Below are 57,047 nucleotides of genomic sequence, written 5' to 3'. Positions count from 1 at the left end.
GCGCGCCAGCGTGGCCGCAGGGTCCGCCAGGAAGTCTTCAAAGGCGATGCGGTATGCCGCCACGCCGCTGTCCAGGATGTGGCGGTGGCAGGACAGCCACTGGTTCAGGCACACCAGCTCCAGGCTGCTCTCCGCGTAGGCGCGCCAGTTGGGCGGCAGGTCGAACTTCCACCAGCGGCGGCCGAATTCGCAGAAATTGGAATAGCCTTCGATGGCCAGCTCCGCGCCGGCCTGCGCCATGTCGTGCGAGAAGAAACCGATCGGCGACAGCCAGCCGTCCATCAGGCCGTTCACGCTTTGCGCGTAGCCGCGCGTCAGGTGGATGTGGCGCACGTCCGCGTTGGGGAACAGCTGCTGGTACAGGCCGGGGCGGTAGGCGTCGGACGGCGTTTTGAACAGCAGCACCTTGCTGGCGGCATCGGCCTCGGTGCAGCGGCGCCGCCGCAGGTCCGGCACCACGAAGGGCGGTTCCTCGATCTTGGCCGCTTCCGCAAAGGGGCGGAATGCGCCGGGGCCGATCTTGCCGTCGTAATAGTCCAGGCGCCAGCGCTCGGGACCGAACACCCCGCCCAGCACCGCTTGGGAGATTTCCTGCTGCGTCATGCGGGCGCCCCGGCCCCACGCCTGCTCGCAGGCGCTGCCGAGGGACGCGGCCAGCATGCGCTGCAAGCCGGCGTAGGCCTCCTGTGTGGCGAACAGCGCGGGAAACTGCAGCAGCAGCCTCTTGGCCCAGCGCTGCTGCAGTTCGGCCAGCGGCGCAAGATGCGCAGTGGCGATGGTGAGGCCGTCAAAGATATTGTCGGCCAGCGTGTCCGCATTCGCCAGCCGCGCGATGGCGTCGCTGCTGCAAGCCGCATCCCGGCCGAAGCCGTTGCCGCTCAGGGACAGATAGGGTTCCGCCTCGCCGTCCAGGGCCGCCACGTCGGGATGGCTGGCCAGCGCAGCCTTGAACAGGGTGGAGCCGGAACGCGAGCTGGTGAGGATGACCGCCACGCGGCGCACCGTGGCGCGCCATGGCGCGTGGGGCACGGCGCGCAGGGCGTTGACGCTGGCGAGCAGGCTGTCCATTTCCGCTAGGCGGACTTGGCGCGCCGGAACAGGAAGGCGTAGAACTGGCGCTCCTCGGCCTCGCCGGGAACGCTGCTGGCCAGCAGTTCGATCTCGAAACCGGCTTCCGCCGCCAGCCGTTTGACTTCGTCCACGTCGCCGAAATTCGAATGCGAGAAGTAGATGCGGCCGCCCGGCTTCAGGTATTTGCCGGCTTCGCGGAAGAAGCGGGTATTGGTCTGAAAGGCAGTGTCCCACTGCGAGCGCGCCACCACGTCGTGCGCAGGCTTGTTGCGGAAGGGGAGGTTGGCGGTGATGACGTCGAACTGCTCGTCGCCCACTTCGTCGAACAGGTCGGAACGGCGCACTTCCATGATGCTATCGAAGCCGTGTTCATGCGCGTTGTGGGTGGCGCTGCGCACTGCGGCCGGGTTGATGTCCAGCGCCAGGACGCGGCCGGCCTGCCCGTAACAGCTGAAGATGGCGATGACGCCGGAGCCGGTGCCCACATCGAGCACGCTCTCGCCGGGCTCGATGCGGAAGTTGCGCACCAGCGGCTGGCTGTCGAGGAAGGGCCAGAACGTGTCTGGATAGACGTGGAACTTCTTGCCGAGGTAGGTGATGGTGCGGCCTTCGTCCGGCACCTCCTTGAAGGCCTTTTGACGGCTGCGCTGCCAGCGGTCTACCTTGACTTCGTTGACGGGCAATGTGGATTCCATGGCAAGCTCCGGCAGTTCGACGTGCACCATACTACCCACGCAAAATCGCAGGCGCAAGCGCGCACGACAGACTGTGCAAGAACCCTACAACTTGCAAAACGAGAGTGTTTGCCTACATGTTCGGGGCCGGCGAGCCTGTGCCAGAAGCGTGCGGCGGAAACCACTTCTTCTGCAGCGCGGCGAAGGTGCCGTTGGCCTTGACCGCCTCCAGGCCCTTGCGGAAGCGTTCTACCAGCACATCGTCGGTCTTCGGGCCGAAAGCCATGTAGCTGCCGCCGCTGCCCAGCTCCGCCAGATGGAGCGCGCGGACCAGTACCTGTGACGGGTCGCCCCCTTCGCGCCGCACGATATCCACCGCCACCATCTCGCTCATGGCCCAAAGGTCGATGCGTCCCAGTTTGAGTTTGTCATACGTGGTTTTCGGCAGGGCGTTGCCGTGCAGGTGGCGGCCTTTGACGAAGCCTTTCGATTCCAGGTATTGTTCGCGCGCGTCGCCATTGATGGTGCCGATCTTGTAGCCAAGGGCGGCACCAAGATTGTCGAGCTTCAGTTTGCGGTCGCGCAGGGCGAACAAGTAGGAGCTGTCCGGCGGCGAGACCACGCCGACCCACTTGAACAGGTGCTCGCGCTCGGCGGTCCGCATGATGGAGAAGATCAGCACGTTCTCGCTGTGCAGGGCGGTGGCGTAGGCGCGCGCCCAGGGCATGATGTGGAAGCTGGCGGGCACGTCGATTTCCTTGAGGACGGCCTCGACGACCTCGGTGCTGAAGCCGGTGACCTTGCCGTTCTCCCAAAAATTGACGGGGCGGTTTTCCTCCGTTACGCAAGTAACTGTGATTGTCGCGTTCACGGTGGTCGCCAGGCATAGCAACACCCACCAAAGCAGCAGGCGAAGCATGTTCACTCCCGAGTTCTGTGGCGCGTCCATTGTACGCGTGTTCCAGCTGGCAACCTGCAGCTTGCAATGAAAAAGCTTGACCTTCCCGTCGTGGGAAGGTGTATGTTATGCTTGTGTTCCACTCGCCCGCCTTGCCATCGATCGGCCCACTGCTGTACCATTTGCACTCATGCGCATATTGATCCGTTTCCTGTTGTGGATGTTGATTGCAGCCTTGCCGCTGCAGGGGAACGCGTTCGCCGGCATGCCTTGCGCGGGCATGGCCGGGGCCGCCGTGGCCGATAGCCGGCATTGCGCCGAGGCGTCCGATATGGCCGCCATGCCTGACATGGACGATATGGCCGATTCTCCCGGCGGTGCCGGGCACGCCGCGCCGGCAACCGGCGACCAGCACTGCGCCGGCCATGCCAATGGCGGCGAAGCTGCAGACAGCCATGGCAAGTGCAGCCAGTGCGCCAGTTGCTGCACCGGCGCGGTGGCGCCGCCCGCCATGCCTACCCCCGTTTTCCCCGCTGCATTCCCGACCGTTGCGCCGTCCGCAGCCGAAGCTGCAATGATCGCCCACGTCCCGGCCACGCCCAAGCGGCCGCCGCGCACGGCCGTCTAAGGCTGTTATCGGCGCGGGCTACGGCCCGCATTGCCCGGCGCTGCGGCGGCGGGCTGTCATCCTCCTTTGAAAGAACATCATGAATCGCTTCAGTTTGCTGCTTTTGGCAGCCGCTGGCGTGCCGTTGCTGGTCCACGCACAACCCGCCCATAAGCCGGCAGCTGTGACCGACGCCAACGCCGCCGTCCCGGCATTGCAATACCGATCCGTTTTCACCAGCCAGCCCGCCGCGACGGAACCGGCACCCACGCCCGACAAGGTGTGGATCCAGGCCAACCAGGACGTTGCCGGCGGCTCTGGCCATGGTGGCCACGGCGCGCATGGCGGTCACGGCGCACACGGCGGCGCGGCCGCCATGCCAGCCCCGGCGCCGGCCTCGCCGGCCAGCCAGCCCAAGCCCGCCCAGCCGCCGGCGGCCGACCCGCACAAGGACCACAAGGACCACAAGGGGCACGACATGAAGATGAAAGGTCACTAAATGCAGAACTTACCTATACACGCGCTGGGCCGCATGGCGGCGGCGCTGTCGGCGGTGCTGCTGGCGGGCTGCGCCAGCCTGTCGCCGGACGGGGGACTCAACGACGTGTCCCGCCTGACCCAGGAACGCATCGGCCAGCCGGCCGCCTTCACCAAGGCAGCCGCGCAGGATACTGGCGCCGGCGGCGCGCAACTGCAATCCCTGCTGTCCAAGCCGCTCAGCGCGGACACGGCGGTCCAGATCGCCTTGCTGAACAGCCCGGCCCTGAAAGTGTCATTCGCCGAATTGGGCCTGTCGGAAGCCGAGTTCGTGCAATCCGGCCGGCTGCGCAACCCGAGCTTCGGCTTCAGCCGCGTGCGCGGCGGCAGCGACAAGGAGATCGAGCGCAGCATCGGCTTCGACATCGCCGGCCTGCTGACCCTGCCGGCCCGCCACCGTATCGAACAGCGCCGCTTCGAACAGGCCAAGCTGCAGGCGGCTTCGCGCGCCGTCCAGCTGGCGGCGGACACCCGCCGCGCCTACTACGTGGCGGTGGCCGCCGCGCAATCGGCCGCGTTCGCCGAACAGGTGCGCGGCGCCGCCGACGCATCTGCCACGCTGGCGGCCAACATGGCCAAAGTCGGCAATTGGAGCAAGCTGGACCAGGCGCGCGAGCGCGCCTTCTACCAGGACGCGCAGACCCAGCTGGCGCGCACCCGCCACGAAGCGGCCGCCAGCCGCGAGCGCCTGGTCCGCCTGCTGGGCCTGTGGGGCGAGCAGCAGAACTTCACGCTGCCCGACCGGCTGCCGGACCTGCCGGCGCAGCCGCAGGACGCCGGCAACGCCGAAGCGCGCGCGCTATCGCAGCGGCTGGACGTGCTGGCCGCCCGGCGCGACGTGGACGCCACCGCCGCCGCGCTCGGCCTGAGCAAGGCCAGCCGCTTCATCAACGTGTTCGACGCCGGCTACACCAACAAGAGCAGCACCGGCGCGCCGCGCGAGAACGGTTACGAGATTGCGCTGGAATTGCCGCTGTTCGACTGGGGCGGCGCCAATGTGGCGCGTGCCGAAGCGGTGTACATGCAGGCGGTGCACCGTACGGCGGACGCCGCGGTGCGGGCGCGCTCGGAAGTGCGCGAGGCGTATTCGGCCTACCGCACCACCTACGATATCGCGCGCCACTACCGCGACGACGTGGTACCGCTGCGCAAGCAGATTTCAGACGAAGTCCTGCTGCGCTACAACGGCATGCTGGCCAGCGTGTTCGAACTGTTGGCCGACTCGCGCGAGCAGCTGGCGAGCGTCAACGCATCCATCGAAAGCCAGCGCGACTTCTGGATCGCCGAGAGCGAGCTCCACTCCGCCATCAACGGCGGCGGCAACAACGAAAGGAACTAAGCATGATTTCACGTCGAGACTTTTTCAAGGGCGCCGGCGCGGTGGCCGTCAGCGCCGCAGCGGTCAGCAAGGCCGGAGCGGCATCGCTGCCTGAAGCCATGCTGATGGACAGCGCCAAGACCGTGGTGCCGCCGCCGCCGCCCAACGGGCGCCCGTTCAACCCGGTAGTCACGCTGAACGGCTGGTCGCTGCCATGGCGCATGAACAACGGCGTCAAGGAGTTCCACCTGGTGGCCGAACCGGTGGTGCGCGAGCTGGCGCCCGGCATGAAAGCCAACCTGTGGGGCTATAACGGCCAGTCCCCCGGCCCGACCATCGAAGTGGTGGAAGGCGACCGCGTGCGCATCTTCGTCACCAACAAGCTGCCCGAGCAGACCAGCGTGCACTGGCACGGCCAGCGGCTGCCGAACGGCATGGACGGCGTGACCGGACTGACCCAGCCCGGCATCGCGCCCGGCAAGACCTTTGTCTACGAGTTCGTGGCCAAGCGGCCCGGCACCTTCATGTACCACCCGCACGCCGACGAAATGACGCAGATGGCCATGGGCATGATGGGCTTCTGGGTGACGCATCCGAAAGACCCGTCGCTGCACGCGGTGGACCGCGACTTTGTCTTCCTGCTGAGCGCCTACGACGTGGAGCCGGGCAGCTACACGCCCAAGACCAACACCATGCTGGACTTCAACCTGTGGACCTTCAACAGCCGCGTGTTCCCGGGCATCGATTCGCTGCACGTGCGCCAGAACGACAAGGTGCGCATCCGCGTCGGCAATCTGACCATGACCAACCACCCGATCCATATGCACGGCCACGAGTTCACGGTGACCGGCACCGACGGCGGCTGGACGCCGCCCGGCTCGCGCTGGCCGGAAGTCACCACCGACATTGCGGTGGGCCAGATGCGCGCCATCGAGTTCGTGGCCTCCGACCTGGGCGACTGGGCGCTGCACTGCCACAAGTCGCACCACACCATGAACGCCATGGGGCACGACGTGCCGAACCTGATCGGCGTCGATCATCGCGGCGTGGCCGAGAAGATCAACAAGATCGTGCCGGACTACATGGTCATGGGCGAGAAGGGCGGCTCGATGGGCGGCATGGAAATGCCGCTGCCGGAAAACACGCTGCCCATGATGACGGGGGAGGGGCCGTTCGGCGGCGTGGAAATGGGCGGCATGTTCACCGTGCTTAAGGTGCGCAAGGACCAGAAGCGCGGCGACTACTCCGACCCCGGCTGGTACAAGCACCCGGCCGGCACCGTCGCCTACGAATGGACCGGCGAGCTGCCCGCGCCGCAGCGCAGCGCCAATGCGGGCGGGCAGTCCATGCCGCTGGTGAAAAAGCCGGACGTCGAAGTCACGGTGCGCAAGCCGTCCGGCCGCAGCGGCAACGGCGGCCATAGCGGCCACTAGGTCGTACCAGGTAGTGCAGCTACGCGGCGTGGCCCGTCTTGCGGCGGCGGGCCACGCCGGCCGGCGGACCGCATACCCTTTCCGTAACCGCCGGCGGCAGCGGCGGAACCACGCTCAAGGACATCATGATCGGCGACGTCTACCTGTGCGGCGGGCAGTCGAACATGGCGTGTCCGGCGCGGCTATCCACCGGCGCGTGGCCGGATTTCCCCGCCAACCCGGACCTGCGCTTCATCAATATTCAACTCGTCAGCGAACCGGCCGTCCAGGATGATCTGAAACGGCCGGTGGAGTGGAAGGTAGTGTCGCCCAAGACGGCTGGCGAGGCCTCGGCGGTGTGCTATTACATGGCGCGGGCATTGCAGCAGACCCAGAAGGTGCCGGTCGGCTTCATCGGATCGAGCTGGGGCGGCACCACCATCCAGGGCTGGATCGGCGCGTCGTCGCTGAAAACCCTGCCGGCCTACGCCAAACAGCTTGGCGCGCTGGCTGACAAGGCCTCGAATCCATCCAAGGCGATGGCCGACGAAGCGCGCCGGCACGAGCAATGGTGGGACGCGCACGATCCGCAGGCGAAGGCGCAGCAAGCGTGGAGCTTGCCCGGTTTCGACGATGCGGCATGGCCAAGCTTCACGTCGAAGGGATCGTGGAAGGAAGCCGGCGTCGCCGCGTTGGCGGACTTCGACGGCGCTGCGTGGTTCCGGACCAGCGTGATGCTGACCGAGGCGCAGGCCAGGGCCGAGAATGCGGTCCAGCTGGGCCCCATCGATACCTACGACAGCACCTGGGTCAATGGCGTGCGCGTGGGCGGCGGCAGCACCGCGTGGGTATGGCGCGACTACGCGGTTCCCGCAGGCGTATTCAAAGCGGGCCGCAACGTGATCGCCGTCCGCGTGCTCGGTGGCGGTACCGGCGGCGGCCTGACCGGACTGCCGGAACAGCGCGGCATCAAGACCGCCGACGGCCAGTTCATAGCGCTGTCCGCGCCATGGAAATACCGGCTTGGCATGCGCGCGAAAGGTTTGTCGATCCCGCCAGCGCCCTGGGATGTACCGACCAGCCTGTCGACGCTCCACAACGCGATGATCGCGCCGCTGGCCGGCTACAAGTTCAAGCTGGCGGCGTGGTACCAGGGCGAATCCAACACCGGCGCTCCAAAAGAATATGAGACGCTGCTGCCGCTGCTGATCGCCGACTGGCGCAAGACCTTCGCCCAGCCGGAACTGCCTTTCCTGGTAGTCCAGCTCTCCTCGTTCGGCCCGGTAGCGGCCAAGCCCGGGCTATCGAACTGGGCGCAGCTGCGCGAGGCCCAGGCCCGGACCGTCCGGAACGACCGGCATGCCGGCCTGGCCGTCACCATCGACGTGGGCGACCGCACCGACGTTCATCCCCCGCAGAAGGCCGTGGTCGGCGAGCGGCTGGCCCTGGCCGCGCGCGCACTCGCCTACGGCGAAGCGATTGCGCCCGGCGGGCCGGAAGCGGCCGGCGTGACGCGGGCAGGGGACGACCTGGTGGTGAAGTTCAAGAACACCGGCGGCGGCTTGCGCACCTACAGCGCCGGCCATGCGACCGGTTTCGAAGCCTGCGCCGGCGCGGCCTGCGAGTACGTGCTGGCGGTGGCGCAGGGAGATTCTGTGACGCTGAAGGGGGCCAACCGGCCGGGCATAACGCATGTCCGCTATGCCTGGGCCGATGCGCCCTACGTGAATCTCTACAGCACCGAGGACCTGCCTGCGGCGCCGTTCGAGATGGCCTTGTGATCACTGGCGCGGCGGCCGGCCCATGTGGCGCGGTGCCACAGCGCTTCCAGCGGCCCCTGCTTGTGCCGGCTCAACCACCACACGCTGAACCATCCTTGCAGCAGCGCCAGGCCGAGACCGATCAGCAGGCAGTGGCTTGAGCCGGTGACCTTGTACAGGCCGAGGCCGTAGCCGTAGTAGATGAACGACCCCACCACCGACTGCGTGACATAGCTGGTCAGGCTCATGCGCCCCAGCGGCGCGAAGATGCGCAGCATGCGCGCCAGCGAACCGGTCTGGAACAGCAGCACAAGGCCCGACACCAGCACCAGCATGAACGCGAGGTTCGACCAGGTGGCCAGCATGACCGACAGCGGCTCGCGCAGCGCTTCGCCGGCGACCAGGCGGCGCAGCTCCGACTTGGCGGCACACAGGGGCAAGAACAGGATAGCCGCCGCCAGCAGCGTCCTGGTCCAGAAGCGTTTGCTTTCGGGCGACGGCGTGAACAGCGACACGCGCCCGGCCAGCATGCCCAGCATGAACAGCGCCGGCATCTGGAACATGCGCCCGTTCTCCCAGCTCCAGAGCAGCGCCGCCATCCTGCCGTTGGTGAAGTTGCCGTACAAGGTGGCGAGGACCGAGTCGCCACGGAGATAGGCAGTCCCCTTGCCGAAGTATGCCCAGGAGGCCGGGTCCGCCGGCTTGAATTCGGGGTGCTGCAGCGCGTTCACTACAGCCAGCCACTCCAGCGGCTGCAGCATCAGCAGAAGGGCGACCGCAAAAACGGCCTTGTTGCCCAGGCGCGCGACCGGGATCAGCAGCAGCCCGGCGACGGCGTAAAAGGCAAGGATGTCGCCCTGGTAGAACAGGGAATTGACGAGGCCGAATCCGAACAGCAGCACCAGGCGCCAGGCAAAGCGCGCCCGGAAGTCCTCGCCCCGCTGTTGCCGGGAGTGCAACTGGATGAAGAAGGTGACGCCGAACAGCAGCGAGAAGATGGCGTACGATTTGCCGCCGAACAGGAAAAATACAGTGTCCCATATGACGGAATCCAGCGACTGCAGCCACGCCGGCAAGCCTTGCGGCGTGTAGATCAGATCGAAATGCTCGATGTTGTGCACGAGCATGATCGAGACGATGGCGAAGCCTCGCAAGGCATCGATCGCATCAATGCGGGAGGATGTGGCAGGCGTATTTATCATCGCGGACGATGCTAAACCAATGGCACGTATCCGCAAAGCAAAATTGCATGGTTGTCAAAAAACATTAGCGGATATGGCGGTTCTCATGATTCGGGTGCCGGCGGCGGCGCCATTCCGCAGCGCCGGATTCACCTGGGCGTTATATCGTCTTGCTTCTGGCAGGGGTCTGCCTGGGCCTTCTTTCCGGCCCGGCCATGCCGCAGCATGGACAGGATCGCCAGTGCAAACAGCGCGCTCAGCACCGCGGTCGCCTCGCGGCCCATGCCGGCCGCCACGCCGACAGCCGCCGTCAGCCACAGGCCGGCCGCCGTCGTCAGGCCGGTGATGTGACGCTGGTTCTCCTGCTTGAGGATGGCGCCCGCGCCGATGAAGCCGATGCCGGCGGTCACGCCTTGCAGCACCCGCGACAAGTCGGTAATGGCCATCCCGGCCTGCAGCGGAACCAGCACGAACAACGCCGAACCAAGCGACACCAGCATATAGGTGCGCAGCCCGGCCGAGGCGCCGACAGACTCGCGCTCGTAACCCAGCACCGCACCCAGCGCCACCGCCACGGTCAGGCGGATGCAGACGCGGGTGATGTCGGAGACCTCACCCAGGTCGGAGAATTCCTGTTCCACGGTTGCCCATATCTGCGCCCACATGCTTGCCTCGAGATAGTTTGCTTCGATGGCTAATTGTAGAGCAGGGCGGCGTTGGGGACCGCCACGGTGGCGAGAAGGCCAAGCGGTCTCTTGTGCTGGAGTCGTCCGGCTCGATCACCGCCACGCCTGCGCATTTCCCCGCAATTTGACTTACGTCAAAGTCTTGGGTAGCTAGCTGCGGCTAGAGTGGTGGACGACATCGTCAATGTGCATCACGACGCGACAACCAGCGCATTGCCCGCCCAGTCGGCGACACATCAAGGAATTGAAATGCATCCAGCTTCAACACCCAAGGACCCGGTCCGCAGGAGGGATGTTACGGAGCAAGGCGGCTCAGCCCCAGCTCCGCCCAGCCCGCACGCGGGCGGAGCGGCACCCGGCGTGGTCTATACGTGTCCAATGCATCCGGAAATCCGCGTCGACCATCCGGGCAACTGTCCTAAGTGCGGCATGACCCTGGAACCTGCGATCCCCGAGCCGGGTGACGACGACAATCCGGAACTTCGGGATTTCACGCGCCGATTCTGGTGGACGCTGCCCCTCACGGTCATGGTGACCGTGCTGGCGATGTTCGGGCATCAGCTGGAGCTGATGGAGCTCCGGACCCAGACCTGGATGGAATTGATCCTCGCGCTGCCGATCGTGCTATGGGCAGGGTGGCCATTTTTCGTACGCGGCGCGCAATCTGTGCGCAACCGCAGCCTCAACATGTGGACCCTGATCGGGCTCGGCACCGGCGCCGCCTTTGTCTACAGCGTGGTGGCGACGGCCGCGCCGCACTTGTTTCCCGCGACGTTCATATCGATGGGGCGCGTCGGGGTGTACTACGAGGCAGCGGCGGTCATTATCTCGCTGACCTTGCTCGGCCAGATGCTCGAGCTGAAGGCGCGTTCGCGGACCTCGGCAGCCATCAAATCGCTGCTGGGATTGGCGCCGAAAACCGCGCGCCGCATCAATGCCGACGGCAGCGAAGACGATGTGCCGCTCGCGCATGTTCATGCAGGCGACACGCTGCGGGTGCGCCCCGGTGAAAAGGTACCGGTCGACGGAGTCGTGCTGGAGGGCAGCAGCGCCGTCGACGAATCGATGTTGACGGGCGAGCCGATCCCGGTGACCAAGCGCGCGGGCGACAAGGTGATCGGCGCCACGCTCAATGCCAGCGGCGCGCTGGTGATGCGTTCCGAAACCGTCGGATCGCAAACCGTGCTGGCCCAGATCGTACAAATGGTCGCCAATGCCCAGCGCTCCAAGGCGCCAATGCAGCGCATGGCCGACGTCGTCGCCAGGTACTTCGTCAGCGGCGTGATCGCGATCGCGGCGCTGACCTTCTTTGCCTGGGGCCTGTTCGGCCCGCAACCGAGTTGGGTCTACGGGCTCATCAATGCGGTGGCCGTACTCATCATCGCCTGCCCGTGCGCGCTCGGCCTGGCGACGCCGATGTCGATCATGGTCGCCACCGGCAAGGCGGCGACCCACGGCGTGCTGTTCCGCGACGCCGCCGCGATCGAAAAGCTGCGCGAGGTCGACACCATCATCGTCGACAAGACTGGTACGCTCACTGAAGGCAAGCCCGCCTTCGAACGCGCCTGCGCCGCCGCCGGCTTTTCCGAGGACGAGGTCTTGCGCCTGGCCGCCAGTCTCGACCAGGGCAGCGAGCATCCGCTGGCCGAGGCCATCGTGCGCGCGGCCCGCGAGCGCGGGCTGGTGCTCGATAAGCCCGAGGCGTTCGAGTCGAGCAGCGGCATCGGCGTGCGTGGCAGCATCAAAGGCCAGCAGCTTGCCCTCGGCAATACCGCCCTGATGACCGGGATTGGCGTGGACGTGGCGCCCATGACGCCGGCTGCCGAGGCCCTGCGACTGGAGGGCGCGAGCGTGATGCACCTGGCGGTCGACGGCCGCCTGGCCGGGCTGCTGGCGGTGTCGGATCCGATCAAGGCCAGCACGCGCGAGGCGCTGGACACGCTGGCAGCGGCTTCGATACGCGTAGTCATGGCCACCGGCGACGGCGTCACAACCGCCACCTCTGTCGGCAAGCGCCTCGGAATCGACGAAGTGCACGGCGAGGTCAAGCCGGGCGACAAGCTGGTCCTGGTCGAACAGCTGCAGCGCGAGGGACGCGTCGTGGCGATGGCAGGCGACGGCATCAACGACGCGCCCGCCCTGGCGCGGGCCGACGTCGGCATCGCGATGGGCACGGGGACCGACGTGGCGATGAACAGCGCCCAAGTGACGCTGGTGAAAGGAGATTTGCGCGGGATCGCGACAGCACGCCAGATCTCGGTGGACACCGTCGCCAACATGAAGCAGAACCTGCTGTTCGCCCTGGTCTACAACGCGCTCGGCGTTCCGATAGCGGCCGGCGTGCTCTATCCCCTGACCGGATGGCTGCTCTCGCCGCTCATCGCAGCGGTGGCAATGAGCCTCAGTTCCGCTTCCGTGATAGGCAACGCTTTGCGGCTCAGATGAGCACAACCGGATACTCACACGCCTTGGAGGCATTATGGATACGCCATCTCGCAATCATGCCAACGCACGCGGCCGCTCGGCCGGGCGATGGGTGTTCTGGGGCTTCGCCCTCGTCGCCTCCTACTTCCTGTATACCGAGCACCGTGACCATCTGCTAGCAGCCCTGCCGTACCTGCTTCTGGCCGCATGTCCCCTGATGCATCTGTTTCACCACCATGGCGGGCATCGGCATCACCACGCCGGCGAGGCCGAAGAGGAGAGGGGGCGGCCGGAGGCGAATCGCGACCCGGCTGCCGGGCGCGCCACGTGGGAACACCACGATCGTTAGAACCACTCGGGAGCTTCATCATGGATCATTCCAACGCCGCGCCGGCCTACGGCCTGTGGTCGCTTGTCATCATCAATTCGCTGGTTTTCATCGTTTTCGCGTTCAGCTTCGCCAGGCCGCGGAGCCCGCGTGACTGGCGCTCCTTCGGCGCCTTTTCGGCCTTTCTGGTGGCGCTGTTTACAGAGATGTACGGTTTTCCGCTGACAATCTACGTGTTGATGCCATGGCTGTCCGAGCGTTTCCCAGGCATCGATTTCCTGTCGCACGATGCCGGACACTTACTGGAGACCATGTTCGGATGGCGGATCAATCCGCATTTCGGGCCCTTCCATCTAGCCAGCAACATCCTGATCATTGCCGGCTTTTTCCTGCTGTCGAGCTCGTGGAGTGTGCTGTACCGCGCGCAGCGCACGCACGCGCTGGCCACCAGCGGTCCGTACGCCAGAATCCGGCATCCGCAGTATGTGGCCTTCGTCGTGATCATGTTTGGCTTCCTGCTGCAGTGGCCGACGCTGGTGACACTGTTGATGTTTCCTATCCTGGTATTCGCCTATGCCCGGCTGGCGCGCAACGAGGAATTGTGGGCCTTGAAGGAGTTCGGCGAGAAGTACCGGCGTTACCGCGACCGCACCCCCGCCTTTGTGCCACGGCTCGGACGGCGCACCGACGCCAATGCCTGAGTGGCCGGGCGCGCCCGGCCGGACGGCGGACATGCGAGCCGGGCCATCGCGATGGCGAGTCCGACGGAAAGCTTGCCGGCCCGAACTCGAGCAGCGCCCGGGTCCGGTGCCGATGCGGGACAAGCCGATAAGACTACTTGCCCGGTGGCGTGGCGGCATCCATACGGTCAAGCATCATTTGCATCATCGCTTTCATCATGTCCATTTGCTTGTGCATCGCCTGCGGCGACATGGCCTTGGGGCCGGAGGAGCCCGCGCCCATCATACCGTCCATCATCGCCATGCCTTCCCGCATGGCTTTCATGTGTTCGGCCATCAGCGCTTTGCGCTCCTCCGGCGTCTTGGCATTCATCATCCTCTCGTGCATGTCGCGCATGACTTTCATATGCGCGTCCATCTTCGCAGTATCAACGGCTGGCTTCGCCGGCGCCTTGGCCGGCGCGGAGGCTGCCGGATGATGCTCCTCATGCTGGGGTGGCTCGGGCGAGAACGCGAAGCTGGGCGCGCTCAGCGCAAGTGCGAGCGGTAGGGTATAGAACGAGTTCATGCGTTTCTCCAGGAAATGTCGATCAAACCACGGCTGAAGGAGACATGGTGACAAGGTTCATCCTACCGATTCGTACTTGAAGATTGATTGATCTAGGTCAAAATGGCCCCAGGCGCCACTGGGTGACGTTCCAGGTCAGGAATGGTCATGCTTGCCGGTCCTCCAGTGCGGGGGCAAAGTCGCCGGGGGCCACCGTGCCGGCCACCGTTGCGTTGGCCGGCGTCGCCGGGTACAGCCAGCAAAACACCAGCGTCGCCGCCGTGGCGCCGGCCAGCTGGGCCAGGATGAAGCCCGGCGCATCCGTCGGGCGGATGCCGGCGAAGGTGTTGCTGGCACTGCGCGCCAGCGTCACGGCCGGGTTGGCGAACGAGGTCGACGCGGTGAACCAGTACGCCGCCGTGATGTAGGCCGCCACCGCGAACGGGGTGATGGCCGGCCGGCTGCGCGAGCAGCCGATGATCACGCCGATTAGCCCGAAGGTCGCCACGAATTCGCTCCACCACTGCGACGGGCCGGTGCGCGCATGCTCGGAGGCGAAGAACAGCGCCTCGCCGAACATGCCGTGGGCGGCCGCCACGCCGGCGAAGGCGCCGGCAACTTGCGCCGCGATGTAGGGCAGCACCTCGCGGGTCGGAACGTTCTTCTGCCAGGCTTCGGACAAGGTCACGGCCGGATTGAAGTGCGCGCCGGAGATGGTGCCGAACATCAGGATCAGTGCCACCAGCCCGGCGCCGGTGGCGATGGTGTTGGCCAGCAGCGCTATCGCCACGTTGCCGCCAGCAAGGCGTTCGGCCATGATGCCCGAGCCGACCACCACCGCCAGCAGCAGCGCCGTGCCCAGGCCTTCGGCCACCAGACGCCGGGCCAGGCTCATGGCTGTACCTCGCCGATCTTGTCCAATTCGCGCTTCAGGGCCAGCTTGTCCAGCTTCTCCAGCGGCAGGCTGCGGAAGATGTCCAGGCGCGTCTTGATCTCGCGGCAGACGGTGGCGAATTCGTGGCGGATGTCGGCAGTCGAGCCCACGGCCGCTGCGGGATCGCGGAAGCCCCAGTGCGCGGTGACCGGCTGGCCGGGCCAGAATGGGCAGACTTCACCGGCCGCCTTGTCGCACACCGTGATCACGAAGTCCATGACGGGCGCGCCGGCGGCGGCAAACTCGTCCCAGGATTTGCTGCGCAAGTCGCCCGGGGTGTAGCCGATGGCGGCGATCTGTTCCAAGGCAAATGGATTGACCGCGCCGGCGGGGTGGCTGCCTGCGCTGAAAGCGCGGAAGCGGCCGCTGCCGGCGCCGTTCAGCAAGGCTTCAGCCATAATGCTGCGCGCCGAATTGCCGGTGCACAGGAACAGCACGTTGTAAGTCTTCTCGCTCATGATGCTCTCCAGGTTAGGCTTGCAGGGTGCCGATGCGGTCCAGCTCGACTTTCATGCGCGCTGGATCCTTCTTCAACTCTTCCAGCGGCAGCGCGAAGAACGCTTCGATGCGCGCGCGCAGCGTGCGGTAGGCGTGCATGAAGGAGGCGTCGATTTCCTCATCGGTGCCGGTGGCGTGGGCAGGGTCTTCCACACCCCAGTGCGCGCGCATGACCGGCCCCAGGTAGGCCGGGCACTCTTCGCCGGCGGCGCTGCCGCATACGGTGATGACGATGTCCGGCGTGACCGGCAGATTGTCCCAGGACTTGCTGTGGTAGCCCTCGGTGGAGATCCCCTCGCGCGCCAGCAGGGCCAGCGAACGCGGGTGGATATAGCCGGCCGGCTTGCTGCCCGCGCTGACGGCGTGCCAGCCTTCAGGGGCCAGGTGGTTGAAGGTGGCTTCGCCCAAGATGGAGCGGCAGGAGTTTCCGGTGCAAAGGATTAGTACGTTCATGAGAGATTCCTGTTGGGGTGTAAATTTGACGGGCCGGCTGTTACGCCAGTGCCGGCTGTTACGCCAGTGCCTTCTTTGGCGCGCAAGCGGTCACGGAGGGGGGCGCGCAGCTGGCTCCGCCACAGCAGTTGTCGGTCAAAAAGGCAAGCAAGCCGTTCATGGTGTCGAAGTTGGCGCTGTAGATGACAAAGCGGCCGTCCTGGCGTGCCGTCACCAAGCCGGCGTGGGCCAACTCCTTCAGGTGGAACGACAGCGACGACGGCGGCATGTCCAGATGCTCGGCGATCCTGCTCGCCGCCAGCCCTTGCGGACCGGTTTGCACCAGCAGCCGGAAGGCGCTCAAGCGCGATTCCTGCGCCAGTGCCGCCAGCGCCGCCAGAATGTCTTTGGTTTCCATCTTGCTCACTCAATTCGATAGTTTTACGATGATCGAAATATTACGCCAAATTTTCCGATCGCAACGACAATTCGAATAATATCGAACTTTCTTGACAGCTTGATGACATCGGCGTTAGTGCGGGTTCGTCGCGGCGCCAACCAGGCCAGCTACCGCCGCGTACGGCTGTTCATGCCTTGTCACGCCGGGAAACCGGCCTTGATCCACTGGTCGAACAGGGCGATCTGCTCGGCCGTGAGCGGTGGATAGGGCGGCGGCGGCATGCCGCCGCCGTTGGCGATGTTTTGCTGGATCGCGCTGTGGTTGCTCATGACATCCTCATACTTGGCCAGGTCCATCCGCCACATCATCGAGGCGCGGAACTGGCGGAACAGCGGAGCGATGTCGCGTTCGAACGATACCTCGGCCATGGGACTTTCCTCCATAAAGTTTGCGGGCAGTTTCCACACCCGGCCGCTGCCGGCGGTGGCGGCGATGCTTTTGTCGAGCCGGAATTCGAAGTGGCCGAAGTCGACCACGTAAGCCGTCGCCGAGTGGGCGCAGAACACGATGTCGATCGGCCGGCTCAGCGGCAGCGGCGGCAAGGGATGCAGCGACCAGTCGGCCGGCGACACGCGCACCAGATTGCGGCCGGCGGTGCGGCCCGGCGGCCCGGTCATCGGCCGCTCGTCGCCGAACTGCGCCACCACCAGGTCGCCCACATGGGCCGGAAAATGTGCCGGGATCTGCGCCAGCTTCACCGCGCAGGCGTTGACGTCGAAATCGAGCAACGCCCGGCGCGGCGGCGGCAGGCTGGCGTGCTCGCTCAGCACAAAGCTGGGCAGCGTACCGTCCGGCGCACGGAAGCGTTCATCGGTGACCGGCGTGCCGCCGTAGTAATCGGGCCAGCCGTACCAGGCGCCCGGTTCGATGTGGTACAGAAAATCGGGACACTCGGACACCGGCCGCACCCCGCGCGCGTCGGCGCCCTGGTCGGTGGCCAGCAAGCGGCCGTCGGCCAGGAAGCAAAGCCCGAAGCCGTTGCGCACGCCCCATGCCACCAGTTCCAGCTTGCCGCCGTCGAGGTCGCAGCGCATCACCGACGAGGTGCACGGCAGGCAGGCCGGCACGCGCGTGCCTTCGGGCAGTACCGTGCCCCAGGAGGTAAAGGCGCCGGTGCGCGCGGTTTCAGCGGGCGCGCCTTCGACGGCCGGGGTGGTGGCGGCAAAGCCGGCCAGCGTGATGTCGTAGCCGGGCAGGTCATAGTTGTGCTGGATTTTTTTCAGCCAGGCCAGGTCGTTGGAATCGGCGCCGATCACGCCGCTGTTGGTCATGGCGCCCTGGCTGAAGTACAGCTTGCCGTCCGGCCCCACCAGCGCCATGTTGGTGTGGTAGTTGCCGAAGCCGGGCAGGCCGTCGATGATGACGCTGTGCTCGCCGGTCGACAGGTCGTAGCGGCTGATGCGGCCCGGATTGCCGCCCTCGGAGACGATCAGCGCGCCGGCATGCCAGGTCAGCCCGTTGACCGGCGCGCGCAGGCCTTGCAGCAGCACGGTCTTGGCGCCGTCAGCGCCGATGCGCGAGACGCTGCCGCCGGGCGGCGCGCCGCCGAAGGGCAGGCCCGATTCGGCGATGTAGATGGTGTCGGCGTCGTCCAGCGCGATGCTGGTGGGGAAGTTGAGGTGATCGACAAAGGGCTGCATCTCAATTGGTATCCATCATAACCGTGCGTATCGATAGGAAGCACAGGTAGCCGCCGACCAGCAGCTCCACCCGCGCCGGCAAGAAGCGCCGCAGCCAGGCCCCGGCGTACAAGCCCAGGCAGGACATGGCGCCGCTGATGCAGCCGATCGCGACGGCCGAACTGAGCAGCGGCGCCTGGCTCAGGCCGATACCGGTGCCGGCCAGCAGATTGTCCAGGCTCAGCGTGAGCGGCAGGCCGAACAGGAAGGCCGGCTGCTCGACCACTTCCGCCACCCATCCGCGCCGCCACGCCATGAACAGGATGGCGGCGCCGCAGGCCAGCACCAGCAGCGGCGCGGCGCGGTTGACGAAACCGGAGAAGGTCGCCAACAGCGCATGCCCGAGCAGCAACCCGGCCACCGCGCCGAGGATTTCGCTGGCGCCGAAGCAGGCCGCCAGCAGATGCAGGCGGCGGCGCGCCAGCGGCAGCAGGCCCAGCGAGGAGCACACTTGCAGATTGTCCAGGCCGGCGAGCACGCCGAACACGACAATGTCGACGCTCATGGCGCCGCCTTCACCTGAGCGCCGCCGGGCGCCAGTCCGTAGATGCGCAGCACGCCGCCGGCCCGGCCGAACACCAGCGCGCCGGCCACCAGGTAGTCGCCCGAGACCGCCGGGCCCAGGCAATAGCCGTAGCCGCCGTTCATGCCGCCGGTCTGTTGGCCCAGCTGGTCCTGCCACAGCATGCGGCCGCTGTAGGCGTCGAAACCGTACAGGGCGATTTTCGAGGTGGCGAAAAACACCAGGTCGTTGACTACTACCGGCGAGCTCAGGCCCGATTCGCCGGGCGTGCGGTACATCGGCGGCTGGGCCTCGATGTAGAGGCGCGGATTGCTGTGGTCCATCTCCCAGGCGTCCTGCAGGGTTTCCCAGTCCAGCGCGCGCATGAAGGGCGTGGTCTTGTAATCGATGCCGGCTTCGACATTGTGGTAGTTGTTGCCGCCCACCCCGATGTACAGCCGGCCCAGATCGGCGTGCACGGCGGCGGTGCTGTAGGTGCCGGAATAATTCTCCTGGTCCTCGTCGTCGGAGACGTAGTTGGGCACCAGCGGATCGAGGCGCGCATCGTTCGGGCCCACGTGCGGATCGACGCTGGGGATTTGGGTGCCGTCATTATAGTAGGGCAGCAACTGGCGCCAGCGCAGCAGTTCCATGGTGGCCGCGTCGAGCACGAAATAGCCGCCGTTCTTGCAGCCCGCGCCGACCACCCGGCGGCCGTTGACGGTGTACAGCGTGGGCGAGCCGCCGAAGTCCACATCGACATCCGTGGCGCGGTAGCTGCTCTCCGGCGGCGGCTGGAAGAAGCCGCGGAACGCGCCGCTGGCCGCGTCCAGCGCCAGGATGCCGTTGGAGAAGCCCTTCGACGGCAGGGCCGAATCGGGCGAGGGATTACCGGTCGCGCAATACAGGCGGTTGAGCTTGTCGTCGTAGGCGATCGAGGACCACACCGAGCCGCCGCGGATGGCGGGATTGCACGGCCCGCGCGAGAACGGCGCCTTGGGATCGGCCGGCAGCGCGTCCGGCGGCAGCACGTTGGGCAGGTTGGGCACGCCTTCCTCATACTGGCAGGTGCAATAGATCCAGTTGATGTCGCCGCTGCCGGCGTCCAGGCTGTAGACGAAGCCGTAGCAACCGGGATTTTCTCCTTCGCCCATGCCGACATAGACGCTGCCGTTGGCGTCCACCACCACCGGCGAGCTCCAGCCGGCCGCCGGCGGATAGCCGGCCACGCCGGGATTGGTCACCGGCTGGTTATGGGCGCTGTCCGCGTTGCGCAGGTCGGTGACCCATTGCAGCGTGAGGCCGCCCGTTTCCAGGCAATAGAACTTGCCGTTGAAGGCGCTGAAATACAGCAGGCTGCCACTGACGGCGGGGGGGCAGCCCATGCCCATGAAGCCGTGCGAATCGCCGTCGGCCGGATCGATGGCCCATTCGAATTGCGCGACGATGGCCCCGCTGGCCAGTTCGATCTTGAGCAGTTTGCCGCCGTTGGCGCCCGGCAGGTCGTGGTTGTTGGCCAGGCCGACGTACATATAGCCGTCCACCAGCGCCGGCACCGACAGCACCGGTCCGGGTATCTCGACATCGTGCAGCAGGGTCAGGGACGCTATCGTGTGGCGGCCGATGCGGCTGCCTTCGACCAGGCCGGTGTGGGCTTGGTCGCCATGGAACATCGACCAGTTGCCGGGCTTCATGCGAACTCCTTCACCGGCTGCGCGGCCGCCGGCACGGGTGTGTACTCGAAGGTCGGGCCTGCGGTCATACCGGGCACGATTTCGCTACTCATCAGCACCATGGCCTGCTGGCGTAGCGCCTGCATCGCCAGTAGCGCGGGAGCGAGGTGGTCCGGCCGGCCGTTGAAGACCTTTTCCAGCTCTTGCAGCATGCGCGTGTAGCCGGCGTTGAAGGTGTCGTTCAGGCTGCGCAGGCGCGGCTTTTCGTCGTAGTCGCTGGCTTGCGGATTGGTCACCACCGGCCAGACTCCAGCCGGATCGAAGGCGATGGCGTGGCCGGCGTAGGCCCACGGCGGCGCGTCCGGCAGCGGCGAGGGATTCTCGATCAGCTTGCGGCCGTAGTAGATTTCTTCGTAGCGGTAGTAGTGCGCCAGTTCGTGTTCGGGGTCCAGCGGGGAAGTCGGACTGCCTTCGCCCTGCGCCACGATCAGGTTTATCGCGGCCTGCGCCGATTGCTCGTCCGTCACCGCCATGGTTCGCAGGGCGCCGAAGCCGGTGGTCAGTTGCAGCGCGGCCGCGCCGGTGAAGATGTTGCCCAGCTTGCACAGGGCCGCGATCTCATCCTTGATGCCCTGGTAGAACATGCCGATGGTGATGTTTTCCGGCTGCGCCGCCAGCAGCGGGAGGTGCGGAAAATGCAGCGGGTCTTCCGGCTCCTCGATCGCCATGAACACTTCGTACACCAGCTGCTTGGACAGCGGCGCCAGCGGCACGATCAGGCTGGCGTCCACGCTGCCGGGCAGGGGGCCGGGATAGTGCGGCAAAAAGTTCGGGTCGTCCAGCTTGGGGGCGCCGCCGATCGCGTTGAGCACATTGCAGTCGAGCGCCATGTGCAGCATCTCCTGCAGCATCACCGAGCGGATGATGGCGGCCACTTCCAGGTTGCAGCCCGGCTTGATCGAGTAGAGCGCGTACAGGTACGGCGGTATGGTCGAATGCTCCAGCTCGATCGCCTGTTGCAGCGTGTGGCGCAGCTTGTGCAGGCGCTCTTCGAACGTGCCCTCGGGCGAGGGCAGCAGCGCGCGGTTTAACAGGATCATCGCTCTCTCCATCATCGTTGCATCAAGGTGGCGCAGGCGCGGGGCCGGCGCGTGCCGGGCGACAGTGCGGGGGCGGACGCGCTCAGTGGGCCGTGGGCAGCTGTTCGAGCGCCTCCGCGCGGTCGCGGATGGCCTGCTCGATCTCGGGCGTGACCACGCCGGCGGTGGCCCAGGCGATGCCGACCACCGCCACCACCTCGCCGTCCGCGCCGCCGAGCGGGACCGCGATGGCGGCCTGCGCATCGACCGCGCGCGCGCCCAGCTTGATGTTGCCGCTGCTGTCGGTCTGCAGGTCGCAGGTCTGCACGGCCTTGCCGCTGGTCTGCGCGATGCCGGCCATGCCTTTGCCGCGCGGCAGATCGGCCACGTGGGCGATCACGGGCGGCGGAATGCGGAATGCCGCGCTCAGGCGCAGCCCGGTGCCGTTGAGTACGTGCACGGTGCCGGCCACGCCGTCGACGGCGGCGATGGTCTCTTCCAGCCAGCGCTGGTGGGTGTCGTTACGTTCATACATATCGTCTCCAGAAAGTGAAGAACTGCCTTGTGTTCACGCCGCCGCGGCCGGGCGGGCCTGTTCCTGTGCATGTTGCGCATTCTCCGCGCCGAAGATCACGCCCAGCGCGATGTCCTTGACCTCGGTGGCGGCCACCGGACCGGCCGCGAAGGCCGTCGGCCAATCGGCCATGATCAGCGGGCCGGCCTGCGGATCGTCGACCGGGCGGCCGTGCGAGCCCTTGACCACGGTGGCGTCCAGCCCGATCACATTCATCAGCACGCGCAGGCCCAGCTTGCGCTTGAGCAGGCGGCTGGCCACGGCCAGCCTGGGGAAGCGGATCGCAGGATCGACGAACAACTCCGCCGGGTCGTAGCCGGGCTTGCGGTGGATCTCGACGGTGCGCGCGAAATCGGGCGCGCGCGCGTCGTCCAGCCAGTAGTAGTAGCTGAACCAGGAGTGCGCGTCGGCCATCACCACCAGCTCGCCGGAGCGCGGGTGGTCCAGGCCGGCCTGCGCGCGCTCGTTGCCGCGCCAGACCGACTCCACCCCGTCGATGTCGGCTAGCAAACGGCGCACCGGTTCGATATCGTCCGGCTGCGCCACGTAGATATGCGCGATCTGGTGGTCGGCGACGGCGAAGGCGCGCGAGGCGATCGGGTCCAGCAGCTCCGCGCCATCCTCCACGCGCACCGCCAGATAGCCGGCGTTGCGCAGATGGCGGTTCAGGTGCACGGCCCGGTCCACCTCGGTGATGCCGTATTCGGACAGCACCAGCACGCGCCGGCCGGCCTTCTGCGCATGGGCGATCAGGTCGCCGGCCACCGCGTCCACTTCGCGCAGCGCGCGCGCCACGGCGGGATGCGCAGGGTCCGGGCCGTGGCGTTGCAGGTCGTAGTCCAGATGGGGCAGATAGGCCAGCGTCAGCGTGGCGTTCTGTTCGGCCATTGACAGCTTGGCGGCCTCGGCGATCCAGCGGGTGGAGGCGATCGAGGTGGCCGGCCCCCAGAAATGAAACAGCGGAAAAGCGCCCAGCCGCGCCGTCAGCTCGGTGCGCCAGGATGGAGGCTTGGTGTAGCAGTCGGGCAGCTTGCGGCCGTCGGCCTTGTAGATCGGACGCGGCGTGGCGCCGAAATCGTGGCTGGACGCCATGTTGTACCACCAGAACAGGTTGGCGCAGTTGAAGTTGGGATCGCGCCGCTTGGCGCTGTCCCACAGCTTGTCGCCGGCCACCAACTGGTTGGACTGGCGCCAGAAAAGGATTTCCGCCAGGTCGCGAAAGTACCAGCCGTTGCCGACGATGCCGTGTTCGGAGGGCAGGGCGCCGGTCAGCAAAGTCGCTTGCACGCTGCAGGTGACGGCCGGGGTGATGCTGGTCATCGGACGCATGGAACCGGCGGCCGCCAGCGCGCTCAGGTGGGGCGTCAGCGGCCCGAGATGGCCAGGCGTGAGTCCGACGATATTTAACACAAGCAGCGGTTGCATATTCATCCTTTTCCGTATGAGTAGGACTGCGGCCTGAAAACCCGATGCAATGGCGGACTTATTTTCCATTAATTTAAATTAAATACGCAACAAAAAACAAGTTGTCGCATTTTTATTACACTTTGGGCGATTGTGACAATGTGCGTATTTTCTAAAAAAAATCAAATGTATAGTTTTGGTACTTTGCAATGTTGATAACAACAATCCGAATTACTGCAATTTGCTAGTTACTCCAATGTTTTATTAATGAATATGCTGCTTATGAAATACCCTGACCGGACCTTATTAGGACAGCTGCATGCGGCTTGCAATCCGGCTCTTCGCGTCGCTGCCATTGGGGCTGAATATACAGACTGCGCATTATGTCCCTGTACCGCCGGGAGCCCACCCTGGGAATTAAAGAATTTCGATAAAGAAATGGTTTATTCCGGGAAGTACTTTTATCGCTATTATCAGCCGTGCGGCTATCTCTATTCAAGCCAGAAAGAGATTCATTATCTGGAGCGATGTAAGACCATCCCTCCGATACCTGCGCCGCCATTTCAGATCGCTACGCTCGCTTTTTAAATCAGGCGATCCGTTGTCATGTAAATGTTCCATCCGAGCTTGATCCACCACAACCCCAGGGAGCGGTCTGATGAGCTATCTCGATGTCCCCCGCATGAATTTCTTCGGCTATTTCCAGGCCGATGTCTCGACCATCAACAACACCACGCAGTACTACGACAACGACACCTTCAAGCCGGAATACCAGTGGCCCGATGAATATCCGCCCGGCGGGGGCCATGTGGTGCTGGGCGGCTGGAATCCGGAAGGGACGGGCTCGTTCCGCCTGATCGACTGCAAAGTGAGCGGCGGCCGCCTGGGCAAGCGCGAGCTGCTCACGCCGCAGGACGATCCGGTGATCGGCATGGTGCTCGACAACGCCAGCCAGCGCGTGTCCGGCAAGCTGGTCGATCTCGATCCCGAACAGCAGGCCGTGTCGCAAATCTGGGGCATGCGGGTGCGGCTGGCCGACGCCGCGTCCGGCGCCCTGTTCAGCGGGGAGTATGAGACGGCGGCCTTCATCAACCTGTGGCGGCGCCAGCAGACCGGCGTGTTCGGCGATCAGCAACTGGCCGCCGTCTACCACTCGGTGCTGCGCCAGGTCGACTGGCCCGGGGCGCATGACTCGGCGCTGCTGCACGCCTTGCGCGAGGCCAGCGACGATGGTTGCCTGTCGATCAACATGAATGTCTACGGCTACGGCCGTGATCCGGCGATTCCCCGCTACACGCTCGGCCACGTGGTGGGCAGCATCGGCCCGTATCGCCGCGGCGCGCCCAAGCACTTCGTGGTGGGCCGCCAGATGACCAACGCCTTGACCAACCCGACCGTGCCGCCCCATGGCGTGTATGACTTTACCTGCGTGGTGAACGAGGCCAACCGCACCCTGAGCGCGGATTTCGGCAACTGCCTGCCGATCAAGAGTGCCGACGGCGGCTTCGAGGATGTCGGCCAGCTGTTGCTGGCGCTGGCCAAGATCGATGCGCCCGGCGTGCTCGACACGGTGACCGCGGCTGAGGTCGAGATCCTGGGCGAGGTCGATTACCGCCGCGACCAGCCGGCTCAGCAGCACGACTGGTATCACGCCACCGCCGGCATCGTCGACCTGGATTACGGCGCGGCCGGCGCCTGGGCCGCAGAGCACATCGCCGACCGGCCGCTGTTGCTGCTGACGCCGGCGCCCGTGGTCCCCGGCGCGGCGCCGGCCTACCAGGTGGTGGTGCAGGAATCGATCAACGGCCTGTACGCGCGTTCGGACGATTTCGTCTGCCGCCTCGATCCCGATCAGACCGTCCATGTCGATTTTCACGTTTCGCGCTTCGGCAAGCCCCACGCGGCGCGGCTGCTGCTGGTCCAAACGGCGGGCATGCTGGGCGGCGATCCCACCGATCCGCCGATCAACGTCGGCTTCCAGCCGACCTACCCGTGGCATGTGGACAGCGGCCCGGACGGCAAGGCGGTGTTGCCGATCCGTGCGCCGGCGGAGGGCGCGGGCAATCCGCGCGGTTATCTCGACGGCCAGCTCTATGGTATCGGCTACGTCATCGCCGGCCAACCGTCGAACGTGCCGAGCAATCCTTGGAACTTCATCAGCGTGCTGGCCTTCGACCGCATCGATATGCCCGCGCAGCCGACCTGGTATGCCGACATCCGGCCGATCTTCAAGCAGTACGCCAACCTATATCCGATCATGAGCCGCCACCTGATCGAACTGGGCGATTACGAATCGGTGATCCCGCACGTGCGCATCCTCGACATGGCTTTTTCGCTGCCGCGCAGCGATCCGAACCACATGCCGGTCACGCGCGACCTGTCGGACGCCAAGCGCGACATGATACTCAGGTGGCTGCGCGTACCGGGCGCCGACGGCCTTCCTCTGAAGGGCGTGGCGCCGCCGGGCAAGACGGTGCTGCGCGCCGCGTCCACCCCGCCTGCCGCCGTCGCCGCGCCGCCAACGCTGGGACCGCTGCAAACGGCCGGCAAGACCTCCTACCTGATGAACCGCGTCGCCGTGCTGGGGAGTAAGCCATGATCAAGCTGCAAAGCCTCTATGTCGACCAAGTGCTGACCGCCGCGACCCGCGCCGATCTATACGATTCGCTGCAACACGCGATCGAGCTGGAGCACTCGACCATTCCGCCCTACCTGACCGCCGCGCTGTCCTTCAAATCCGTCAGGAACCACGAAATCTCCGGGCTGATACGCGCCATCACCGGGCAGGAAATGCTGCACATGTGCATAGTCTGCAATATCCTGATCGCGCTGGGCGGCAAACCGCAGATCGACAAGGCCGGCTTCGTGCCAGAGTATCCGGGGCCTCTGCCGATGCATATCGGCGGCGCCGAGTTTCTGGTCGGCATCGAGGCGTTCTCCATCCCGCTGGTGAAGAACACCTTCATGGTCATAGAGGAGCCGGAGCATCCGATACCGGTGGAAAAATCGCTACTGTTCTCCGACGAGGAGGACTACCGCACCATCGGCCAGTTCTACGACGCGCTCAAGCAAAAGCTGACCGAACTGGGCGACGACGCCTTCGATCCGCACTCGGTGGCGCGCCAGGTGGTGCGCGGCAAATGGTTCCCGGAAGACCAGCTGTTCCCCATCGTGAACGTGGACACGGCCTGCCGCGCCATCGACATCATCGTGCTGCAGGGCGAGGGCACCAGCACCAGTCCTTTCGAGAGCGGCGACACGCTGGCCCATTACTACCGCTTCGGCGAGATCGAAGCCGGCCGGCGCCTGATCCCGAAGGAGGGCGGCGGCTACGTCTACGGCGGCGCGCCGATACCCTTCGACAAAGAGGACGTCTATCCGCTCAAGCCCAACTGCAAGCTGGCCGACTTCCATCCCGGCACCCAGGCGCACACGCGGCTCACCCAGTTCAACTACACCTATAACAGCCTGCTGCGCGCGCTGCACGCCTGCTTCAACGGCGCGCCGGACACGCTCGACACCGCCATCGGCGTGATGTACAGCCTGCGCCTGGAAGCGGTGGCGCTGATGCAAACCCCGGTGTCGCCCGGTTCGCCGCAGACGGTCGGCCCGAGCTACGAATACCAAAAAATCTGAGGAGATCGCATGAGTTATCTGCATCTGCCCCGGCTGGCGTTTTCCGGCCGTTTCCAGGCCGACGTCTCGACCGTCAACAACGACCCGCGCCACTTCGACAGCAACAATTTCGAGAAAAACTTCCAGGACCTGCAGGATGGCGGGAACTACAACGGCTGGTGGAACCCGGTCGGCACCGGCATCTTCCGCTTCCAGGATTGCGCGGTGCGCAGCGTGGTCGGCCGGTCCGGCGAGGTGCAGAGCGCGCCGGGGCTGGACCCCGTGCTCGGCCTCATCGTCGGCAACGCGCCGGGCCGCGCCTCGGGCAAGCTGGTCGATCTCGATCCCGACTGGCAGCTGGCCTCCAACCTCTACGGCCTGGGCGTGTCGCTGGCGCTGCCGGACGGACGCGTGGTGATGCACGCCGACTACGAGCCCAACCCGTTCCGCGACCTGTGGTTCGCGCGCTGCAACGGCAAGGGCGACATGGGCGCCTCGGCCATGTTCCAGTCACGCCTGAGCAACATCGTCTGGCAGCTGGACGGCCTCGACAGCCCGTTCTTCGACCAGCTGCGCGAAGCCGGCGAGCGCGATTATCTCTCGATCCGCCTGAGCACCTATGGCTACAACACCAATTACGGCCAGCCGACCTTCGGCTACGGCACGCTGCTCGGCGCCATCGGGCCGTCCCACGCGGACGAGCCGCGTTCCTTCGTGCTGGGACGGCGCTTCATGCCCACCACCACCAATGCCGCGCTGGACGTGGCCAGCTCGCAGGGCCTGGGCTGTTTCAGCGCCGCCTACGAGCAGGGCAGTGGCGCGCTGCAACTGAACCAGTCCGGCATCCAGGCGATCGCGCTGCCGCCGGCCGTGCGCGAGAAGATGAACGATCTGCCACTGGCGCTGGTGCGCGAACCGGACGAGCACGGCAACGCCGTTATCGAGCTGCGCGAGGCGCTGCTGGGCCGCGAGCTGCGGCCGGACACTTTCACCTTCCGGCTCGACGCCAACGACGGCGGCGTGAAGCACGCCGGCACCACGTTTTACGCCGCGCGCTACGGCGTGCCGATCGCCGGCGCGGAGCTGGCTTTCTGGGTGTCGGCGCCCGCGGTCGATATGGCCAACACGCCGGTCAGCGCCTCGGCCAAGGCCCAGCCCAGGGCGCTGCTGCCGGTGAATAACGTGCCGGCCTTCGCGCTCAGGATCCATCCCGAACGGCCGGTCACCAACGCGGCGGGCAAGGCGGACGTGTGTCTGCAAGGGCCGGATTACATGGGCACGCCGCGCGAATACATGGACGGCCAGCTGTACACGGTGTGCTACAACTTCGCCGGCAACGATCCGGCGGTGCAGCAGCCCTACGACCGGCTGGCCGTGGTGGTGTTCAGCACGCAGCCGCCTTGCCCGTCGCCGACCTGGGACGACGTGCAGCCCATCCTCAAGCAGTACGCCGACCTGTATCCGGTCATGAGCCAGGGCCTGTTCGATTTCTCGGTGAAGGAGCAGGCCGACGCCAACGCCTTCATCCTGCGCTATGTGCTCGACAAGAGCGAGGACGACCCGGACCAGATGCCGGTCACGCGCGATCTGTCGTCGGCCAGGCGCGCGCGCCTGATCGCCTACTTCGACCAGGTGCTGGCGACCCAGGGCCGGGGGAGCAACACGCTGGCCATGTTCGGCAAGCGCTGTCCGACGCGCGGCGCCGCGGCGTTGCGTCCGCAGCCGGAGGCCCTGGCGGCACCGTCGGCGCCGCTGCCCGGCAAATCGCGCAGCAATCCCGCTTGACGAGCGCGCCGATACTCCAGACAAGGAAAGCCAGATGATACGGATAAGCGAAAAATATCTCACGGCGCTGGCCGGGACGGACCAGCTGGACGACGTGCGCCAGTCGCTGGCCCAGGCGGTGCAGCTGGAGCTGGCCACCATACCGGTGTATCTGACCGCCTCGTTCTCGCTCAAGCAAAACAGCAACCGTGAGGCGGGCGCGCTGGTGCAGGCCGTGGTGGTGCAGGAGATGCTGCACCTCACGCTGGCCTGCAATGCCCTGATCGCCATCGGCGGCACGCCGCGCATCGCCGCCGCCGGCGCGGCGCTGCGGTTTCCCGGTACGCTGCCGCTGTCGATCGACGACGGACTCACAGTCAAGCTGGCGGCGCTGACCGTCAAGCAGGTGCGCGACGTGCTCATGGCGATTGAAAAGCCGGACTCCGAAGACATCCTGCCGGGCGAGAGCGAACCGAATCCGCCGCCGAGCAAGCCGGGCGAATATGGCTCGATCGGGGATTTCTACCAGGCCGTGATCGCGGCGCTCGCGCGTTTGCAGGAAGAGGGCAAGCGCTGTTTCGAGCATCCGCGCCTGGAGCGGCAAGTCGATATCGCCAAGTGGTTTCCGCCCACCGGCAGCGCATACGCGGACGGCAAAGTCTTCGACCTCGAATCGGCCGCAGCCGCGCTTAACACCATCATCGCGCAGGGCGAGGGCACGCCGGTGGGCAAGGAGTTCTCGCCGTTCGACGCCGACGGCGGCTACGGCCACTACTTCATGTTCGGCGAGATTTTTCACGGCCGACGATTGCAGCGCGACGCCGGCGCGCCGTCGGGCTGGTCGTACAGCGGTGAGGCCGTGCCGCTCGATGCGTCCATGGTCTACGCGCTGAAGGAAAACGCCGCGCTCAGCGACTACACACCAGGCAGCGGCGCGTATATCGCCGGCGAGCAGTTCTACGCCACCTATCAGCGCCTGCTTAACGCGTTGGATACCGTCTTCAACGGCCATCCGGAGGCGCTCAACTCCGCGCTGGGCATCATGTATGAACTTAAGCTGGTGGCGCAAAAAGTGATGCAGTTCCCGGCCAGCGCCAGTACGCCCGCCGTGATCGCCGCACCGCCGTTCATGCTCACGCGCGCGCCGGCGCAGGGGAGCGCATGAGCTCCGTACCGCAAGCGGCCGCCGCCGGCGAATGGCAGGATCACAGCTTTACGGTCAGCTACGCGCTGCCGGTGGTGTTCACGCGCGACGCGTTCGCGCTGGATAATCCGCACCTGCGCGACATGCTGGCGTTGCGCGAGCCGCATCGGCGTCACCGCATCGCCGTGTTCGCGGACGAAGGCGTGCTGGCGGCGATGCCGCAACTGGCCGCGAACATCGCGGCCTACGCGCAAGCGCATGCCGCGTCGTTGGACCTGGTCGGCGAAGTGGTCGCTGTACCGGGCGGCGAAGGCTGCAAGAACGATTCCGCTATGCTGGAACGGCTGCTGGCCGTGATGTCCGAACGCGCCATCGACCGCCATTCCTACGTGCTGGCGGTAGGCGGCGGTGCGCTGCTGGACACGGTCGGTTACGCGGCCAGCATCTTCCATCGCGGCGTGCGGCATATCCGCATGCCCAGCACCGTGCTGGCGCAGGGGGACAGCGGCGTGGGCGTGAAGAACGCCATCAACTGGCACGGCCAGAAAAACCTGCTCGGCACCTTCAGCCCTCCGTGGGGCGTGATCAACGACGCCGCCCTGATCGACTTGCTGCCGGCGCGCGAAAAACGCGCCGGCATGGCCGAGGCGGTCAAGGTCGCGCTGATACGCGACGGCGCCTTCTTCGTCTCGCTGGAACAGCAGGCGGGCGCGCTGGCGCAATTCGCCGCCGCGCCGCTGGCCGCCTTGATACAGCGCTCGGCGGCCCTGCATCTGCGCCAGATCGCCGGCGCGGGCGATCCGTTCGAGCGCGGTTCGGCGCGTCCGCTGGATTACGGCCACTGGTCGGCGCACAAGCTGGAAAGGATGAGTGGCCACGCGCTTTCGCATGGCGAAGCGGTGGCCATCGGCCTGGCGCTGGATGCTCGCTATTCGGTGTTGGCCGGGCTGCTGCCGGTCGGCGAGGACGTGCGGGTGCACCGCCTGCTCACGCGGCTGGGGTTCTGCCTGTGGCATGAACAGCTGGCGGTGCGCCACGCGGACGGCGATCTCATCGTTCTCGACGGCCTGCGTGAGTTCCGTGAACATCTGGGCGGCGAGCTGACGATCACGCTGCTATCCGCCATCGGCACCGGCGTCGAGGTGCACTGGATGGACAGCGGTTTGATCGAGGCCGCGATACGCTGGCTGGACCGGAAAAGAGGGGAGAGCGCATGCGTCTGAAGCTGCAAGAGCGGGCACTGCACCTGAGCTACTGCACGAACATCCACGCCGGCGAGGGCTGGGACGAGGTCAGCGCTAGCCTGGATGAATATGTGCCGGCGATCCGCAGCGGCCTGTCATCCCCGCGTGCGGCGGGACTGCCCTTCGGCATCGGCCTGCGCCTGTCGGGCCGCGCCGTGCAGGCGCTGGGCGCGCCGGCAGCCATCGACGCGTTCAAGGCGCAGCTGGCGCGGCTGGATGCCTACGTCTTCACTATCAACGCTTTCCCGTATGGCCCGTTCCACGGCACGCGCGTCAAGCAGCAGGTGTATCTGCCGGACTGGCGCGACCCGGCGCGCCTGGACTACACAGTGCGCGCCGCCCGCATACTGGCGCAGCTTCTGCCGCCCGGTGTGGACGGCAGCATCTCCACGGTGCCTGGCGCGTTCCGCAGCGAGGCCTCGGCGCCGGCCCACCGTGCATCGATCGCCGCGCAGCTGGTGCGCACGGCGGCCGAACTGGCCATCCTCGAACGCGACACCGGCAAGCGCATCGCCCTGGCGCTGGAGCCGGAACCGGCCTGCATGCTGGAGACGGTGGACGACACGCTGGAATTCTTCGCCGCCGGCCTGTTCAACGCGGACGCCTGCGGCATGATGGCCGCGCTCGCCGGCGTCGAACGGGGACAGGCGCGCCAGCTGCTGCAACGCCATATGGGCGTGTGCTACGACGTATGCCACGCGGCGGTGGAATTCGAAGACCCGGTGGAAGGACTGCGCAAGCTGGCGGCGGCCGGCATCGCCGTGCCGAAGATACAGCTATCGAGCGCGCTGCGCATCGAACGCATGCACGCGGGCTTGGTCGATGCGGTGGCCGCGCTGGAAGACGGCGTCTATCTGCACCAGGTAGTGGTGCGCGGTGACGCCGGCTTGCAGCGCTTCGACGACCTGCCCGAGGCGTTGGCCGCGTTCCTGCGCGGCGAGGCGCAGGGCGAGTGGCGCATACATTGCCACGTGCCGGTTTTCCTCGCTGGATATGGCGCATTGGGATCGACGCGCGAGCCACTGAGCGCGGTGCTGCAAGCCTTGCCGTCCATGGCGCAGCTGCCGCATCTGGAAGTGGAAACCTATACATGGGACGTGCTGCCGCCGGCCCTGCGCAGCACCGGCAAGGCCGAAGCGATCGCGCGTGAACTGGAATTTGTCATCAAGGAGCTGGCGCCATGAATAGTGTGATCCGCAAAATGCCACCGCTCGGCGTGTATCTGCGGCTGGGCCGCGTGTCCAACCTGCCCACCGTGTGGACGAATGTGTTGGCGGGCACCGTGCTCGGTGGCGGGACTGCCGCCGCCGCGCAGCCGCGCATGCTGATCGTCGGCGCGGCCATCTCGGCGTTCTACGTGGCCGGCATGTATCTCAACGATGCGTTCGACCGCGCCATCGACGCGCGTGAGCGGCCGGGCCGTCCTATTCCGTCCGGCGACATCGGCGCGGTGACGGTGTTCGGCATCGGCTTCACGCTGCTGGCGCTGGGCATGGCCGCGCTGACGCTATGCGGCGCGGAGGCCGCGCTGGCCGGCATCGTACTGGCCGTGACCATCGTGGTGTACGACATCTGGCACAAGGGCAATCCTTGCAGCCCGCTGATCATGGGACTGTGCCGCGCACTGGTGTACCTGACCGCCGCTGCGGCGGCCAGCGGATCGCCGGCGGGAACCGGCGCGGGCATGGGCCTGCCGCTGGCGGCGGCCGCCGTCGCCGTGCTGGCGCATATCGCCGGCCTGACCTACGCCGCCAAGCAGGAGGCGCTGGACCGCGTGGAACGCTACTGGCCATTGGCCATGCTGGCACTGCCGATACTGTTTTACGTGCAGGCCTCGCTGGCGTCGGCGTCGCTGCTGGCGGTTTTGCCCATGCTGGCGCTGAGCTATGCCAACGTCGCTGCGGTGCGGCTGCTGGTGCGGCGCAAACCAGGCGACGTACCAAGCGCAGTTGGCCAACTGATCGCCGCCACCTCGCTGCTGGACGCCATGGTCCTCGCATCGGCCGGCGGCGGCGTTGGTTTGCTGCTCGCCTGCGGCTTGGCCTACGTCTGCACACGGCTGCTGCAACGCGTGATTCCCGGCACCTGAGAGGCGCATCATGGCGGAACATGACGACACCAGGAACCGCATCGGCTTGCTGGACGGCTGGCTGGCACAGCGCCTGCCGGCCGCCGGGCTGCTGTGGTTCCGCGACCAGCTGGCGGCCATCCAGTCGCACGGCAGCGAATCCCAGCTGGCCAAGGCCTTGGGCTGGGCGCCGCGCAAGTTGAGCAAGGACGACCTGGCGCTGGACGCGTCGGAACTGACGGCGGCGCGCGCCATCGTCAGCGGCTTCGATCCATCCAACTGGAGCGTCGACCAGGCCGCGCGCGTGGCCTTCGTGCTGGCCTGCTACCGTGGCGACGACACCGCGTTCGCGCACCTGCTCGACAGGCTGGCCGACACCGCCGAGATCTACGAACTGGTGGCGTTGTATCGCGGCTTCGCGCTGTATCCGGCAGGCGCCGCGCTGGAGCCGCGGGCAAGGGAAGCGGTACGTTCGTCCATGCGGCCGGTGTTCGAAGCCATCGTGCATCGCAACCCTTACCCGGCCATGTATTTCGACACCGCCGCCTGGAACCAGATGGTGGTGAAGACCTTCTTTCTCGAATCGCCTTTGTGGCCCGTGCAGGGACTGGAGCGGCGCGCCAATCCGGCGCTGGCCGGCATGCTGGTCGATCTGGCGCACGAGCGTTGGGCCGCCGGCCGCGAGGTCAGCCCGGAACTGTGGCGCTGCGTCGCGCCGCACGCCGATGACGCAGGATGCGAGGCTCTGGCGCGGGTGCTGGCACGCGGCCACGATGCGAGCCGGTTGGCGGTGGCGCTTAGCCTGCCGCCCGGCGACGCTGCGTCACATTCCGGCCTCGGCGCCGCGACGCTGCGCGGCGAATGCCTGCGTCAAAACCTTTACCAACGCGCCGCCACCGTGAGCTGGGCGGCGCTCAGCCCATGGCAGGCTTGAGTATGCGGCCCGTCCATCAAGATCACTCAAACAGGAGAAGCCCATGACGATCAGCACCAACGGCGGCCAGCACTACGACGGCTCCGTCATCGACGAGATGTTTGCGGACCGCTCGGTGGCATGTCCCTGCTGCGGCGGCACGCTCACGCCGGCCATGATAGAGCGCATCATGGCCGAAGCCGAGCAGCTCGGCCTGGCGAAATCGCAGGCGCGCCTGTTCCCCGCCGGCGGCAGCGGCATGCTGATCGATCCGCACGCCCACATGATCGCGCGCACCACCGACGACTACGAAGCCATGGCGCGCGCCGGCATCGTCGCCGTGATCGAACCGGCGTTTTGGCTCGGTCAGCTGCGCACTAACGTCGGCAGCTTCATCGATTACTTTTCGACCATCACTGGCTTCGAGCGCTTCCGCGCCGGCCAGTTCGGCATCCGCCATTATTGTTCGATCGGCCTCAATCCCAAGGAAGCCAACAACCCGGCGCTGGCCGAAGCCGTGCTCGATGTGCTGCCGCGCTATCTGGGCAAGGAGGGCGTGGTGGCGCTGGGCGAAATCGGCTATGACGAACAGACTCCGCTGGAAGATAAAGCCTTCCGCGCGCAGATTGAACTGGCCAAGGAGTTCGAGCTGCCCATCATGATCCACACGCCGCATCGCGACAAGAAGCAGGGCACGCTGCGCACCATGGACGTGCTGGAGGAATGCGGCTTCGATCCGGCGCGCTGCGTGATCGACCATAACAACGAGGAGACCGTGGAGGCGGTGCTGGAGCGCGGCTACTGGTGCGCCTTCACCATTTATCCGTACACCAAGATGGGCAACGAGCGGCTCGCCGAGATCGTGGCGCGTTATGGGCCGGAGCGCTTGATCGTCGATTCGGCCTGCGACTGGGGCGTGTCCGATCCGCTGGCGGTACCCAAATCGGCGCGCCTGATGGCCAGCCGCGGCATACCCGCCGAGGCCATCCACCAGGTGGTGTACTCCAACGCGCTTGCGGTGTATGGCCTGAACGGCGAGATGCGCGCCGAGCACTGGCAAACGCCGGCGGCTATCGACCAGCGCACGCTCTACAACGGCAACTCGGTGCTGCGCGGGCAGACGCCGCGCGTGCACGCGGCGGACGGCGACATCATTCCCTAGCGCGTTTACTTTTTCTCGAGCGGCGGCCCGGAAATACTTATTTTTTGCACAAGCTCGGTTTTGTAAAGCACAATGGCGGGAGGTACTGAAAATAATGGGAGTGCAAGCCGATGCCGCGTGTCTACTCGATTCAAGATGGAGACAACCTTGCCAACATCGCCTACGAGAACGGCCTGCTGGTCGAGACGCTATGGATGCACCCGGACAACGAAGCCTTGCGCGCCAAGCGGCCGGACAAGGCCATTCTGATGCCGGGCGATGCGCTCGCCATTCCGGACAAGGAGGTCGGCAGCGTGGAAGGGGCCACCGGCAAACGCCATCGGTTCCGCTTGAAGGAGGTGCCGCATCTTTTCAGCATCCAGCTCTTTGACAATGAGGCCCCGCGCCGCCGCCAGGCGTACAAGCTGACCGTGCGTGGCCCAGGATTTTCGGCAAAGCGGGACGGAACGACGGACGACATGGGCGTGGTCACCGCATATGTCCCTCCGCGCTCGGTGCAGGGGCGGCTGTCGATCGACGATGGCAAGAGTACGCCGCTGGAGCTGGACATCAAGTTCGGCACGCTGGACCCGGTGGAGGAACTGAGCGGAGTGCAGAAGCGGCTGGCGAATCTGGGCTTTCAGTGCCCGACCGATGGACTGCCTTCCGAAGCGACCAGCCTGGCCATCGAAGCGTTTCAACGCCGGTTTTCACTGGCGCCGACGGGCGAAGTCGACGCTGCGACCAGGCAGCGCCTGCGCGACATGAACGAGGACGTGTCGGCGTTCCCCGCCATTCCTCAATAGCGTGGCGGAGGCACATCCCAGCTGGTTGCCGCTTCGGGATGCAACCACGGGATTCTTCCGAACTCGGCTTCCAGAACTTTTCCTTGCTCTGGCAGTTCGCCGCCGATGACGATCCCCTGGTCGAAAAACAATTCCTCGGTCGGATCGGCCGCATTGCCAAAGAATCCGACATAGCGCAGCCTGGGAAGCGTTTTCGCATCGGCTAGCGATCGCGCGCCCGGCATGCCGACGTTGTTGCGCAACAGCTCCAGCCATTCAAGCTCGCCCAGATAGGGCGACGCCGCCAGCCAACGCATTTCCTGATCGCCCAGCTGGCAGCGATCCAGATTCAGCGACCGCACTCCCAAGAGCAAGGGCGAGGCGAACAGCTGTTCGGCAACGCCAGGCGAAAAGCTCAAGTCGAGGTGGCGTATCGGCGCCAGCTGCAGCAGTGCCGCGCCATGCACCAGAAAGTCGTGCATCGACAGGCGGACATGCTCGACAAAGCCGCGATCATAATGGAGCTCCGAGCATGGCGGGCTAAACCCCGCCGCCCAGGCGCCGCCATGCGCTTTCAGCAAATCGTCTGCTGCGTATCGGCTCTCGGGCGAGGACTGCCCGCGCGCGGCGCGCTCGGCAGCGGCGATCTGCAACTGCAGTTCGATGAAACGGCTGCGGTTTGGATCGTCTGCCGCGATTGCTGCGGCATAAGCGAGCCGGGGACCGTCCTGATCCGGGGCCGCGATAACGTCGGCAAGCAGTTTATTCATTCATAATCCTATTTCGCAGCATATCTTTTCGGAACCCGATAGGTCATCGGCATCTTGCGCCGACCGCCCTCCCAGAACTTCTTGGATTTGACGATCTTCGCGTAGCCTGGCCATAATCGTGGATGTGCATAGAATTTCTGCAGTCTGTCCGGATCGAGCAGTTTCTCATAATTGTTCAACAGTTCTATCAGTCCCAGCCTGTTTAGATCCTCCAGATTCGATTCGTACATCAGCACCCGGAATAGCTCCTGCACGGACTGGAAAGGGCGGACTCGGCTATGCCGCGCCCAAAAAATTTGCTCGCCAAACTGATCGCCAAAATAGCCTTTCAATTCATCCCTGGTGGCCGTATTCACGCAACCGTTGCGCTTGCCGGACTCGGAGCAGAAATACCCGTTTGCGATGGCGATAGTCACCGCTGCCAGGGTGATCCCTTCGCCGTTTACGCGCGCCTGCCACGGCAGCGAATCCTCGAAGGCCTTCAGGTTACGGGCATTTAACTTGTAGATCGGATTGTTGAGGCCCGCCGCGCCCAGTATCCGCAACTGGCCGCTTGGGCTTTGCAAGCCGACCGCGAAGTCATAACCCGGGACTGTTATCTGTTGCAGGGAATCCTTGAGACTCCAGACCAGCTGCATCGCAGAACCGGGTTCTTCGGAAGGCACTCGTGCGCCGCCTCGCGCCCGTCCTGTTGAGATAACGACCTGGTCAAAGAGCCCCACGAGCAGCTTTTCCGATACCAGGGATGGATCTACTTCCTTATCGATAGGCGTACCCTGGACCAAACGCACGGTGGAACCAGCCTGATTGCCGCGGCCACCCACAACTCTGAAAGTGACCAGCAGCTTGCTGCCTACTGCGGCCTGGGAGATTTCGGCGTCATCGCTGTGCGAAAAAAGCCTGCGGTGAAACTCTGTAAATACTTCGATACGTTTTACTCGATAGTATTCGCCAAACCACATCCTTTCATCCGTCGGATAGAGCTTGTCACCAATGGGGTGATGAAGCCGTACGGGCAGCGCCATATCGACGGTTCTGGCCAAATGGTCCAGCCTGCCGATGGGAAGGAAGCCTTCGTTCATCGTTCGCGAAGCGATCAGCAAGACTTCTGCGGCCGCGCCGCCATCCCCCCGGTCCAGGCTCAGGGCATGCTCGCCCGCTTGCAGCCCTGCGGGGCTGCTGGCGGGCGCGACCAGGACCGATGCGCCAGGGATGACCTGGCTCTGTCCAACCACAAACATCTCGGCGGAACAGATTCTGGGGTGAGGATTTGTCTCCGGGTGAGGCGGGGTAAAGTATTCCTCCCACAACGCCGCGCACATTTCTACGCCGTAGTCTCCGCTGGCCTCCACGTAGGTCTGCTGGCCGGTGCCGGTGCAGACATCGACATGGCTCGCCAGCAGAGGAGGGTGGCCGCCGTCGAATTCAATTTGATATACCTCCGGTTCCTCCGAAACGAGATCTATTTTCACCACGCCGGCCGAGATCTGCGTAACAGGCGGCCATGACTCCTGGTCCGCAGCGGCGGCACTTTCTAATTCAGCGCTATTGGTGAGCGCAAACGTCTTGGAACTTAGCCAGCGGGGGGCTGCGCCCGGACCTGGCAGGACAGGCTGATGCTGGAATCCCGGCAGGGTCAGCAACTCGACCTCCTGGTTCATGTCATGGTCGACATAGCGGTTCCAGGGATCGTCCTGCCCCACAACGACAATCTCCCTGCCAGCCAGCCGCGGCGAGTTTCGCATGGCCCGCAACGTCGCCAAATTTGTCATCGCGGCGGGCCCTCGGCCGATGATGACATAGCGACTTGTTCCGTGGGAACTGACGGTCTCTGATCGCTCGCGTTGAAAGGCGCCCAGAAACGCATGGCACTCGTGCACTTTCCGCGTGCTGGCTTTGCTGCTCGATGCTTCCTTTTCTTCTTCCTTGCTGGCCAGTTTGGGCGGCGCCGGGCGCTGGGTAAGAATCGTCTCGGAACCGGTCGGTTCCGGCCAGGGCGTATCTCGTTCAGATGGTTTGCGTTTCAGGAGAAACCGAGTCATCGAAGAGCCTCCACGGCATTCGCGTTGTTGTCAAAAGTCCGGTTGCCGGGCTGCCGTTACGGGCTTGGCGGCGCATCCAGCGGGTGCCAGGTGTTCTTGTCGCGATCCGGAAAGCTGATCCGGCAGTTGCCTGCGCTGGCAATGCCGTCCAAGCGGGCAAGGCCGGCGCTGTCCAGATACCCCTGGATTTCCTGGCCGTCGGGCAGGCAGACCAGGAAGGGCTCGTAGGGTATCCCTTTGTCGTCTTCACCCAGCAATTCGATTTCGATCCAGTGTCGGGGCTTGGGCTGCGCCGCGTCCTGACAAGGCTGCACGACGGAATCGAAGGGCTGGTCTGGTGCCGGCATGGTTACAGTTCCAGTTCGCACGGAGCGCCAAGGGTCCAACTGTCAAAGCGATCGAGTTTCAATGCGGGGTCCGCGCCATAGTTCAACAGGATTTGCAGAGCCTGCACCGGCAGTGGCCGGCTGACATCCGGTCCGCAAAAGACGCCGAGTATCGTTGCAAAGCGCAGCAGATCGGATTCCCGTGACAAACCGAAGCGGCGCGCGTCGGCAAAGGTGCGTTCGATCAGGGCGTCAATCCGATGCTCGCCCGGCGGCGAGACGCCAGCATCGGCGCGCAACTGGCGGCGCAAACGGGCGCGCAAGGCGGCCAAGGAGGCTTGGCGGAGTTCCTCGATCTGGGCGTCCCGGATCACTAGCATCGTGGTAGTAAATATTGTGATGATGATAACGCAATGATAGCAGTGCGTGCACCGTCCAGTGAAGCAAAACTGTCATGCGTCCGAAATCGCAAGCCTTTGGTTTGACAGGGATGGACGTTCGCAGTCATGCTATGATCCGAAAATATGAAGCCACCCCGTGCCCGCATCCAACGCGTCCTTGCAGCGCTTATCACTGCGCTCAGCTTGCTGTTCACCCAGCTCGCTGTGGCAGCGTACGCGTGTCCGGACCTGGTGATGGAGGCGATGGCCGCCAAGGTTATGCAAGATGCCATGCCGGGCTGCACCGAGATGGATACGGGCAAGCCGGGCTTGTGCCAGGCGCATTGCGCCAGCGGCCATCAATCGCTCGACGCGCCGGCGGCACCCCATATCGGCGCATTCATCGCCACCGGCTTGGTGGCCGTGATCTCCGTTCGTGTTTCCATCGATTCTGCACCTCCCGCGCGTGTCAGTTCCGCGCTTCTCGCGCGCTCGACCGCGCCGCCCTTGGCGATACGCCACTGCTGTTTCCGTATTTGACCTCCCAGACTGCTGAGTTCATCGCGCCCCATGCAGGGCGTGCTGTTTCATTTTGCATTCTGGAGTTCCCATGTCCGCAATTGTTTCGATACCGGCGCCTACGCGCGCACCGGCGGCGCCACGCCGTCGCCAAATCGGCTACCTCGTCGCCGCCGTCTTCTCGCTGGCCGCTTCCATCTGTTCCGCCGGCACGCCGCTGACGCTGCCCCAGGCGCAGCAGCTTGCCCTGCAGCGCACACGCCAGCTGGCCGCCCTTGATCTTTCAGCCGATGCCGCGCGCCAGATGGCGGTGGCAGCCGGCCAGCTGCCCGATCCCGTCCTAAAAGCTGGGATAGACAACTTGCCGGTCAGCGGCGGCGACCGTTTCAGTTTAGGCGCCGACTTCATGACGATGCGGCGCATTGGCATTTCCCAGGAGTTGACCAGCGCCGACAAGCGCCGGCGCCGCGCCGAGCTGTATGGCGAGGAGGCGGGCAAGGCGCTGGTGGCAAGGGGCGCCGCAATTGCCAGGATCGAGCGCGACACCGCACTGGCTTGGCTTGAATGCCACTTCGCCCGCAAAATGGAAAGACTGGTCGGCGAGCAGGCGACACTGGCCCGCAACGAAGTCGAGGCCGCAGAGGCCGCCTACCGTGGTGGGCGCGGCAGTCTCGCGGACATCGCCACCGCGCGCGGTCTCTTGGCAGCAGTCCAGGATCGCGCGAGCGAGGCTGCACAGCGCAGCCGCAGCGCGGCACTTGTACTGGCGCGCTGGACTGGTGCGGAATCCGGCGATCCGCTTGCCGAGCCGCCCGCCATGGACTCGGTGCGGATCGATCCCGCATCACTCGAAACGGTGCTGCCCCATCATCCCGACATCGCGGTGCTCAACCAGCAGGAGCGGATCGCCAGGGCTGAGGCCAGCCTGGCGGAAGCGAACAGAAAGCCCGACTGGAATGTGGAAGTCGCGTTCCAGCAGCGCGGTTCCGGCTACTCGAACATGGTGTCGGTCGGCGTTTCCGTGCCGCTCCAGTGGGACCGGGCCAAGCGCCAGGACAGGGAGCTAGGCGCCAAACTGGCGCTGGCCGAGGCGGCGAAGGCGGAACGCGAGGAAACCCAGCGTGGCCACCTGGCCGAAGTGCGCACCATGCTCACAGAATGGGAAAGCGGCCGCGAGCGCCGCCAACGCTATGCGGAGGAACTGCTGCCTTTTGCCCGGCAGCGCACAGAAGCCACACTTGCCGCTTATCGCGGGGGCAAGGCGACACTGGCGGACTTGCTGGCCGCGCGGCGCGCAGAAACCGATGCGGGCTTGCAGGCCCTGCAATTGCAGGCACAGACGGCCCGGCTTTGGGCGCAACTCAACTACCTGTTCCCGTCGGGCGCAGGCAATTCGACTCAGGAGGCCAAATGAATCGCCAACGCATCATCGTAGCGGCGGTCTCCGGCGCAATCCTCGTATCAGCGGGCGGCTATGGCCTATACCGTCTCGGCATGCACCATGGCGCCGCGGCCGATCCGGCGTCCTCCGCTCCAAGCCAAGCGCCCGGTGCGGCCGAAAAGAAGCCGTTGTACTGGCACGACCCGATGTATCCGACTCAAAAGTTCGACAAGCCCGGCAAGTCGCCATTCATGGACATGCAACTGGTCCCCGTGTACGGGGAGGACGGCAACAGCGACGCCGGCGTGGCGGTCAGCCCCCGCATGCAGCAGAGCCTGGGCGTGCGCACGGCTGAGGTCACGCAAGGCAAACTGGCTTCCGAGCTGCTCGCGGTAGGCAGCATCGCCTACAACGATCGCGATGTGCACCTGGTGCAGGCGCGCAGCGCCGGCTACATCGAACGCCAATACGTCCGCGCGCCGCTCGACCCGGTGCGCCAGGGCCAGCCGCTGCTTGAACTTTACGTTCCGGACTGGATTGCCACGCAAGAGGAGTTTTTGGCGGCGAAGCGGATGCAGAGCGAGGGTATGGCAGGCCTGGCCGACGCCGCACGCCAGCGCATGCGCCTGGCCGGCATGTCGGACGCGCAAGTGAAACAGGTGGAAACGACGGGCAAAGTCCACGCCCGCACGACGGTCACTGCGCCCGCCAGCGGCGTGGTCGCCGAACTGGGGGCGCGTGAAGGCATGGCCGTGGCGCCTGGCGCGCCGCTGTTTCGCATCAATGGCGTGGCGACGGTGTGGGTGCTGGCAGACATCCCGGAGGCGGCGGCCGCGCAAATACGGCCGGGCGTCGCGGTGGAAGCCAGTACGCCGGCGCTGCCGGGCTCGGTGTTCAGGGGCAAAGTCGGCGCGGTGCTGCCCCAGGTCGATGCCGCTACCCGCACGCTCAAGGCGCGCATCGAGCTGGCCAATCCAGCGGGGCAGCTGGTGCCGGGTATGTTCGCGACACTGAAGTTCGCGGCTGCGGCTGGCGCCGACGTGCTGCAGGTGCCGGCCGAAGCGGTGATCCGCACCGGCACGCGCAGCGTGGTCATGATGGCGCAGCCCGGTGGCAAGTTCCTGGCCATCGACGTCGACACGGGCGGCGCGGCGAACGGCATGATCGAGATCCGCAAGGGGCTGCAGCTGGGACAGAAGGTGGTGGTCTCCGGCCAGTTCCTGATCGATTCGGAAGCAAGCCTGAAAGGCGCGGCCAGCCACATGGCCGACGCCCCCGGCGCGGCGCCAAAAGCCGGGCCTGCCCCGGCGCATCGCGCGGAAGGCAAAGTTGAGCGCATTGCGGGCGGCAAGGTCACCATTTCCCACGGCCCAGTCGCGTCACTGGACTGGGGACCGATGACGATGGACTTCGACCTGCCCGCTACCGGCCTGCCGCGCAACGTTGCCGCCGGCGACACTGTGACGTTCGACTTCGTGCAGGGAAGCGGCGGGGGCTTCCAGATCTCCGCTATGTCGCCCACCAGCGCGGCGCCCCGCGCGACGCCGGCTCCGGAGGTCAAGAAATGATCGCCCGGCTGATCCGCTGGTCGATCGCCAACCGTTTCCTCGTGCTGCTGGCCACGGTGATGCTGACCGGTTGGGGCGTCTGGTCGCTGCTGCGCACCCCGGTCGATGCGATTCCCGACTTGTCCGATGTCCAGGTGATCATCCGCACCAGCTACCCGGGCCAGGCGCCGCAGATCGTCGAGAACCAGGTGACCTATCCGCTGACCACCACCATGCTGTCGGTGCCGGGTGCGAAGACGGTGCGCGGCTATTCCTTCTTTGGCGATTCCTTCGTCTATGTGCTGTTCGAAGACGGCACCGATCCATACTGGGCCCGCTCGCGCGTGCTGGAATACCTGAACCAGGTGCAGGCGCGGCTGCCGGCGCAGGCCAAGCCCGCGCTGGGACCGGACGCCACCGGCGTCGGCTGGATCTATGAGTATGCGCTGGTGGACCGCACCGGTAAGATGGACTTGTCGCAGCTGCGCGCCCTGCAGGACTGGTTCCTCAAGTACGAGCTGAAGGCGGTGGCCAATGTCTCCGAGGTGGCCAGCGTGGGCGGCATGGTACGCCAATACCAGATCGTGTTGAACCCGGACCAGCTGCGCGCCTACCGCATTCCGCACGGGAAGGTGATCGAGGCGGTGCAGCGGGCCAACCAGGAGAGCGGCGGGTCGGTGCTGGAACTGGGCGAAGCCGAGTACATGGTGCGCTCATCCGGCTATCTGCAGTCGCTGGACGACTTCCGCCAGATCCCGCTGACGGCGAGCGACGCCGGCGTGCCGGTGCGCCTGGGCGATGTGGCGAACATCCAGCTCGGACCGGAGATGCGGCGGGGCATTGCAGAACTCAACGGCGAGGGCGAAGTGGCTGGCGGCGTGATCGTGATGCGGTCGGGGAAGAACGCCCTGGAAACCATCGCGGCCGTCAAGGCCAAGCTGGAAGTGCTCAAGCCCAGCCTGCCCGCCGGCGTGGAGGTTGTGCCGGTATATGACCGCTCGCACCTGATCCGGCGCGCGGTGGACAACCTGCAGCACAAGCTGATCGAGGAATTCATCGTGGTGGCGGTGGTGTGCGCCATTTTCCTGTTCCACATCCGCTCGGCGCTGGTGGCGATCGTGTCGCTGCCACTGGGTATCCTCGCGGCCTACATCGTCATGCATTACCAGGGCGTGAATGCGAACATCATGTCGCTGGGCGGCATAGCGATCGCGGTTGGCGCGATGGTCGACGCGGCGGTGGTGATGATCGAGAACGCCCACAAGCACATCGAGGCCTGGAACCATGCGCACCCTGAGCGCAAGCTGGAAGGCGAGGAGCACTGGCGGGTGATCGGTGACGCCGCCGCAGAGGTGGGGCCGGCGCTGTTCTTCTCGCTGCTCATCATCGTGCTGTCCTTCATCCCTGTCTTTACGCTGGAAGCACAGGAGGGCCGGCTGTTCGCGCCGCTCGCCTTCACCAAGACCTACGCGATGGCGGCCGCCGCCGGCCTGGCGGTGACGCTGATCCCGGTGCTGATGGGCTACTTGATACGCGGCCGCATACCCGAGGAACACCGCAATCCGCTCAACCGGGCGCTGATAGCGCTGTACCGGCCGCTGCTGGAAATAGTGTTGCGCCATCCGAAGTCCACCCTGGTGGCGGCCGCCGTCGTAGCGCTGGCCACCGCCTGGCCGGCGTCGCGCCTGGGCGGCGAGTTCATGCCGCCGCTCGATGAAGGCGATCTGCTCTACATGCCATCGGCGCTGCCCGGCATCGGCGCCGGCAAAGTGGCCCAGCTGCTGCAGCAGACCGACCGGCTGATCAAGACCGTGCCGGAAGTGCAGAGCGTGTTCGGGAAAGCCGGGCGGGCGGAATCGGCGACCGATCCGGCGCCGCTGGAAATGTTCGAAACCACGATCCAGTTCAAGCCGCGCGACCAATGGCGCCCCGGCATGACGCCCGACAATCTGGTCGAAGAGCTGGACCGCGTCGTCAAGGTGCCCGGCCTGTCCAATATCTGGGTGCCGCCGATCCGCAACCGCATCGACATGCTGGCGACCGGGATCAAGAGCCCGGTGGGTGTGAAAGTGGCGGGCAGCAGCCTGAAGGAGATCGACCGGGTCACCGGCGAGATCGAACGCGCCGTCAAGAAAGTTTCGGGCGTGTCGTCCGCGCTGGCGGAGCGCCTCAATGGCGGGCGCTACATCGACGTGCAGATCGACCGCCAGGCGGCGGCCCGCTATGGCCTGAACGTGGCCGACGTGCAGAGCGTCGTGTCCAGCGCCATCGGCGGGGACAACATCGGCGAAACGGTCGAGGGTCTGCAGCGCTTCCCGATCAACGTGCGTTACCCGCGCGAGGTGCGTGATTCGGTGGAAAAGCTGCGCGAGCTGCCGGTGCAGACCGAGCGTGGCGCGCAGATCCGGCTGGGCGATGTCGCCACGATCCGCATCCAGGACGGGCCTCCCATGCTCAAGAGCGAAAATGCGCGGCTGTCGGGCTGGGTGTATGTCGATATCCGCGACCGCGACCTGAGTTCGGCGGTGCGTGAGATGCAGCAGGTCGTCGCCAAGGAGGTCGTGCTGCCTGCGGGCTACTCGGTGTCTTGGTCAGGCCAGTTCGAGTACCTGGAGCGCGCCAGCGCCAAGCTGAAGGTCGTGGTGCCGGCCACGCTGCTGATCATCTTCGTCCTGCTGTACATGACCTTCAAGCGTTTCGATGAGGCGCTGCTGATCATGGCCACGCTGCCGTTCGCGCTGGCCGGCGGCGTTTGGCTATTGTGGCTGCTGGGACACCACCTGTCGGTGGCCAGCGGCGTGGGCTTCATTGCGCTCGCCGGCGTGTCGGCCGAGTTCGGCGTCATCATGCTGCTGTATCTGAAGCACGCCTGGCAGGCGCGGCTGGAGGCGGGGAAGGGCACCGAAACGGATCTGCTGGACGCCATCCGCGAGGGCGCGGTGCTGCGCGTCCGGCCCAAGGCCATGACGGTGGCCGTCATCATCGCCGGCCTGATCCCGGTAATGATAGGCGCCGGCACGGGTTCCGAGGTGATGCAGCGGATCGCCGCGCCGATGGTCGGCGGGATGATCACGGCGCCGCTGCTGTCGATGTTCGTGGTGCCGGCCGTGTATTTGCTGCTGCGCCAGCGGGAGCAGCGGCAATCGAGCCAAGGGTGAGCCCTTGGCTTCGCCAATACTTTGCGACGCTTCAGTTCTGTGGATGGGCTTGAAATGGGCCATTAACCGACCAAATTCTCGTACCCACAGCGGCAATCGAGCCAAGGGTGAGCCCTTGGCTTCGCCAATACTTTGCGACGCTTCAGTTCTGTGGATGGGCTTGAAATGGGCCATTAACCGACCAAATTCTCGTACCCAAAGTGTCTAATTTCGCCAGGGCAGATCAATGGCCGGCGGCCTTGCGTCCTGCTTAGTCCAGACCTGGTGGCGTATCTTGAGGAGGCGTTACGGCATTCGCCGCGCGGATCTCATCGGCGTGTGCGTCGACGACCGCCAGCCGCTCCTCTTCGGAAAGGCCGAACTCGCCTATCCAGTCACGCACGGCCGCATGCTCGTAGTAAGCGCTGCCGAGCACGAAGAGACGGCGCACAAATCCGCAGATTCCGCCCGGCGTCAGGAATCCGAAGCCGATAGCGGCCTCTATCCCGGCGAGAACAACTGCGCGGGCATCGTCGCCGGCCAAAGCGGACGGCGCCTGCGCAATCAAATTGTTGACGAAGGCATCGGCTCGCTGCGTCACGAAGACTTCAAGCTGCTGTGCGCGGATGCAGATCATAGCGTTGGGTTGCCGTAGCATGCTTGCAGCTCTTTCCACCACGCCTCACAGACGTCCTTCAGCAAGTCGGTCGTGGTGCATGAACGATGCAACTTGAATCGCGCACGCACGTCGTCGACTAGCAGGACCATCTCTTTCTTGAGGATGATGTCGTCCCGACAGCGCGGCTGATTGTTGAGCATTGCCGTCATGATCTTGGCCTCGCTCCAGGGATCCTCCCCATCGGTCGCCCGCCTGGAGATGCAACGGCGCTTGCCGTACAGGTTGGCGCGTTCGGACGATGCGAGAGGGAACAGTCCGAGACTGCCTGCGAGGTTGCATTCGTTGCTGGGGTCGACCTGGTAGAACGCTTCGCCGACCGTATAGCGCCCTGTTGCAATACCTTGCAAGAGCAGGATGCCGGTTAAGTAAGTCGAGTTGTCCTTGTTCGCCTCCACCCCGAACATTGTCACCAGGAGGGCCGCGAGCGCCTGCCGAAGCGCGGGATTGTCTGCGCTACAAATGCCGGTCCGCAGGAATGTGTACACCGCTTGCGCAAAATCGACGGGCTTGAAGCAGGAGAACTCTTTGCCTATCCTGGGGTAGCTCCAGTCCTTTTTGTTCTTGCTCGGGTCTGTATCCTCGTCCTGGACGTCGCCGTCGTCCCCGGTGTCGGCAAGGTTCACCAGCTTGGGCGTGGTCTTGCCGGTCGTGGCAAAGAGGATACGCGGATGCTTGCGAGCAGCAAGCTCTTTATGGACAGAGCAGAGTTCCCGCTCGACCTCGATGCCGGCGCGACCGATGAAGATGCTGGATCTCCTCCAGAAGTATTCTGTGCCATGTGCGATTGCAAATGCACCGCTGCGGCCCTTCACATAAAGCAGGTGGCCTGCCATGGCGATCCAGTGCTGGCCGCCAATCAGCTGGAGCCTCTGACTATTGAGTAAATCGATGCCTGTCTGGTGGTGCAGGGCGATGAATTTCTGGCAAATATCCGCCGCGGCACGCACCAGGTGATAGCCGGTAAGACATCCGTTCGCAGTTTTCAACGACGTCCGCTCATCGCAAGCGCCGCAACAATTCGCGATGTTCAGGCAGTGACTGGGGCGACTCGTGCCCAGGCAGCTCATCACGGCCGAGAATGACGGCAGCTCGGAGAGGGCGGGGAAGCGGGGCGGCACCGGTCGTAACGGCGGGCGCAGTCGCGTAGGCTCGACTATCTCGATTTCGACGATGACGGGCAGGTGGTCGCTCAGCATGTTTGCGAGCGCGAGGAAGAAGTTAATCGAAAACAGCCGGAGGGCTTGGCCTTCTGCGACGTACTTGACTGCGTTCCTCTTGGTACGATTGTGCCAGACCTCTGGCTTGTTAAAGAAATCCGCAATCGGATCTTGTTCTGAGGCCGAGGCCGCCGCTTCGCGGCGAATCAGCTCGATGTGCGGATGATTATTGTTCATGTCCACGAAACGCTTGAAGGCGGTGACGAGCGCCGCTGCGAGCACCTCGGGGGCCTCAAGAAAGTCATTGAGGAAGGGCGCTTCGATCGGCTCGAAGTCGCGCACCACAGGGTCGTCATCGTCGACATCGACGACGTCGTCCCCGGGCGTCTCGACGACGATCCTATTGGGATCTACGCCGCTGAGATCGTCGCCAAACCACGGCGTCAGCTCCGCCCGCAGTTCGCTGTTGCTTTTGGCTGCCTGGAGCAGCCAAGCCCACTCTTCCTTCGACATCTCTGGGGGCAGTGGCGGCATTGACGTTCTGCCTATCTTCAGGCTGGCGCTCATGTTCTTGGGCATCACCGCGCCCATCAGATTGATGACTCTCGGCCTGATATCGCCCCAGGCGTAACCGTCGGCCGTGCGCACCAGTACCTGGTCGAAGTTGGAGTAGACGAAATTCTCGAGGGTGAGCGCTTCGTCGTAGTATTTCGCGCGCGGCTTCCTGGTACAGGCCATATGGACCGACATGCGCAAGGTAGTACGAAAGTCGTCTGAATAGCCGAGGTTTGAAAACATACCGCTGCTCGTGAGCGGCTTAAACGCCTCCTCCGCCAAGTGGAGCACTTCCTCTTCGCCGCTGGGGAGATCGGGATTAGCCACCTGCTCAGCCAACGCGAGCTCTTCTTCTGCTACCGCCAGCGCCTGCTCCAGTTCTGCGCGCTGTTTCAGGAGCGTGTCGGCCCTGTCCTGTAGCGTCGGGTCGGCGAGGCCCAGCGCTTCCCGGATCTGCCGCTGCCGTTGATCCGCCTTCAGCAGCCGCTCTTCGCGCTTCTTGCCTTTGCTCCTTTCAGCCGCCGCTTGCTCTGCCTCCCACATCTTGAGATCCAGGGCGTTTTGCACGAGCTGCGCCACCGGATCTTCCTCATCCAGTGCTTGCGCAAGGACCTCCCTGTCTTTCGTCAAGGCCGCCAGTACATTCAAGTAGTGTTGGTATGCAACGTTGTAGAGTTCGATGTCGTGCGCAGCTTGTATCTCCGACTTGGGCGCCATGTCGTTGAAGGTCTGCTTCTGACGGTCGGCGACGTGATTGGCGGCCTCTTCGTCCAGGTTGAGGTCGGCGCAAAGTATCGTGTAAGGAAATTGTTCCGGTTGGGCGAAAACCGGCAGCTTCCCCAGCTCACCGATCGCGTGGCACGCGAGGAAATAGTCCTTGTCCGCGACCGAAGGGGCGTGGAATATGATCACGCGGAACTCCGGATAAAACGCGAAATGTGAGCAGGTTGGCAGGGGGCGGAACACAGCCTGCGCCGGCCGCCGGGTTACGACGGGCGAGTTCGAGTTCAGCTGGCGCACGCCAGACTTGTCCCTGGAATAGCCGAACTCCTGGCCAACGAGCTCGAAGCTCACGAGTTCGAACAGGTCCGGATTGTAGATAACGGCATAGGTCTCGAGCCCGTTACGTCCGCCGGCTCCGGTGTAAGTACCCGGGAACCGCACGCGCCACTGTGTGTCCGAGTTCTCATTCATTGCCTCGACTATGTTGACGGCGTGCTTGAGCCCAAAGCCTTCCATCACCTCCATGAGGCAGATGACGTCGGCATTCATGCGTAGCATGACGGCGGCCAGGAGCTTGACGACGGCGGGCTGATTGTGATGGAACTGTTTGCCGAGCGTCTTGATATTCCATGACGCGACACGCAGGGGTAAGACGTCGGCGACGTTGCGGCGGCAGGCATCACACGCGCAGATCGGGCACATCAGCTGCCCGCATGCGCCGCATGGCTCCAGGGCCCTGAATGGGTGCCGGACGCATGGCATCGCCGTAGGCTAGACGTTTCCCGGTTCGCGGCACAACCGTGCCACCAGATCGAGCCTGACGTGCGCGGGATAGCGCCATGGTTTGGTCAGCAGTTGCGGCATGCCAGTCTCCTAAATCCGCCCGGGATTTCCTCGAGGGTGCGGTCGGCAGAGAGCCGTCGCAGGTTATTCGGAGAGTAGCATTGATGTCACTGTTGAATTCTATCCAATATTCACTATGTACCAGCTGATTCGAAACAGCTACTGGCGTCTCCGTAATCTGCGTGTCGGGCGCTTTGGTCAAGCTCGTTGTTGATTTGCGCCGAAAATTGACCCATTTACCCCAGTAATTTGCAAACGAATCTGACCCACGTTTGAAGCACAATCCACCTGTCTCATCGGCAGGAGAACGGAGTGATCGACGTGGCATTGCTAGGCATAATTCGACGCTGGCACTTGCGTGACCAGGTCCCCCTCAGGGAGATCGCCAGGCGACTGGGCATCTCGAGGAACACCGTCCGGCGCTATCTGCGCTCGGAAATCACAGAGCCCTCCTATGCGGAGCGGCGAGCGTCCAGCGCGCTGGACAAATTCTCATTGCAGTTGTCGGGGTGGCTCAAGGCCGAGACGGTCAAGCCGCGCAAGCAGCGACGCAATTTGAAGCAGATCCACGAGGACCTGAAGGAGCTGGGTTACGAGGGGTCATACGACCGCGTGGCGGCGTTCGCCAGGCAGTGGAAGGCGGGTCAATCGGACAGGGTCAATTCGGCGAGCAAACGAACACAAAATGTATAAACATTTACCTTTACGTCGATTAAAGCGAATATGTAACCGTCCTGGAGGGAAGGATGCCCGAGCCTTCTACACTTTTGCTTTGGTTTAAATTTAGCAAAATTGTTCCGTCGGCAGAGTCTTAAGCGATACCAGCTCCAGGCATCCTCCGTAAAAAACTCTCACATCGCGCAACGTTGTGCACTATATAAAAGACGTTCGGTATCCTAGAATGAGAAGCTGATTGCTGCCCCCTTAGTCTACTAGGCCCAAGGAAGCCACATGTCTGAGCTTGATCCGGATGCTTGTGTTGGGCGACTGATACGTGGTTCTGTTATTGACACCACATCTTGGCCGACCCCTGACGAAGGCTCAATGAGTGATGCCGCGCGGACACGATACTTTCAGCGAAAGACTTCGATCGCCCTTTACCTATCTGGACATTCCCATGCAGAAACAAAGCGGCGTACCGGCCTGGGCTCGAAGCATATATACAGGCTGATCACTGAGCGTTGCCTTGAAATGCATGTTGACGGGCAGGTGTATGGTTGGCGCGCGCTGGTTCCCAATCTTCGGATACATCCGTATCGTAGAAAGCATAAGGTGATCATCGACCGATTCGGTTGCGGGGGCGCAGGTGCCCTCAGCGTGTTCTGGGACAAGTATCCAGATATTAGGAGAGAGTTTGATAAGCAAATTCTGAAGTTACCAAGTGCTACGAAACTTTCCGAATCAAGGAAGTCTCGTCTGGCTCATCAGGGATGGTTTCTCGAAAGAGCCAGGAGGGCGGGCTGCGAGGCGCGCGGAGAATGGCCGTTCAACACACAGCAGCTCGGATACGTCTCAATTTGCCGATATATTGATGCGATCTTGGCTGAAAACCCAGCTCGAGCCGCATTTCTGGCCGGGGGGCCAGATAATGCTCGAAAATTGAAAGCAGGTGACGGAGTAGATCGACCTGCGCTTCGTTTTATGGAGCGCGTGGAGATGGATGCCCACAAGCTCGACGGACGCTTCTGCGTCTCCATACCCCTACCACAAGGTGGAACAAGCGAAAAAATTGTGCATCGTCTCTGGGTCATAGTACTGATCGAAGTCGTCAGCAGAGCAATTCTGGGCTATCACCTGTCCATGGGCAAGGAAGTCTCCCACCGCGACGTTCTGCGCGCAATAAAGAATGCACTCACAAAATGGTCGCCTAGGATAATTGCCTTCTCGGCGGAGCCATATGCAGAAGGGGCGGGATTACTTTCAGCGTTAGGCCCGCAATTTACAGGATTGTGCTGGAATGAACTCAGTGTCGATGGAGCGCTCGCAGAGACATGCAAAACGGTGAAGGGGATGCTCCGTGACGTCGTAATGGGAGAGATTGTTTCGCCGAAAAATAGTTTCGCTGCACGCCGCTTAAAAGATGACCGCCCCTTTATCGAACGATTCTTCGCGAACCTTGCCGAAGGTGGTTTTCAACGGATGACAAATACCACGGGAAACTCACCATCACATCGCAAAGGAACTAAACCAGAAGAAATCGCAATCTCTAGTCGATTCCAATTTGAGTACGCCGAAGAATTGCTTGATGTACTAATCGCTAACTATAACGCAACGCCGCACAAGAGCCTGTCATACCGTAGCCCATTGCGTTTTGCAGAGTTCATGCTTTCCCGCTCACAGGACATGCAGAGGTATGCAGATCCGAACGCAGTACAAATGATCTTGAGTACTCGGAAGCTTTGTAAGGTACATGGAGGACCTCGCACGGGAAGAAGTCCATTTGTTTACTTCGAAGGTGCAACCTATAGCAGTGATCTGCTCCGGGGCCGGCATGACCTAGTGGGTAAATACATTTGGGTGGTGAATCATAATGAGATTGACGCGCGGTTCGCCCTTGCATCAACTGAAGATGGGCAACAGTTAGGAATACTGCGAGCTGCGCCTCCCTGGCATATTACGCCACATAGCCTATCCGTAAGAAAGGCAGTAAATAGCCTTGCATATAGAAAAAAAATTAAACTCGACAATAGTGATGGCGTTCGTGCACTGCTCGACTATTCTGAACGTCAAGTGGACGGAAAATTGCCAATTCACCCCGCATATTTGGAGGCACGTAACATTCTTATCGCCTTCGCTGAAAAATCTGTCGGTGAAACTATGCTTGAGCACGCTATGCGGCGAGCCCAATCTCCAGAAAGGAACGATGCGGAACTGCAAAGCAATCAAGAAGGTACCATAGGCGCGTCCGCCAGCGCTCCAGCGCAATCGAAACTTCCAGCCCCAAGAAAAGCCGCAACAAAATAATCATGCGCCTTCGGCTACCAAAACACATCGATCCGATGCATCCACTCGTCACCAAAGAGTACGCCGTATACACGCCTCCGGTCGATGAAATGCTTACGACGCTTGGAGATTGGATCGATCAGCAACGCACCGGTGGCTATATCTACGGGGCGTCAAGGTTCGGAAAGTCGCGAGGCCTGCGCTGGCACCTCCGCTCTGTCCTTGAAGAACGATTTGGCGAGCACATCCCGCTGGTAATGTGGTCGCGACGACCTGAAGTTGATTCAAGCGAAGCTAGTTTCTGGACCCAATTGTTGAAAGCTTCCGGATTTCACTTCACTACTGGAGTTCAGACTCGAAAGAAGGATAGCGTCTTTGATGCTTTCCGCTTCCGACTGACAGCTTTTGCCAAGAACTCCGGTGGAAATTATGTGGTACTAATGATCGATGAGGCGCAAGAAACAACCTTCAGGGAGTGGAAGTGGCTTGTGGGCCTTCAAAATGCACTCGACCTAGACGGCATTCATCTCAGCATATTCTCAGTTGGAACCCACCAGATGAGTTATGAGCACGAAGCTTTAGCGAGTACAGGGAACGCTCATGTCGCCGCTCGATTTCTAACGCCACATGCACGCTTCCATGGGATCCGATCTGTGGAGGCGCTCTCGTATGTACTAAATGGATATGACACTGATTCGGAATGGCCTTCCGGAACTGGACGATCATTCCTTCAGCATTTCGCGCCGAATGAATTCGAAAAAGGTAATCGCCTATCCCACTATGCAGGGGAGATTTGGCAAGCATTTTCCGACCTTAATCCCAATAAATTCGCAAAGCACCAAGAGGTGCCAATGCAACATATTGCACACGCCATTGAATCCACCTTGTTTCAAATCGCTGACGGCTCCGATTGGAGTGAGGCAACGTCATTTCAGGCCTGGCTCGCAGCTATTGCGGACACCGGGTTTTCCGATCACATGCGAATTGTCTATAATTAAATGAGCTTATCACCACTCAATTGGTGGAGAGGCAGTCTTCGGCCTTACGAATCGGGCGGTTCCTTCATTGCGCACTTCTGCAGACTTAACAGCATATCGCCGAGTATTTGCCTCGATTTTTTCGGCAACGAATTCAAGCGATTCGCCTTGGAGGGTAAATCCGTCTCCAATGACGAGATTCAACGGATTGCGCTCCTGCTTGACGAGCCTCTGGAAGTAGTAGATTCGGTCTGCAATCCAACGCTTAGCCTATCAGATGCTGGCGTCTATAAGGTTCGCCCGCCTGAAAGAATCGGGAGGTGGTCAGTATTCATCTGTCGTGATTGTGCTAAGTTGGGCTTTCACAGTTATCTTCATGAGCTAGTTTGGGTGAAGTTCTGCCCATTCCATGGATTGCCACTGCAGCAGGAGAGTAGGTTGGAGATTCGGGCGAAATCGAAATTCGATAATTATATTGCGTCGCTCAGCAGCACATTTCGTGAGTACTGTGATCGCTGGCCAGTGAGCGGTGGAGGCCCGTTAAATGGATTGACGAGCCGCTCACAATTCGCGCGATTTCAACGATGGGCTAGGTCGGCGAGGCAACATGGGGTCGCGCTTTCAAGTGCTGTATTTTGGACATATCCAGACGTGGAACAGTCGATCCAAGCCTCCGCAGCCCAGAATATTGGAAGGCTGCTTACGTTGGTTCCCGGTACAACGGAGATTCAAGAAATGCTGCTGCCTGTCGCGCGGTGGACATTATACAACTGGCAGTTCGACACCGCTACCAAGTCTGCGATTCAGAATTTACTTGCCGACATTGATATCGATAGTGTCATCAATTTGTACGTGAACACCGGGTTGCAGCAAACAGTATGTCCTCCATTTTTCGCCATGAGGGATTCGGCTGTGGGAAATTTACTTGCGGGCCATAAACGGTGTCGCTGCAGATGGGAGCTAGTATATGGCTCTTTTTACACATCAGCATGGATACCAAGTGCAGAAGACAAGATGCATACGCCAATAATTTGCCCCCTCAGTTATGTAATCTCGGAACTGTTGGAATCTTGGGAACTTCAACCGCGCAGCCCCAAGCGCAGATGGGAGTTTTCCCGCGAAATATATAATACGGCGCTGATTTTGCAAAAACACGGTTTAATCACCGTTCAATATTCACTCCAAGATTTCGTCGCTGCTTCGCAGGTAAAGGACTCATCAGCAATGAACGGACTACGATGGAATGCAGGTCATATTATGGCTCCGTTTCTGAACATCCTTGCGGAAGCTCGATTTAGCGCCATTCTCGCCGATGCGTACCAATGGCTCGACAAAATTGAGCAGGGCTTCGCTCCATCACCATTCCCGATATCTAGCCACTCCGTCTACCTTGACGGGGACGAGCATTGGACAAGATTGTTCGCTTGGAACCTTGCGCGGGATAACGAACAGTATCGCAACGCATAGGTACCAGCTTGGTGAGGAAACTATAATTGCGCGGCAGGCTGAAGTGATTTTCGTATGGCACCTATGCGTGCCTCGCTTTCGCTACGCGCGGTCGCATGCGAACTAACTCGATTCTCAGCAAGTACACTTGCCCTCAAGCATTCGCGCTCAACGGACAGCACACTAAGATTGGTTTTCGCTTCTTCTTGGTCAATCAGGCAAAGAAGTTTGCCCATTTTTACAGCGCCACGCAGATAATTGATTCGGCAGTCGATCTCTATCAGGAGGTCTTGCCGATCAGCCGGTAGTTCAACATCGACTATTGCTCTCTGCAATTTGCTGCGTTCCGCGCCGAGCAACAACTCAAAGTAGTTGTGAAAATGTTGACGCAGGTTCGCTTGTCCATGGGCGTACTTAGTCGGTGTCCTTTGCATGGAATCAGGTGTTACCATTGATCATAATCCGGAGCCTTGCGGCTGTCTCTCTGGCGTGATGTATGGACGACATGGACATCCTAATGAGCGGTCGCTTAATATCGTTTGTCGTGATCTCAAGGAAGACCTTATCATACCTAGTGTTTGCTGATCCAACGGCCACGGCGCCGAGTTGCACCCCACCGCCGCTCGTCCGTTCACGCCAGGTAACCTGCCAAGATTGGACAAAGTCGTAGCCGAGTATCTCGATCGACTTGCCGCCTTTCGTGACGTAGGCAAGCTTCCGGTTCGTTCGATCAAAAGCCAGGGCACCATCCTTGTGAAAGAGGTCGCCGACCACAAGTGTCGCCATATCCGCTGGGGTGGTTCCAAAGCATGTGCCGTGCCTCTCGTTGGTCTCCTCTAGGCAGCGCCAGAACTTTGCGATGGCGTTCTTCAGGTGTTCGTAGTAGGCCCAGCCAAGCAGGCCCAGCACGAAGATCACCCACATTGTTGTTTCCAAGTCAACCCCTTCCAGAAATGCGCGTTATCGTGGTAGCACTAAGCGGCAATAATTATCCCATTTTGGGATAATTTTGGGAAGGTGATCACATGTGTGGATGAAATCCATACATGATCCCCGATACGTCCAGTTTATTGAATTATTAGCAAGGACGCGAGAGGATGCTCACGTCACTCAAAGCGAGCTTGCTCATCGGCTTGCTAAGCACCAGTCATTCGTCGCGAAAGTTGAGAATCTCGACCGCAGAATTGATGTGGTAGAGCTTGCTGATTGGCTTCGCGCCCTCGACGTCATACCACAGGAATTTGCCGGGAAACTGCGCTGGTGGCAGTGAAGTACGGGTTCAGGCCTTCTGACTATCTTGCCACGCAAGCCAGCCCTCCCTGTGCGCCCGTGCATCGTGCAATGCATGGTGCCATGGGCCGCCGCGCTCGTGGTACTGAACCACAGCATGATTAAAGACCGACAAGTCAGCATGCCCGCGCAGGTCATATCGGCCGGTTAGATTGGCCGGTGCCACGCCGTCCATCGCGTCTAGTAGCAATTCCCAATCTGTGTAGCTGTCGCAAGCTACCGTGACGCCACGCGGCAGCGCAGCAAACCATTCCATTAGCTTAACGCCCAGTTGGTGCCGGTCGAGCGCCGGACCCGCGT

Annotated in this window: 51 protein-coding genes and 1 pseudogene (2 of these 52 only partly in view); 27 read left to right on the top strand and 25 right to left on the bottom strand. The window is 63.6% G+C overall.

Annotated elements, in window-relative coordinates:
• The 3 genes from AC56DV_RS31100 to AC56DV_RS31090 form a co-directional block, all read right to left on the bottom strand.
• On the bottom strand, positions 1-1,068 hold the 5' portion of the coding sequence (locus AC56DV_RS31100) for a sulfotransferase (RefSeq protein ID WP_496318061.1). It extends 210 nt beyond the left edge of the window; the window shows 1,068 of its 1,278 coding nt (coding positions 1-1,068); it begins with the start codon at positions 1,066-1,068; its stop codon lies off the left edge, out of view.
• A gap of 5 nt (positions 1,069-1,073) precedes the next feature.
• On the bottom strand, positions 1,074-1,766 hold the full coding sequence (locus AC56DV_RS31095; RefSeq protein WP_496318060.1) for a methyltransferase: 693 nt from the start codon (positions 1,764-1,766) through the stop codon (positions 1,074-1,076).
• A gap of 112 nt (positions 1,767-1,878) precedes the next feature.
• Positions 1,879-2,616, bottom strand: a complete 738-nt coding sequence (locus AC56DV_RS31090; RefSeq protein ID WP_496318059.1) for a substrate-binding periplasmic protein — start codon at positions 2,614-2,616, stop codon at positions 1,879-1,881.
• A 217-nt stretch (positions 2,617-2,833) separates the two neighbouring features.
• Between AC56DV_RS31090 and AC56DV_RS31085 the strand changes: the two genes are divergently transcribed.
• The 5 genes from AC56DV_RS31085 (at position 2,834) to AC56DV_RS31065 (ending at position 8,298) form a co-directional block, all read left to right on the top strand.
• On the top strand, positions 2,834-3,271 hold the full coding sequence (locus AC56DV_RS31085; RefSeq protein WP_496318058.1) for a hypothetical protein: 438 nt from the start codon (positions 2,834-2,836) through the stop codon (positions 3,269-3,271).
• Between the two features lie 79 nt (positions 3,272-3,350).
• A complete protein-coding gene (locus AC56DV_RS31080) occupies positions 3,351-3,749 on the top strand; it encodes a hypothetical protein (protein WP_496318057.1) in 399 nt (132 codons plus the stop codon).
• The gene (locus AC56DV_RS31075) at positions 3,750-5,126 is read left to right on the top strand and encodes a TolC family protein (RefSeq protein WP_496318056.1); all 1,377 of its coding nucleotides are present in this window, start codon (positions 3,750-3,752) and stop codon (positions 5,124-5,126) included.
• 2 nt (positions 5,127-5,128) lie between these two features.
• Positions 5,129-6,538: a multicopper oxidase family protein gene (locus AC56DV_RS31070; RefSeq protein ID WP_496318055.1), complete on the top strand. Its 1,410-nt coding sequence runs from the start codon at positions 5,129-5,131 to the stop codon at positions 6,536-6,538.
• 125 nt (positions 6,539-6,663) lie between these two features.
• Positions 6,664-8,298 (top strand): sialate O-acetylesterase, encoded by a 1,635-nt coding sequence (locus AC56DV_RS31065; protein ID WP_496318054.1) that lies wholly within the window; start codon positions 6,664-6,666, stop codon positions 8,296-8,298.
• Here AC56DV_RS31065 and AC56DV_RS31060 read toward each other — a convergent pair.
• Complete coding sequence (locus AC56DV_RS31060; RefSeq protein ID WP_496318053.1) at positions 8,250-9,479, bottom strand: DUF418 domain-containing protein; 1,230 nt, start codon at positions 9,477-9,479, stop codon at positions 8,250-8,252. The genes AC56DV_RS31065 and AC56DV_RS31060 overlap by 49 nt on opposite strands.
• A gap of 128 nt (positions 9,480-9,607) precedes the next feature.
• The gene (locus AC56DV_RS31055; protein WP_496318052.1) at positions 9,608-10,123 is read right to left on the bottom strand and encodes an MgtC/SapB family protein; all 516 of its coding nucleotides are present in this window, start codon (positions 10,121-10,123) and stop codon (positions 9,608-9,610) included.
• Positions 10,124-10,393: 270 nt separating this feature from the next.
• Between AC56DV_RS31055 and AC56DV_RS31050 the strand changes: the two genes are divergently transcribed.
• The 3 genes from AC56DV_RS31050 to AC56DV_RS31040 are packed head-to-tail and all read left to right on the top strand — an operon-like array spanning position 10,394 to position 13,597.
• Positions 10,394-12,589, top strand: a complete 2,196-nt coding sequence (locus AC56DV_RS31050) for a copper-transporting P-type ATPase (RefSeq protein ID WP_496318509.1) — start codon at positions 10,394-10,396, stop codon at positions 12,587-12,589.
• 34 nt (positions 12,590-12,623) lie between these two features.
• The gene (locus AC56DV_RS31045; protein ID WP_496318051.1) at positions 12,624-12,917 is read left to right on the top strand and encodes a DUF2933 domain-containing protein; all 294 of its coding nucleotides are present in this window, start codon (positions 12,624-12,626) and stop codon (positions 12,915-12,917) included.
• 20 nt (positions 12,918-12,937) lie between these two features.
• Positions 12,938-13,597, top strand: a complete 660-nt coding sequence (locus tag AC56DV_RS31040) for a methyltransferase family protein (RefSeq protein WP_496318050.1) — start codon at positions 12,938-12,940, stop codon at positions 13,595-13,597.
• 133 nt (positions 13,598-13,730) lie between these two features.
• Here AC56DV_RS31040 and AC56DV_RS31035 read toward each other — a convergent pair whose 3' ends face one another.
• The 11 genes from AC56DV_RS31035 to AC56DV_RS30985 all read right to left on the bottom strand — a co-directional run bounded on the left by AC56DV_RS31035 (position 13,731) and on the right by AC56DV_RS30985 (position 23,379).
• A complete protein-coding gene (locus tag AC56DV_RS31035) occupies positions 13,731-14,144 on the bottom strand; it encodes a hypothetical protein (RefSeq protein WP_496318049.1) in 414 nt (137 codons plus the stop codon).
• Positions 14,145-14,289: 145 nt separating this feature from the next.
• Complete coding sequence (locus AC56DV_RS31030; RefSeq protein WP_496318048.1) at positions 14,290-15,018, bottom strand: aquaporin; 729 nt, start codon at positions 15,016-15,018, stop codon at positions 14,290-14,292.
• Positions 15,015-15,515 (bottom strand): arsenate reductase ArsC, encoded by a 501-nt coding sequence (locus AC56DV_RS31025; RefSeq protein WP_496318047.1) that lies wholly within the window; start codon positions 15,513-15,515, stop codon positions 15,015-15,017. The genes AC56DV_RS31030 and AC56DV_RS31025 overlap by 4 nt, the downstream gene beginning before the upstream one ends.
• A gap of 13 nt (positions 15,516-15,528) precedes the next feature.
• Positions 15,529-16,008: an arsenate reductase ArsC gene (locus tag AC56DV_RS31020; protein ID WP_496318046.1), complete on the bottom strand. Its 480-nt coding sequence runs from the start codon at positions 16,006-16,008 to the stop codon at positions 15,529-15,531.
• Between the two features lie 58 nt (positions 16,009-16,066).
• Positions 16,067-16,405: an ArsR/SmtB family transcription factor gene (locus tag AC56DV_RS31015; protein ID WP_496318045.1), complete on the bottom strand. Its 339-nt coding sequence runs from the start codon at positions 16,403-16,405 to the stop codon at positions 16,067-16,069.
• A gap of 179 nt (positions 16,406-16,584) precedes the next feature.
• Complete coding sequence (locus AC56DV_RS31010; protein WP_496318044.1) at positions 16,585-18,087, bottom strand: PQQ-dependent sugar dehydrogenase; 1,503 nt, start codon at positions 18,085-18,087, stop codon at positions 16,585-16,587.
• A gap of 1 nt (position 18,088) precedes the next feature.
• Positions 18,089-18,631 carry a manganese efflux pump gene (locus AC56DV_RS31005; RefSeq protein ID WP_496318043.1) on the bottom strand — a complete coding sequence of 181 codons (543 nt, stop codon included), beginning with the start codon at positions 18,629-18,631 and terminating at the stop codon, positions 18,089-18,091.
• Positions 18,628-20,322, bottom strand: coding sequence for an outer membrane protein assembly factor BamB family protein (locus tag AC56DV_RS31000; protein ID WP_496318042.1), 1,695 nt, complete (start codon positions 20,320-20,322; stop codon positions 18,628-18,630). Before AC56DV_RS31000 ends, AC56DV_RS31005 begins: the two co-directional genes overlap by 4 nt.
• Entirely contained in the window at positions 20,319-21,401 is a 1,083-nt protein-coding gene (locus AC56DV_RS30995) for a ferritin-like domain-containing protein (protein WP_496318041.1), read from the bottom strand. The genes AC56DV_RS31000 and AC56DV_RS30995 overlap by 4 nt, the downstream gene beginning before the upstream one ends.
• Before the next feature lie 82 nt (positions 21,402-21,483).
• Positions 21,484-21,915 (bottom strand): GAF domain-containing protein, encoded by a 432-nt coding sequence (locus AC56DV_RS30990; protein WP_496318040.1) that lies wholly within the window; start codon positions 21,913-21,915, stop codon positions 21,484-21,486.
• A gap of 33 nt (positions 21,916-21,948) precedes the next feature.
• Positions 21,949-23,379: an alkaline phosphatase family protein gene (locus AC56DV_RS30985; RefSeq protein ID WP_496318039.1), complete on the bottom strand. Its 1,431-nt coding sequence runs from the start codon at positions 23,377-23,379 to the stop codon at positions 21,949-21,951.
• 637 nt (positions 23,380-24,016) lie between these two features.
• Between AC56DV_RS30985 and AC56DV_RS30980 the strand changes: the two genes are divergently transcribed.
• The 10 genes from AC56DV_RS30980 (at position 24,017) to AC56DV_RS30935 (ending at position 36,053) form a co-directional block, all read left to right on the top strand.
• Positions 24,017-25,957 (top strand): hypothetical protein, encoded by a 1,941-nt coding sequence (locus AC56DV_RS30980; protein ID WP_496318038.1) that lies wholly within the window; start codon positions 24,017-24,019, stop codon positions 25,955-25,957.
• The gene (locus AC56DV_RS30975) at positions 25,954-26,994 is read left to right on the top strand and encodes a ferritin-like domain-containing protein (protein ID WP_496318037.1); all 1,041 of its coding nucleotides are present in this window, start codon (positions 25,954-25,956) and stop codon (positions 26,992-26,994) included. The genes AC56DV_RS30980 and AC56DV_RS30975 overlap by 4 nt, the downstream gene beginning before the upstream one ends.
• 9 nt (positions 26,995-27,003) lie before the next feature.
• Positions 27,004-28,758 (top strand): hypothetical protein, encoded by a 1,755-nt coding sequence (locus AC56DV_RS30970; RefSeq protein ID WP_496318036.1) that lies wholly within the window; start codon positions 27,004-27,006, stop codon positions 28,756-28,758.
• 34 nt (positions 28,759-28,792) lie between these two features.
• Positions 28,793-29,902 carry a ferritin-like domain-containing protein gene (locus AC56DV_RS30965; RefSeq protein ID WP_496318035.1) on the top strand — a complete coding sequence of 370 codons (1,110 nt, stop codon included), beginning with the start codon at positions 28,793-28,795 and terminating at the stop codon, positions 29,900-29,902.
• On the top strand, positions 29,899-31,104 hold the full coding sequence (locus AC56DV_RS30960) for a 3-dehydroquinate synthase (protein WP_496318034.1): 1,206 nt from the start codon (positions 29,899-29,901) through the stop codon (positions 31,102-31,104). The genes AC56DV_RS30965 and AC56DV_RS30960 overlap by 4 nt, the downstream gene beginning before the upstream one ends.
• A complete protein-coding gene (gene eboE, locus AC56DV_RS30955; RefSeq protein WP_496318033.1) occupies positions 31,095-32,309 on the top strand; it encodes a metabolite traffic protein EboE in 1,215 nt (404 codons plus the stop codon). The genes AC56DV_RS30960 and eboE overlap by 10 nt, the downstream gene beginning before the upstream one ends.
• Positions 32,306-33,214, top strand: a complete 909-nt coding sequence (locus AC56DV_RS30950) for a UbiA family prenyltransferase (RefSeq protein ID WP_496318032.1) — start codon at positions 32,306-32,308, stop codon at positions 33,212-33,214. The genes eboE and AC56DV_RS30950 overlap by 4 nt, the downstream gene beginning before the upstream one ends.
• Before the next feature lie 10 nt (positions 33,215-33,224).
• The gene (locus AC56DV_RS30945) at positions 33,225-34,127 is read left to right on the top strand and encodes an EboA domain-containing protein (protein ID WP_496318031.1); all 903 of its coding nucleotides are present in this window, start codon (positions 33,225-33,227) and stop codon (positions 34,125-34,127) included.
• 43 nt (positions 34,128-34,170) lie between these two features.
• On the top strand, positions 34,171-35,268 hold the full coding sequence (locus AC56DV_RS30940; protein ID WP_496318030.1) for a TatD family hydrolase: 1,098 nt from the start codon (positions 34,171-34,173) through the stop codon (positions 35,266-35,268).
• A 110-nt stretch (positions 35,269-35,378) separates the two neighbouring features.
• Positions 35,379-36,053, top strand: a complete 675-nt coding sequence (locus AC56DV_RS30935) for a peptidoglycan-binding domain-containing protein (protein WP_496318029.1) — start codon at positions 35,379-35,381, stop codon at positions 36,051-36,053.
• Here AC56DV_RS30935 and AC56DV_RS30930 read toward each other — a convergent pair.
• The 4 genes from AC56DV_RS30930 to AC56DV_RS30915 are packed head-to-tail and all read right to left on the bottom strand — an operon-like array spanning position 36,047 to position 39,544.
• A complete protein-coding gene (locus AC56DV_RS30930; protein ID WP_496318028.1) occupies positions 36,047-36,802 on the bottom strand; it encodes a hypothetical protein in 756 nt (251 codons plus the stop codon). The genes AC56DV_RS30935 and AC56DV_RS30930 overlap by 7 nt on opposite strands.
• An 8-nt stretch (positions 36,803-36,810) precedes the next feature.
• The gene (locus AC56DV_RS30925) at positions 36,811-38,844 is read right to left on the bottom strand and encodes a hypothetical protein (protein WP_496318027.1); all 2,034 of its coding nucleotides are present in this window, start codon (positions 38,842-38,844) and stop codon (positions 36,811-36,813) included.
• Positions 38,845-38,900: 56 nt separating this feature from the next.
• Positions 38,901-39,191 (bottom strand): hypothetical protein, encoded by a 291-nt coding sequence (locus AC56DV_RS30920; RefSeq protein WP_496318026.1) that lies wholly within the window; start codon positions 39,189-39,191, stop codon positions 38,901-38,903.
• Positions 39,192-39,193: 2 nt separating this feature from the next.
• Positions 39,194-39,544, bottom strand: a complete 351-nt coding sequence (locus AC56DV_RS30915; protein ID WP_496318025.1) for a hypothetical protein — start codon at positions 39,542-39,544, stop codon at positions 39,194-39,196.
• A 150-nt stretch (positions 39,545-39,694) separates the two neighbouring features.
• On the opposite strand from AC56DV_RS30915, the gene AC56DV_RS30910 reads away from it, so the two are divergent.
• The 4 genes from AC56DV_RS30910 to AC56DV_RS30895 all read left to right on the top strand — a co-directional run bounded on the left by AC56DV_RS30910 (position 39,695) and on the right by AC56DV_RS30895 (position 46,155).
• A complete protein-coding gene (locus AC56DV_RS30910; RefSeq protein WP_496318024.1) occupies positions 39,695-40,090 on the top strand; it encodes a hypothetical protein in 396 nt (131 codons plus the stop codon).
• Between the two features lie 70 nt (positions 40,091-40,160).
• Entirely contained in the window at positions 40,161-41,483 is a 1,323-nt protein-coding gene (locus tag AC56DV_RS30905; RefSeq protein ID WP_496318023.1) for a TolC family protein, read from the top strand.
• A complete protein-coding gene (locus AC56DV_RS30900) occupies positions 41,480-43,018 on the top strand; it encodes an efflux RND transporter periplasmic adaptor subunit (RefSeq protein WP_496318022.1) in 1,539 nt (512 codons plus the stop codon). The genes AC56DV_RS30905 and AC56DV_RS30900 overlap by 4 nt, the downstream gene beginning before the upstream one ends.
• A complete protein-coding gene (locus tag AC56DV_RS30895) occupies positions 43,015-46,155 on the top strand; it encodes an efflux RND transporter permease subunit (protein WP_496318021.1) in 3,141 nt (1,046 codons plus the stop codon). Before AC56DV_RS30900 ends, AC56DV_RS30895 begins: the two co-directional genes overlap by 4 nt.
• A 250-nt stretch (positions 46,156-46,405) precedes the next feature.
• Here the strand turns inward: AC56DV_RS30895 and AC56DV_RS30890 are convergent, their stop codons facing one another.
• Complete coding sequence (locus AC56DV_RS30890) at positions 46,406-46,771, bottom strand: hypothetical protein (protein ID WP_496318020.1); 366 nt, start codon at positions 46,769-46,771, stop codon at positions 46,406-46,408.
• Positions 46,768-49,950: an exonuclease/endonuclease/phosphatase family protein gene (locus AC56DV_RS30885; RefSeq protein WP_496318019.1), complete on the bottom strand. Its 3,183-nt coding sequence runs from the start codon at positions 49,948-49,950 to the stop codon at positions 46,768-46,770. Before AC56DV_RS30885 ends, AC56DV_RS30890 begins: the two co-directional genes overlap by 4 nt.
• A gap of 453 nt (positions 49,951-50,403) precedes the next feature.
• Between AC56DV_RS30885 and AC56DV_RS30880 the strand changes: the two are divergent.
• The 4 genes and pseudogenes from AC56DV_RS30880 to AC56DV_RS30865 form a co-directional block, all read left to right on the top strand.
• Positions 50,404-50,730, top strand: a pseudogene (locus tag AC56DV_RS30880) (helix-turn-helix domain-containing protein); the annotation flags it as partial.
• Positions 50,731-51,042: 312 nt separating this feature from the next.
• On the top strand, positions 51,043-53,055 hold the full coding sequence (locus tag AC56DV_RS30875; protein WP_496318018.1) for a hypothetical protein: 2,013 nt from the start codon (positions 51,043-51,045) through the stop codon (positions 53,053-53,055).
• A gap of 2 nt (positions 53,056-53,057) precedes the next feature.
• Positions 53,058-54,032, top strand: coding sequence for an ATP-binding protein (locus tag AC56DV_RS30870; protein ID WP_496318017.1), 975 nt, complete (start codon positions 53,058-53,060; stop codon positions 54,030-54,032).
• Between the two features lie 630 nt (positions 54,033-54,662).
• The gene (locus AC56DV_RS30865; protein ID WP_496318016.1) at positions 54,663-55,478 is read left to right on the top strand and encodes a hypothetical protein; all 816 of its coding nucleotides are present in this window, start codon (positions 54,663-54,665) and stop codon (positions 55,476-55,478) included.
• Between the two features lie 20 nt (positions 55,479-55,498).
• On the opposite strand, the gene AC56DV_RS30860 is transcribed toward AC56DV_RS30865, so the two are convergent.
• Together AC56DV_RS30860 and AC56DV_RS30855 are read right to left on the bottom strand one after the other, a co-directional pair.
• The gene (locus AC56DV_RS30860; RefSeq protein ID WP_496318015.1) at positions 55,499-55,909 is read right to left on the bottom strand and encodes a hypothetical protein; all 411 of its coding nucleotides are present in this window, start codon (positions 55,907-55,909) and stop codon (positions 55,499-55,501) included.
• On the bottom strand, positions 55,896-56,381 hold the full coding sequence (locus AC56DV_RS30855; RefSeq protein ID WP_496318014.1) for a hypothetical protein: 486 nt from the start codon (positions 56,379-56,381) through the stop codon (positions 55,896-55,898). The genes AC56DV_RS30860 and AC56DV_RS30855 overlap by 14 nt, the downstream gene beginning before the upstream one ends.
• A 109-nt stretch (positions 56,382-56,490) precedes the next feature.
• On the opposite strand from AC56DV_RS30855, the gene AC56DV_RS30850 reads away from it, so the two are divergent.
• Positions 56,491-56,727: a helix-turn-helix domain-containing protein gene (locus tag AC56DV_RS30850; protein WP_496318013.1), complete on the top strand. Its 237-nt coding sequence runs from the start codon at positions 56,491-56,493 to the stop codon at positions 56,725-56,727.
• Positions 56,728-56,736: 9 nt separating this feature from the next.
• Here the strand turns inward: AC56DV_RS30850 and AC56DV_RS30845 are convergent, their stop codons facing one another.
• Positions 56,737-57,047: the 3' portion of a hypothetical protein gene (locus AC56DV_RS30845; protein ID WP_496318012.1), read on the bottom strand. The gene runs 169 nt beyond the window's last position; the window shows 311 of its 480 coding nt (coding positions 170-480); its start codon lies off the right edge, out of view — the gene reads right to left on this strand; its stop codon occupies positions 56,737-56,739.

It is taken from the genome of Massilia sp. BGA-UO-ETr-WB1, assembly GCF_059567845.1.
This window is presented reverse-complemented; position numbering and strand designations above follow the sequence as displayed.

Coding starts and splice junctions, on each gene's coding strand:
- AC56DV_RS30860 (WP_496318015.1), bottom strand. CDS start 55,909: ATGGTAACACCTGATTCCATGCAAAGGACACCGACTAAGTACGCCCAT.
- AC56DV_RS30945 (WP_496318031.1), top strand. CDS start 33,225: ATGGCGGAACATGACGACACCAGGAACCGCATCGGCTTGCTGGACGGC.
- AC56DV_RS30885 (WP_496318019.1), bottom strand. CDS start 49,950: ATGTGCCCGATCTGCGCGTGTGATGCCTGCCGCCGCAACGTCGCCGAC.
- AC56DV_RS31000 (WP_496318042.1), bottom strand. CDS start 20,322: ATGAAGCCCGGCAACTGGTCGATGTTCCATGGCGACCAAGCCCACACC.
- AC56DV_RS30960 (WP_496318034.1), top strand. CDS start 29,899: ATGAGCTCCGTACCGCAAGCGGCCGCCGCCGGCGAATGGCAGGATCAC.
- AC56DV_RS31075 (WP_496318056.1), top strand. CDS start 3,750: ATGCAGAACTTACCTATACACGCGCTGGGCCGCATGGCGGCGGCGCTG.
- AC56DV_RS30950 (WP_496318032.1), top strand. CDS start 32,306: ATGAATAGTGTGATCCGCAAAATGCCACCGCTCGGCGTGTATCTGCGG.
- AC56DV_RS30870 (WP_496318017.1), top strand. CDS start 53,058: ATGCGCCTTCGGCTACCAAAACACATCGATCCGATGCATCCACTCGTC.
- AC56DV_RS31010 (WP_496318044.1), bottom strand. CDS start 18,087: ATGCAGCCCTTTGTCGATCACCTCAACTTCCCCACCAGCATCGCGCTG.
- AC56DV_RS30875 (WP_496318018.1), top strand. CDS start 51,043: ATGTCTGAGCTTGATCCGGATGCTTGTGTTGGGCGACTGATACGTGGT.
- AC56DV_RS30965 (WP_496318035.1), top strand. CDS start 28,793: ATGATACGGATAAGCGAAAAATATCTCACGGCGCTGGCCGGGACGGAC.
- AC56DV_RS31025 (WP_496318047.1), bottom strand. CDS start 15,515: ATGAGCGAGAAGACTTACAACGTGCTGTTCCTGTGCACCGGCAATTCG.
- AC56DV_RS31095 (WP_496318060.1), bottom strand. CDS start 1,766: ATGGAATCCACATTGCCCGTCAACGAAGTCAAGGTAGACCGCTGGCAG.
- AC56DV_RS31030 (WP_496318048.1), bottom strand. CDS start 15,018: ATGAGCCTGGCCCGGCGTCTGGTGGCCGAAGGCCTGGGCACGGCGCTG.
- AC56DV_RS30995 (WP_496318041.1), bottom strand. CDS start 21,401: ATGATCCTGTTAAACCGCGCGCTGCTGCCCTCGCCCGAGGGCACGTTC.
- AC56DV_RS30980 (WP_496318038.1), top strand. CDS start 24,017: ATGAGCTATCTCGATGTCCCCCGCATGAATTTCTTCGGCTATTTCCAG.
- AC56DV_RS31060 (WP_496318053.1), bottom strand. CDS start 9,479: ATGATAAATACGCCTGCCACATCCTCCCGCATTGATGCGATCGATGCC.
- AC56DV_RS31020 (WP_496318046.1), bottom strand. CDS start 16,008: ATGAACGTACTAATCCTTTGCACCGGAAACTCCTGCCGCTCCATCTTG.
- AC56DV_RS31005 (WP_496318043.1), bottom strand. CDS start 18,631: ATGAGCGTCGACATTGTCGTGTTCGGCGTGCTCGCCGGCCTGGACAAT.
- AC56DV_RS31035 (WP_496318049.1), bottom strand. CDS start 14,144: ATGAACTCGTTCTATACCCTACCGCTCGCACTTGCGCTGAGCGCGCCC.
- AC56DV_RS31080 (WP_496318057.1), top strand. CDS start 3,351: ATGAATCGCTTCAGTTTGCTGCTTTTGGCAGCCGCTGGCGTGCCGTTG.
- AC56DV_RS31015 (WP_496318045.1), bottom strand. CDS start 16,405: ATGGAAACCAAAGACATTCTGGCGGCGCTGGCGGCACTGGCGCAGGAA.
- AC56DV_RS30850 (WP_496318013.1), top strand. CDS start 56,491: ATGAAATCCATACATGATCCCCGATACGTCCAGTTTATTGAATTATTA.
- AC56DV_RS31055 (WP_496318052.1), bottom strand. CDS start 10,123: ATGTGGGCGCAGATATGGGCAACCGTGGAACAGGAATTCTCCGACCTG.
- AC56DV_RS31045 (WP_496318051.1), top strand. CDS start 12,624: ATGGATACGCCATCTCGCAATCATGCCAACGCACGCGGCCGCTCGGCC.
- AC56DV_RS30855 (WP_496318014.1), bottom strand. CDS start 56,381: ATGTGGGTGATCTTCGTGCTGGGCCTGCTTGGCTGGGCCTACTACGAA.
- eboE (WP_496318033.1), top strand. CDS start 31,095: ATGCGTCTGAAGCTGCAAGAGCGGGCACTGCACCTGAGCTACTGCACG.
- AC56DV_RS30930 (WP_496318028.1), bottom strand. CDS start 36,802: ATGAATAAACTGCTTGCCGACGTTATCGCGGCCCCGGATCAGGACGGT.
- AC56DV_RS30895 (WP_496318021.1), top strand. CDS start 43,015: ATGATCGCCCGGCTGATCCGCTGGTCGATCGCCAACCGTTTCCTCGTG.
- AC56DV_RS31050 (WP_496318509.1), top strand. CDS start 10,394: ATGCATCCAGCTTCAACACCCAAGGACCCGGTCCGCAGGAGGGATGTT.
- AC56DV_RS30925 (WP_496318027.1), bottom strand. CDS start 38,844: ATGACTCGGTTTCTCCTGAAACGCAAACCATCTGAACGAGATACGCCC.
- AC56DV_RS30900 (WP_496318022.1), top strand. CDS start 41,480: ATGAATCGCCAACGCATCATCGTAGCGGCGGTCTCCGGCGCAATCCTC.
- AC56DV_RS31065 (WP_496318054.1), top strand. CDS start 6,664: ATGATCGGCGACGTCTACCTGTGCGGCGGGCAGTCGAACATGGCGTGT.
- AC56DV_RS30940 (WP_496318030.1), top strand. CDS start 34,171: ATGACGATCAGCACCAACGGCGGCCAGCACTACGACGGCTCCGTCATC.
- AC56DV_RS30910 (WP_496318024.1), top strand. CDS start 39,695: ATGAAGCCACCCCGTGCCCGCATCCAACGCGTCCTTGCAGCGCTTATC.
- AC56DV_RS30975 (WP_496318037.1), top strand. CDS start 25,954: ATGATCAAGCTGCAAAGCCTCTATGTCGACCAAGTGCTGACCGCCGCG.
- AC56DV_RS30990 (WP_496318040.1), bottom strand. CDS start 21,915: ATGTATGAACGTAACGACACCCACCAGCGCTGGCTGGAAGAGACCATC.
- AC56DV_RS31085 (WP_496318058.1), top strand. CDS start 2,834: ATGCGCATATTGATCCGTTTCCTGTTGTGGATGTTGATTGCAGCCTTG.
- AC56DV_RS31040 (WP_496318050.1), top strand. CDS start 12,938: ATGGATCATTCCAACGCCGCGCCGGCCTACGGCCTGTGGTCGCTTGTC.
- AC56DV_RS30970 (WP_496318036.1), top strand. CDS start 27,004: ATGAGTTATCTGCATCTGCCCCGGCTGGCGTTTTCCGGCCGTTTCCAG.
- AC56DV_RS30905 (WP_496318023.1), top strand. CDS start 40,161: ATGTCCGCAATTGTTTCGATACCGGCGCCTACGCGCGCACCGGCGGCG.
- AC56DV_RS30890 (WP_496318020.1), bottom strand. CDS start 46,771: ATGATCTGCATCCGCGCACAGCAGCTTGAAGTCTTCGTGACGCAGCGA.
- AC56DV_RS31070 (WP_496318055.1), top strand. CDS start 5,129: ATGATTTCACGTCGAGACTTTTTCAAGGGCGCCGGCGCGGTGGCCGTC.
- AC56DV_RS30985 (WP_496318039.1), bottom strand. CDS start 23,379: ATGCAACCGCTGCTTGTGTTAAATATCGTCGGACTCACGCCTGGCCAT.
- AC56DV_RS30920 (WP_496318026.1), bottom strand. CDS start 39,191: ATGCCGGCACCAGACCAGCCCTTCGATTCCGTCGTGCAGCCTTGTCAG.
- AC56DV_RS30935 (WP_496318029.1), top strand. CDS start 35,379: ATGCCGCGTGTCTACTCGATTCAAGATGGAGACAACCTTGCCAACATC.